The 56,702-nt window shown below is 59.4% G+C and carries 50 protein-coding genes, 3 tRNA genes, 3 rRNA genes and 1 pseudogene (1 of these 57 running past the window's edge); 28 read left to right on the top strand and 29 right to left on the bottom strand.

Annotation, left to right across the window (positions count from 1 at the left end):
• Positions 1–636, top strand: partial view of a DNA recombination protein RmuC gene (gene rmuC / locus Q0908_RS11515; RefSeq protein WP_299284135.1) — the 3' portion only. Its footprint begins 600 nt before the window's first position; only the last 636 of its 1,236 coding nucleotides appear in the window; its start codon lies beyond the left edge, outside the window; its stop codon occupies positions 634–636.
• 19 nt (positions 637–655) lie between these two features.
• On the opposite strand, the gene Q0908_RS11510 is transcribed toward rmuC, so the two are convergent.
• The 7 genes from Q0908_RS11510 to Q0908_RS11480 form a co-directional block, all read right to left on the bottom strand.
• On the bottom strand, positions 656–1,276 hold the full coding sequence (locus Q0908_RS11510) for an HD domain-containing protein (RefSeq protein WP_299284473.1): 621 nt from the start codon (positions 1,274–1,276) through the stop codon (positions 656–658).
• A complete protein-coding gene (locus Q0908_RS11505) occupies positions 1,276–2,154 on the bottom strand; it encodes a phytanoyl-CoA dioxygenase family protein (RefSeq protein ID WP_299284133.1) in 879 nt (292 codons plus the stop codon). Before Q0908_RS11505 ends, Q0908_RS11510 begins: the two co-directional genes overlap by 1 nt.
• Positions 2,155–2,290: 136 nt before the next feature.
• Positions 2,291–3,028, bottom strand: a complete 738-nt coding sequence (locus tag Q0908_RS11500) for an SDR family NAD(P)-dependent oxidoreductase (protein WP_299284131.1) — start codon at positions 3,026–3,028, stop codon at positions 2,291–2,293.
• A complete protein-coding gene (locus Q0908_RS11495; RefSeq protein WP_299284129.1) occupies positions 3,025–3,603 on the bottom strand; it encodes a DUF3833 family protein in 579 nt (192 codons plus the stop codon). Before Q0908_RS11495 ends, Q0908_RS11500 begins: the two co-directional genes overlap by 4 nt.
• 1 nt (position 3,604) lies before the next feature.
• Positions 3,605–4,840, bottom strand: a complete 1,236-nt coding sequence (locus tag Q0908_RS11490; protein ID WP_299284127.1) for an MFS transporter — start codon at positions 4,838–4,840, stop codon at positions 3,605–3,607.
• The gene (locus Q0908_RS11485; RefSeq protein ID WP_299284125.1) at positions 4,837–5,595 is read right to left on the bottom strand and encodes a DUF1365 domain-containing protein; all 759 of its coding nucleotides are present in this window, start codon (positions 5,593–5,595) and stop codon (positions 4,837–4,839) included. The genes Q0908_RS11490 and Q0908_RS11485 overlap by 4 nt, the downstream gene beginning before the upstream one ends.
• Complete coding sequence (locus Q0908_RS11480; protein WP_299284123.1) at positions 5,592–6,893, bottom strand: FAD-dependent oxidoreductase; 1,302 nt, start codon at positions 6,891–6,893, stop codon at positions 5,592–5,594. The genes Q0908_RS11485 and Q0908_RS11480 overlap by 4 nt, the downstream gene beginning before the upstream one ends.
• Positions 6,894–7,123: 230 nt before the next feature.
• On the opposite strand from Q0908_RS11480, the gene Q0908_RS11475 reads away from it, so the two are divergent.
• Together Q0908_RS11475 and Q0908_RS11470 are read left to right on the top strand one after the other, a co-directional pair.
• A complete protein-coding gene (locus Q0908_RS11475) occupies positions 7,124–7,648 on the top strand; it encodes a sigma-70 family RNA polymerase sigma factor (protein ID WP_299284470.1) in 525 nt (174 codons plus the stop codon).
• A 7-nt stretch (positions 7,649–7,655) separates the two neighbouring features.
• The gene (locus Q0908_RS11470; RefSeq protein WP_299284120.1) at positions 7,656–8,312 is read left to right on the top strand and encodes a ChrR family anti-sigma-E factor; all 657 of its coding nucleotides are present in this window, start codon (positions 7,656–7,658) and stop codon (positions 8,310–8,312) included.
• Between the two features lie 27 nt (positions 8,313–8,339).
• Here Q0908_RS11470 and Q0908_RS11465 read toward each other — a convergent pair whose 3' ends face one another.
• From Q0908_RS11465 to Q0908_RS11445, 5 genes are all read right to left on the bottom strand, one after another.
• A complete protein-coding gene (locus Q0908_RS11465) occupies positions 8,340–9,482 on the bottom strand; it encodes a saccharopine dehydrogenase C-terminal domain-containing protein (protein ID WP_299284118.1) in 1,143 nt (380 codons plus the stop codon).
• Between the two features lie 74 nt (positions 9,483–9,556).
• The gene (locus tag Q0908_RS11460; protein ID WP_299284116.1) at positions 9,557–10,612 is read right to left on the bottom strand and encodes a saccharopine dehydrogenase; all 1,056 of its coding nucleotides are present in this window, start codon (positions 10,610–10,612) and stop codon (positions 9,557–9,559) included.
• Positions 10,609–11,220: a glutathione S-transferase family protein gene (locus Q0908_RS11455; RefSeq protein ID WP_299284114.1), complete on the bottom strand. Its 612-nt coding sequence runs from the start codon at positions 11,218–11,220 to the stop codon at positions 10,609–10,611. Before Q0908_RS11455 ends, Q0908_RS11460 begins: the two co-directional genes overlap by 4 nt.
• A gap of 12 nt (positions 11,221–11,232) precedes the next feature.
• Positions 11,233–11,886 (bottom strand): histidine phosphatase family protein, encoded by a 654-nt coding sequence (locus tag Q0908_RS11450; protein ID WP_299284112.1) that lies wholly within the window; start codon positions 11,884–11,886, stop codon positions 11,233–11,235.
• Positions 11,887–11,985: 99 nt separating this feature from the next.
• On the bottom strand, positions 11,986–13,029 hold the full coding sequence (locus Q0908_RS11445; protein WP_299284110.1) for an AbrB family transcriptional regulator: 1,044 nt from the start codon (positions 13,027–13,029) through the stop codon (positions 11,986–11,988).
• Positions 13,030–13,179: 150 nt separating this feature from the next.
• Between Q0908_RS11445 and fdhF the strand changes: the two genes are divergently transcribed.
• Together fdhF and Q0908_RS11435 are read left to right on the top strand one after the other, a co-directional pair.
• A complete protein-coding gene (gene fdhF, locus Q0908_RS11440) occupies positions 13,180–15,945 on the top strand; it encodes a formate dehydrogenase subunit alpha (RefSeq protein WP_299284108.1) in 2,766 nt (921 codons plus the stop codon).
• A gap of 106 nt (positions 15,946–16,051) precedes the next feature.
• The gene (locus tag Q0908_RS11435; protein WP_299284106.1) at positions 16,052–17,239 is read left to right on the top strand and encodes a hydantoinase/carbamoylase family amidase; all 1,188 of its coding nucleotides are present in this window, start codon (positions 16,052–16,054) and stop codon (positions 17,237–17,239) included.
• Here the strand turns inward: Q0908_RS11435 and Q0908_RS11430 are convergent.
• The 4 genes from Q0908_RS11430 to Q0908_RS11415 are packed head-to-tail and all read right to left on the bottom strand — an operon-like array spanning position 17,230 to position 20,874.
• On the bottom strand, positions 17,230–17,952 hold the full coding sequence (locus Q0908_RS11430; RefSeq protein ID WP_299284104.1) for a hypothetical protein: 723 nt from the start codon (positions 17,950–17,952) through the stop codon (positions 17,230–17,232). The genes Q0908_RS11435 and Q0908_RS11430 overlap by 10 nt on opposite strands.
• A 53-nt stretch (positions 17,953–18,005) precedes the next feature.
• A complete protein-coding gene (locus Q0908_RS11425; RefSeq protein WP_299284102.1) occupies positions 18,006–18,251 on the bottom strand; it encodes a WGR domain-containing protein in 246 nt (81 codons plus the stop codon).
• A 26-nt stretch (positions 18,252–18,277) separates the two neighbouring features.
• Positions 18,278–18,979, bottom strand: coding sequence for a response regulator transcription factor (locus tag Q0908_RS11420; protein ID WP_299284101.1), 702 nt, complete (start codon positions 18,977–18,979; stop codon positions 18,278–18,280).
• On the bottom strand, positions 18,976–20,874 hold the full coding sequence (locus Q0908_RS11415; protein ID WP_299284100.1) for a PAS-domain containing protein: 1,899 nt from the start codon (positions 20,872–20,874) through the stop codon (positions 18,976–18,978). The genes Q0908_RS11420 and Q0908_RS11415 overlap by 4 nt, the downstream gene beginning before the upstream one ends.
• A 202-nt stretch (positions 20,875–21,076) precedes the next feature.
• Here Q0908_RS11415 and Q0908_RS11410 point away from each other — a divergent pair, with 202 nt between their 5' ends.
• The gene (locus Q0908_RS11410) at positions 21,077–23,032 is read left to right on the top strand and encodes an AMP-binding protein (RefSeq protein ID WP_299284467.1); all 1,956 of its coding nucleotides are present in this window, start codon (positions 21,077–21,079) and stop codon (positions 23,030–23,032) included.
• A gap of 131 nt (positions 23,033–23,163) precedes the next feature.
• Here the strand turns inward: Q0908_RS11410 and Q0908_RS11405 are convergent, their stop codons facing one another.
• On the bottom strand, positions 23,164–23,331 hold the full coding sequence (locus Q0908_RS11405) for a hypothetical protein (protein ID WP_299284099.1): 168 nt from the start codon (positions 23,329–23,331) through the stop codon (positions 23,164–23,166).
• 85 nt (positions 23,332–23,416) lie between these two features.
• On the opposite strand from Q0908_RS11405, the gene Q0908_RS11400 reads away from it, so the two are divergent.
• From Q0908_RS11400 to Q0908_RS11385, 4 genes are all read left to right on the top strand, one after another.
• Positions 23,417–24,235, top strand: a complete 819-nt coding sequence (locus tag Q0908_RS11400) for an ABC transporter ATP-binding protein (protein ID WP_299284097.1) — start codon at positions 23,417–23,419, stop codon at positions 24,233–24,235.
• Complete coding sequence (locus tag Q0908_RS11395; RefSeq protein ID WP_299284095.1) at positions 24,228–24,671, top strand: hypothetical protein; 444 nt, start codon at positions 24,228–24,230, stop codon at positions 24,669–24,671. Before Q0908_RS11400 ends, Q0908_RS11395 begins: the two co-directional genes overlap by 8 nt.
• Before the next feature lie 82 nt (positions 24,672–24,753).
• Positions 24,754–25,248: a hypothetical protein gene (locus Q0908_RS11390; RefSeq protein ID WP_299284094.1), complete on the top strand. Its 495-nt coding sequence runs from the start codon at positions 24,754–24,756 to the stop codon at positions 25,246–25,248.
• Between the two features lie 32 nt (positions 25,249–25,280).
• Complete coding sequence (locus tag Q0908_RS11385) at positions 25,281–26,312, top strand: branched-chain amino acid ABC transporter permease (RefSeq protein WP_299284093.1); 1,032 nt, start codon at positions 25,281–25,283, stop codon at positions 26,310–26,312.
• 24 nt (positions 26,313–26,336) lie between these two features.
• Here the strand turns inward: Q0908_RS11385 and Q0908_RS11380 are convergent, their stop codons facing one another.
• Positions 26,337–26,669, bottom strand: coding sequence for an SHOCT domain-containing protein (locus Q0908_RS11380; RefSeq protein ID WP_299284090.1), 333 nt, complete (start codon positions 26,667–26,669; stop codon positions 26,337–26,339).
• 192 nt (positions 26,670–26,861) lie between these two features.
• Here Q0908_RS11380 and Q0908_RS11375 point away from each other — a divergent pair, with 192 nt between their 5' ends.
• The 6 genes from Q0908_RS11375 (at position 26,862) to Q0908_RS11350 (ending at position 33,551) form a co-directional block, all read left to right on the top strand.
• Complete coding sequence (locus Q0908_RS11375; RefSeq protein WP_299284088.1) at positions 26,862–27,938, top strand: branched-chain amino acid ABC transporter permease; 1,077 nt, start codon at positions 26,862–26,864, stop codon at positions 27,936–27,938.
• Positions 27,939–28,018: 80 nt separating this feature from the next.
• The gene (locus Q0908_RS11370; protein WP_299284086.1) at positions 28,019–29,296 is read left to right on the top strand and encodes an ABC transporter substrate-binding protein; all 1,278 of its coding nucleotides are present in this window, start codon (positions 28,019–28,021) and stop codon (positions 29,294–29,296) included.
• Between the two features lie 74 nt (positions 29,297–29,370).
• Positions 29,371–30,195 carry an ABC transporter ATP-binding protein gene (locus Q0908_RS11365; RefSeq protein ID WP_299151648.1) on the top strand — a complete coding sequence of 275 codons (825 nt, stop codon included), beginning with the start codon at positions 29,371–29,373 and terminating at the stop codon, positions 30,193–30,195.
• Positions 30,183–30,485, top strand: coding sequence for a hypothetical protein (locus Q0908_RS11360; protein WP_299284084.1), 303 nt, complete (start codon positions 30,183–30,185; stop codon positions 30,483–30,485). Before Q0908_RS11365 ends, Q0908_RS11360 begins: the two co-directional genes overlap by 13 nt.
• 3 nt (positions 30,486–30,488) lie before the next feature.
• Positions 30,489–31,694 (top strand): phenylacetate--CoA ligase family protein, encoded by a 1,206-nt coding sequence (locus Q0908_RS11355; protein WP_299284082.1) that lies wholly within the window; start codon positions 30,489–30,491, stop codon positions 31,692–31,694.
• Positions 31,695–31,928: 234 nt separating this feature from the next.
• Positions 31,929–33,551 carry an iron ABC transporter permease gene (locus Q0908_RS11350; RefSeq protein ID WP_299284465.1) on the top strand — a complete coding sequence of 541 codons (1,623 nt, stop codon included), beginning with the start codon at positions 31,929–31,931 and terminating at the stop codon, positions 33,549–33,551.
• Positions 33,552–33,558: 7 nt separating this feature from the next.
• Here the strand turns inward: Q0908_RS11350 and Q0908_RS11345 are convergent, their stop codons facing one another.
• The 3 genes from Q0908_RS11345 to Q0908_RS11335 form a co-directional block, all read right to left on the bottom strand.
• Positions 33,559–34,044 carry an aggregation factor core gene (locus tag Q0908_RS11345; RefSeq protein ID WP_299284080.1) on the bottom strand — a complete coding sequence of 162 codons (486 nt, stop codon included), beginning with the start codon at positions 34,042–34,044 and terminating at the stop codon, positions 33,559–33,561.
• A gap of 145 nt (positions 34,045–34,189) precedes the next feature.
• The gene (yghU, locus tag Q0908_RS11340) at positions 34,190–35,062 is read right to left on the bottom strand and encodes a glutathione-dependent disulfide-bond oxidoreductase (RefSeq protein WP_299284078.1); all 873 of its coding nucleotides are present in this window, start codon (positions 35,060–35,062) and stop codon (positions 34,190–34,192) included.
• Positions 35,063–35,150: 88 nt separating this feature from the next.
• A complete protein-coding gene (locus Q0908_RS11335) occupies positions 35,151–36,023 on the bottom strand; it encodes a LysR family transcriptional regulator (RefSeq protein WP_299284076.1) in 873 nt (290 codons plus the stop codon).
• Positions 36,024–36,121: 98 nt separating this feature from the next.
• On the opposite strand from Q0908_RS11335, the gene Q0908_RS11330 reads away from it, so the two are divergent.
• Positions 36,122–37,186, top strand: a complete 1,065-nt coding sequence (locus tag Q0908_RS11330; protein WP_299284075.1) for a sodium-dependent bicarbonate transport family permease — start codon at positions 36,122–36,124, stop codon at positions 37,184–37,186.
• Between the two features lie 160 nt (positions 37,187–37,346).
• Here Q0908_RS11330 and Q0908_RS11325 read toward each other — a convergent pair whose 3' ends face one another.
• From Q0908_RS11325 to Q0908_RS11315, 3 genes are all read right to left on the bottom strand, one after another.
• Positions 37,347–38,189, bottom strand: coding sequence for a GNAT family N-acetyltransferase (locus Q0908_RS11325; protein WP_299284073.1), 843 nt, complete (start codon positions 38,187–38,189; stop codon positions 37,347–37,349).
• A gap of 208 nt (positions 38,190–38,397) precedes the next feature.
• The gene (gene ykgO / locus Q0908_RS11320) at positions 38,398–38,523 is read right to left on the bottom strand and encodes a type B 50S ribosomal protein L36 (RefSeq protein ID WP_005850168.1); all 126 of its coding nucleotides are present in this window, start codon (positions 38,521–38,523) and stop codon (positions 38,398–38,400) included.
• 107 nt (positions 38,524–38,630) lie between these two features.
• Positions 38,631–38,705 (bottom strand) — tRNA-Val (locus Q0908_RS11315).
• A gap of 169 nt (positions 38,706–38,874) precedes the next feature.
• Here Q0908_RS11315 and Q0908_RS11310 point away from each other — a divergent pair.
• Positions 38,875–39,735, top strand: coding sequence for an N-formylglutamate amidohydrolase (locus Q0908_RS11310; RefSeq protein WP_299284071.1), 861 nt, complete (start codon positions 38,875–38,877; stop codon positions 39,733–39,735).
• Between the two features lies 1 nt (position 39,736).
• On the opposite strand, the gene Q0908_RS11305 is transcribed toward Q0908_RS11310, so the two are convergent.
• Positions 39,737–40,990 carry a DNA polymerase IV gene (locus Q0908_RS11305; protein ID WP_299284069.1) on the bottom strand — a complete coding sequence of 418 codons (1,254 nt, stop codon included), beginning with the start codon at positions 40,988–40,990 and terminating at the stop codon, positions 39,737–39,739.
• A 56-nt stretch (positions 40,991–41,046) separates the two neighbouring features.
• On the opposite strand from Q0908_RS11305, the gene Q0908_RS11300 reads away from it, so the two are divergent.
• Positions 41,047–41,481: an NUDIX hydrolase gene (locus tag Q0908_RS11300; RefSeq protein WP_299284067.1), complete on the top strand. Its 435-nt coding sequence runs from the start codon at positions 41,047–41,049 to the stop codon at positions 41,479–41,481.
• A gap of 245 nt (positions 41,482–41,726) precedes the next feature.
• Here the strand turns inward: Q0908_RS11300 and pyrF are convergent, their stop codons facing one another.
• On the bottom strand, positions 41,727–42,425 hold the full coding sequence (gene pyrF, locus Q0908_RS11295) for an orotidine-5'-phosphate decarboxylase (protein WP_299284065.1): 699 nt from the start codon (positions 42,423–42,425) through the stop codon (positions 41,727–41,729).
• A gap of 206 nt (positions 42,426–42,631) precedes the next feature.
• Positions 42,632–42,943 carry an orotidine 5-phosphate decarboxylase gene (locus tag Q0908_RS11290; protein WP_299284064.1) on the bottom strand — a complete coding sequence of 104 codons (312 nt, stop codon included), beginning with the start codon at positions 42,941–42,943 and terminating at the stop codon, positions 42,632–42,634.
• Positions 42,944–43,388: 445 nt separating this feature from the next.
• Here Q0908_RS11290 and clpB point away from each other — a divergent pair, with 445 nt between their 5' ends.
• On the top strand, positions 43,389–46,004 hold the full coding sequence (gene clpB / locus Q0908_RS11285) for an ATP-dependent chaperone ClpB (RefSeq protein WP_299284063.1): 2,616 nt from the start codon (positions 43,389–43,391) through the stop codon (positions 46,002–46,004).
• A gap of 50 nt (positions 46,005–46,054) precedes the next feature.
• Here clpB and Q0908_RS11280 read toward each other — a convergent pair whose 3' ends face one another.
• Positions 46,055–46,543, bottom strand: a complete 489-nt coding sequence (locus Q0908_RS11280; RefSeq protein WP_299284061.1) for a fasciclin domain-containing protein — start codon at positions 46,541–46,543, stop codon at positions 46,055–46,057.
• A gap of 252 nt (positions 46,544–46,795) precedes the next feature.
• On the opposite strand from Q0908_RS11280, the gene Q0908_RS11275 reads away from it, so the two are divergent.
• Positions 46,796–48,289: an FMN-binding glutamate synthase family protein gene (locus Q0908_RS11275; RefSeq protein WP_299284059.1), complete on the top strand. Its 1,494-nt coding sequence runs from the start codon at positions 46,796–46,798 to the stop codon at positions 48,287–48,289.
• A gap of 75 nt (positions 48,290–48,364) precedes the next feature.
• Complete coding sequence (msrP, locus tag Q0908_RS11270; protein ID WP_299284057.1) at positions 48,365–49,270, top strand: protein-methionine-sulfoxide reductase catalytic subunit MsrP; 906 nt, start codon at positions 48,365–48,367, stop codon at positions 49,268–49,270.
• 87 nt (positions 49,271–49,357) lie between these two features.
• Here the strand turns inward: msrP and Q0908_RS20420 are convergent.
• Positions 49,358–49,660 (bottom strand): annotated as a pseudogene (locus tag Q0908_RS20420) (DUF2306 domain-containing protein); the annotation flags it as partial.
• Between the two features lie 34 nt (positions 49,661–49,694).
• On the opposite strand from Q0908_RS20420, the gene msrQ reads away from it, so the two are divergent.
• The 6 genes from msrQ (at position 49,695) to rrf (ending at position 56,381) form a co-directional block, all read left to right on the top strand.
• Positions 49,695–50,318 carry a protein-methionine-sulfoxide reductase heme-binding subunit MsrQ gene (gene msrQ, locus Q0908_RS11265; protein WP_299284055.1) on the top strand — a complete coding sequence of 208 codons (624 nt, stop codon included), beginning with the start codon at positions 49,695–49,697 and terminating at the stop codon, positions 50,316–50,318.
• 789 nt (positions 50,319–51,107) lie between these two features.
• Positions 51,108–52,567, top strand: a 16S ribosomal RNA gene (locus Q0908_RS11260).
• Between the two features lie 137 nt (positions 52,568–52,704).
• Positions 52,705–52,781 (top strand) — tRNA-Ile (locus tag Q0908_RS11255).
• 25 nt (positions 52,782–52,806) lie between these two features.
• Positions 52,807–52,882: transfer RNA gene (locus tag Q0908_RS11250), tRNA-Ala, on the top strand.
• A 439-nt stretch (positions 52,883–53,321) separates the two neighbouring features.
• Positions 53,322–56,150 (top strand): 23S ribosomal RNA (locus tag Q0908_RS11245).
• 116 nt (positions 56,151–56,266) lie between these two features.
• A 5S ribosomal RNA gene (gene rrf / locus Q0908_RS11240) occupies positions 56,267–56,381 on the top strand.
• Together the 16S, 23S and 5S rRNA genes with 2 tRNA genes alongside form the textbook arrangement of a ribosomal RNA operon.
• The last annotated feature ends 321 nt before the right edge of the window (positions 56,382–56,702 follow it).

Genomic DNA, 56,702 nt, shown 5'->3' with positions numbered 1-56,702 from the left:
CTGCAACATACGCTGTCGAACGGAAGGCGTGCGGATTGTCTGATCCATCTGCCCAATCCGCCGGGTCCCATCGTGATCGACAGCAAGTTCCCGCTTGAGGCTTACGAAGCACTGCGGGCTGCGGACACGGATCATGCGCTGAAACAGGCTGTTGCGCAGATGAAGGTCGCTGTCAAAAAGCACATCAGCGACATTTCCGACAAGTACATCATCGAAGGGGAAACCGCGGATGGCGCGTTGATGTTCCTGCCCTCCGAAGCAGTCTATGCCGAGTTGCACGCGAACTTCCCTGACCTCGTGCGCACCGGGTTTGACGCCCGTGTCTGGATCGTGTCACCCACCACCTGCATGGCGACCCTGAACACCATGCGCGCCATCCTCAAGGATGCGCGTATGCGCGAACAAGCCGGTGCGATCCGCAAGGAACTGGCGCTGCTGGTGGGCGATGTGGATCGTCTGGGCACCCGCGTTGGCAACTTGGATCGGCACTTTTCCCAAGCCTCCAAAGACATTGAAGAGATCAAGATCAGCGCGGACAAGGCAGGAAAACGCGCGCATCGCCTCGACAATTTCGACTTTGAAGAGATCGAGGAGACACCCCCTAATGTCGTCCCGCTGGAGCGACCCGAGTGCTAGGCGCACGCATAAGTGCGCCTTACATCTTCCGCTCTAATGCCATGTTGGCATCAATCAGCGGCACCCTGACCCCCGGCTGCATGACATCCGGGTCGTAAGGGGTGCGCGCAAACACCTGACGCACCATTTGGCGGAAATAATCCAGCGGCAGCATGTCATAGGCAGGGTCAAAGCTCGTCTGATCCCACCGCTCGCAGAACGCGGCACAATCGTCGAAATAGATATGGCCCCTGTAGGCGTCCCGCTTGTGTGGGTCCGCCCCGACATGTGCGCCGTAGTAGATCAGTTGGAAATCGCCATGCTTTTCCACCACCCATGTGCATTGCTCGCGCACAAAGGGTTTCAGAATACTGGCGGCATATTCATCGTGATTGTAGGGCGCGAAAATATCGCCGATATCGTGCAGCAAGGCGCCGACCACCCAGTCGATATCCGCCCCATCCCGCCAGGCCCGCGTGGCGGACTGAAGCGAGTGGCCAAGCCGGGTCACCTGATATCCCGACAGCCCTTCATCCAGCGTTTCCAGCGCCGTCATAAGCCGGTCCGCCGTGCCCTTGGTGTAGGCGACCTCGTGCTCGGTCAGGAAATCGTAGTCCTGTTTGTCACCGTCTTTCATGGCAGTGAATTTGACGCGGTCCATCATGTGTACATCTCGGCTTGGGCTGTCGCACCTTTCATCATGACCTTGGCCTGGGCAAGGCGGATCTCTTCAAATGTCGCCAGCGCGTCAGGCGCGAATAAGGATGTTGGTGCCTCCAGATGGTGAAAATTGCCATGGGTGTCGCTGCCCCGCGCCGGCATCGCATAATCTGTGCCCCCGACCTGTTGCGCGATATCGGGACGGATATAGCGGACAACGCAAGCGATGCGCCGATCATCCGATCTGTTCGGTCCGGACCCGTGAATGGTCAGCCCATGATGGAGGCTCATCTGGCCGGGATGGATTTCGATGGACGTCTTGTCGGAGGAGGCGACATCTACTTTCACCTCCTGTCCCCGGCTCAGCAGGTTGTTTGGATCAAAGCTGTCTTCATGTTCAAGGATCGCGTTTTTGTGGCTGCCCGCAACAAAGTCCATGCATCCCGAGGCGGGGGTGGCGGGCGACAGGGCGATCCAGGCTGTGACCAGCCCGTCAATGGCTCCGAGCCCCCAGTAGGTCAGGTCCTGATGCATGGACACGATATGGCGGGTGTTGGGTTCCTTGATAAAGAACTCGGTGGAATAGATCAGAATGTTAGGGCCGAGTACCCCCTCGATCACGTCCAGAATCCCGGGGTCGCGGGCGATCCGGGCAGCCATCGGTATAACAATGTGCGCGTTTACCCGTTTGTAGGTGTTCAGAGGTTGCGGCAGATCGGCGGCTTGCCACTCGGCCTCAATCTCTTCGAGCTCGGCGCGTGCTGCACGGGCGGTATCGCCGTCAAGCGCCGGGATGGGAAACAGAAAACCGTCGCGCCAATACTGATCAACCAGCGCTTTGGGCAGGGTGCCTGCATCAAGGGGGAGGGACGGCAGCATGGATCGCCTTTGTCAGGGGTGTACTGACGTCAGGGTCGGATCAACCGGTAGCGCAATCTAGCGCGGCTGCGACGGGCCGCGTGTCGGATTCTGGCGATACGTATCTGTGTAAGGCGGAGATTTCCTCCGCCTTGGATTAGGAAAATATCCGGTAATACAGCCAGTCGGGCAAAAACTGCGATCCCCGGAAAAGCAGTGAAAACGCCGTCGGGAAGCTCTTTTTGAAATCATCCGTCAGCATCAATTCGAACATCTCGCGGGCCGCATCTTCGGGCTCCATGATGAATGGCATCTTGAAGTCGTTCTTTTCGGTCAGCTGCGTCTTGATGAACCCGGGATTGGCGACCTGAACGCGCACGCCGGTCTGGCGCAGGTCGGCATGCATGCACTCGGCCAATGACATGGTTGCAGCCTTGGACGCCGTATACCCGATCGATCCGGGCAAGCCCCGAAAGCCGGTCAGCGATGACGTGATCACGATATGACCTGCGTCCCGCTCAACAAAGCGGGGGACGACCTGGCCTAACACGCGCATGAAACCGGTGAAGTTGATATCGGCCATGGCGATGGCCTGATCCGCGTCCCATTCCTTGGCCGAAAATGGCCAGTAGACGCCTGCAAGCAAGACCAATCCGTCGATTTCCCCAACGGCTTCGGCGGCGGCCTTGACACTGTCGGTGTCCGAAATATCGACCGTTTGATGGGATGATTTGCCGGGCAATTCGTCGACCAATGCGGCCAGCTTGTCTTCGCTCCGGGCGGATACAACCACCTCGACGCCTGCGCGGCTGAGGCAATGGGCCAACGCCTTGCCCAACCCGTCGCTTGCACCGACCAGCCAGTACCGTTTGCCGTTCAGATTGATGTTGCTCATGCTGCTTTCTTGAACTCCGCCGGGGCCGGGCGCATGGTCGCGACCAGCTCCGCAACCTTCAAACCGTATTTACGAAACTGTGACCGGTTCACGATGGTTCCATTGGGTGCCAGATACATCCAGTCGACGGTATCCAGTACGTGCCCTCCCGATGCTTCGGGTAGCCGGAACCGGTATTTCAATTGGACGGAGTTGCCTCGTTGCTGGCCTGTGCCTTCGCCGACAACATCATTTGCCAAGGCTTTGATCTGGCCATCATTGCCAAGCGTCAATTCCCACGCGCGCACCTGTTCGGAGCCGTCGTCATAGGTGAACACCTCGTTCATGGTCCCGTGGTTGCCATCCCAATGGCAGTCAAATTCGCCCACAAACCGGGAGGACACGCGCCCGGTTGGTCCGTAAATCACCCCTTCGCACACGATTGGCCCATTCAGATGCGTGCGGATGTCAAACTGCTCGGCTGTGTCGGCATAGTCCTCGGGCACTTGTGCGAGAAACCCGGCATAGCGTGTCCATGCCCAGTTCAGCGCAAAGACCAGCGCGGCCCCGATCACCACATAGAGGATGCTCTCCATCTTAAATCTCCTTTAGATTGGTCGTGGCCAGCAGCACAATTGCCACGACCTTCAGGGCACACGGCACAGCCGCATAAAGCAGCGCCAGCAGGGCCAGCGCTTCGGGTGGGTTGCTGACGGCAGTGCTGTCAAAACCGGCGCGATCCAGCGCGGGCAACAGGGTTACGGCAGCAAAGGCCAGCGTGAATTTCGACACGAATGACCACAGGCCGAATCCCTCGGCGGCGGAGGGGCTGATGCGTGCCATGCGGGTCGCAAACACCGCCGGTAGCAGCGTCAGGTCCGCCCCTAAAGTCGCCCCCGAAATCACGCAGATCACCGCAAAGGCGATCCAGTCGCCGGGACCAAGCGTCACGGCCCATCCAAAGCCCGCAATTGCCAGCAGCATTGCGCAAATCAGGACGATCTTGGTGCCAAACCGTTCGGCCAGTGTGCCCCAGACAGGCGCAGCCACAGCGGCGCTGAGGAAGAACAGCAGCAACAGCGGCCCCTCTTTGCCCGGCGCTTCAAGACGACTTTCGACAAAGAACAGAAACAGGGTCGAGCTGACAGCGACGGGTGCCGCATTAACCAGCGCGATCAACAGCAATTTGCGCGCCATCCCGTCGCGCAGCACGACGCCAAAGCCGACCGAGGGGGGCAGCCCATCGCTGACCCATTCGCCGCGCATCATCAGCACCGCAACGCCCGCCAGAACCGAAAATCCGATTGCAAACCCGGCAAATGGAGCGCCCATGAACGCGCCCAGCATCACCGGTGCGATGGCGGCAATGCACACGCCAAGCAGTGCGCCGGTTTCACGCCAGCGGGCCAGCTTAAGGTGCCCGTTGCCCGGCAGACGATCGGCCTTGACTACGCCTTGGGCATAAAAGTTGATCGTCAGAAAGCTGAAGGCTGAAAACACGCCGGTCAGCATTAGCCCGAACCAGATCAGGGGCGACACAGGCGGCGTTACAGCAAACAGTCCAAGCATGCAGGCTGCCATGATCGCGCAGCCGATGACGACGCCCGCGCCCCGCTTGTTGCGCAGCGCCTCGCTGAGCCGTCCAAACAGTGGGTCCTGCACCACGTCCAGCAGCCGCAGCCCAAACAGAACGGCACCCAAAGCGGCGAGCGATACCCCGTACTCGTCCACATAGAACTTTGGCGCGTGGATATAAATCGGCAGACCGGCGGCGGCGATCAGTGCCGCAAAAACTGCGTATCCCGTCAGGCGTTGGGGCTGACCATCCGTCATCGCGACACCTCGTCCGAAGGCGGCAAGGGCCGGGCGCGATAGGTGGCGCGTTTGATCCACAGCTTGAGCGCTTGCCAATGGATCAGTGTCAGCACCCGGCGCGACCCAAACGGGCGGCGCAGGACCGAGCGCAGGATCGATCCATTGGACAGCGCACGCCGCTTGCCGGTCAGGGTGGCGATCAACCCTCCCTCGCCGCGTGAGTAGTCGATCCAGACGCCAATCCGGTCCGCGCGAATATCAAACCGAAACTCGTACCCGCCTTCGACGGGCTGAAACGGAGAGACGTGGAAAATCTTGGTGGCGGTCAGCTTGTCTTGGGCGGCGATGGGCCGCAGGTCGGGATGATGCACGAGATAACTGTGTCGATCCCCGAACGTGTTGGAGACTTCTGCAATGACGGCGATCAGCGCCTCATCCTCGCGTCGGCACAGCCAGAAACTGACCGGGTTGAACACGTGGCCAAAGACTTTGGGTTGGGCCAACAATTCGATCCGTGCCACGCCGGTGACCTGATGTGCGCGCAAGACGTCGCGGGCCCAGGCAGCACCGATGCCCGCCTTGGGGGTGCCGCCATGATCGACATCATCCAGCGCCATCACACCCCGGCCGTTGCGCGCAAAAAGGCGCGGGGTCGTGACCGCAGCCTCCGCGTCCAGCAGCAGGTAATCCACGGAATAACGAAAGGCGTTGTCTATCGCCCCTTTGCGCCCGTGATAGGTGGTGCCCGCGATATGATCGACAGGGGTGTTCACTCGGCAGCCACTGCGACCGTTGGGGCCTCGAGAATGGCGCGGGCCACATCAAGACCGCTCGACAAACCGTCCTCATGGAAGCCATGGCGCATCCAGGCTCCGCAGAACCATGTTTTGTTTGACCCTTTCATCGCCCGCACCGTGTCCTGTGCAGCCAGCGCGGCCAGATCATAGACCGGGTGGCGCAGCACCGTCTGGTCATAGATCATCTCGTCGGGGATCGTCCGCTTGGTGTTGAGGGTCACAAAATGCAGGTCATCATGGGGAATGGGCTGCAGCGAATTAAGCCAGTAGGTGAGGTCGATCCGATCATTCTGCGCGTTGTTGTCCTCGGTATAGACCCAGCTTGACCACGTTTGACGGTGGTGCGGCATAATGGAGGCGTCGCGGTGCAGGATGATGTCATTGGGCTGATATTTGACCGCCTCCAGGGCGGCGTGTTCTTCGGGGGTGGGGTCGCTGAGCATGGCAAGGCTGTCGTCGGAATGCGCGGCGAAGACCACCTCGTCAAACTGTTCCCACTCGCCCCCCCACGCCTTGATCTGGGCACCGGCGGGGGTGCGGCGCACCGACTGCACCGCCGCGCCAAGGCGCACATCCGCGCCGTACCCGAGCAGTGCCGCCTCAAGACGGCGCACGTATTGGATGGAGCCGCCATTCACCGTGTACCACTGGTGCTGGCCTGTTGCGTTCAGCAGTGCGTGGTTCTCGAAAAACTGGATCATCGCGTGGGCCGGGAAATCCATGATCTTTTCGGTCGGGGTAGACCAGATCGCCCCGCTCAGGGGCAACAGGTAGTAATCGCGAAACCAGGTGCCGGTGCCCAACACTTCAAGGAATTGCCCAACGGTACGAGTGCGATCCTCATTGGCCACGCGCAACGCGTTTTTGTTGAACCGCAGGATGTCGCGAACCATGCCGAGGAACCGGGGATTCAGCGCGTTGGTCCGTTGCGCAAACAGCGCGTTGAGGCTGGCGAGGCCGTATTCCAGTCGCCCCCCATCAATTGAGGCCCCAAAGCTCATGTTCGATTTGACGACCGGCACATCGAGGTCCGCAAAAAGGTCAGCCATGTTGGGGTAGTTAGCATAGTTGAATACCAGAAACCCGGTATCGACAGGCTGATCACCGCGTTTGCCTGCTGTGATTGTGCGGGCGTGACCTCCCAGACGGGGCTCCGCCTCGAACAGGGTCACATCGTGATGCGGGGCAAGTGTGTAGGCAGCGCCCATTCCGGAAATCCCGCCCCCGATCACAGCAATGCGTTTGCGGGCGGTACATATCATTTCAAGCGGCATAAAGTTCTGGAATCCAAGTTAGTTGGGCATTTGTAACGTTTACGGTGCCCGCATGGAAACGGATGCACATTTTGCAGAAGTTTATTTTTGATCCACAGCCGTCGGAGGGGCGTAGACTGGGTATGTTTGCGGGATTAGAAACGTCAGGAGCAGAAGCGCCTCAGCCCATTGGGGTAGGTTTGGGCGCGGTGTCAGGACCATCGATTATGAACGCAAACGACGGAAAGCGGATGCTGTGGGTCGACCACATGTACCGCATCCGGGATGATCAGGATCAGCAGGCCTTTGCCGAGCTGTTTGCTCACTTTGCCCCCCGGGTGAAGGGATTTTTGATCAATTCCGGTGCGGACGGTTCGCTGGCCGAAGAATGTGCCCAGGAGGTGTTGGCGACGTGCTGGCACAAGGCGCACATGTTCGACCCCGCGAGGGCCTCTGTTGCGACGTGGATTTTCACCATCGCACGGAACCGAAAGATTGATGTGTTGCGCAAGCAACGCCGCCCCGAGCCCGAAGATCTGGGCTGGGGCCCCGAAGAAGACCCTGATCAGGCCGATGTGATGGCCTTGCAGCAGGAGAGTGAACAGTTGGGGCGTGCTATCGCAGAATTGCCCGCCAACCAGCGTGAGTTGATTGAGAAGGCGTATTTCGGGGATTTGTCCCACAGCGAAATCGCCGAACAAACCGGTCTGCCCCTTGGCACGATCAAATCGAGAATACGATTGGCGCTGGAACGGCTGCGCCACGCAATGAAGTGAAAAGATGATGGAAAACAATATTAAACACCATCTGACGGATGATATTCTGATCGGATATGCGGCGGGCACGCTGCCCGAGGCCTTCAACCTCATGGTGGCCGCGCATCTGTCGCTTTGCGACACATGTCGCGCGCAGGCGGAGAGTTTTGACGCGGTCGGCGGTGAGATTTTGGATACTGCGCCGGCCACTGACGTGATGCTTGAGCCTGGCAGCTTTGCCGCCACGATGGCGTTGATCGCCGGCGGTCCGGTGGATGAAATTCGGGCACCGCGCGTGCCGGACTCGATATTGCCCGGCCCCTTGCAGGATTATGTCGGTGGCGATCTGGCAGACGTGCAGTGGCGCGGTATCGGCATGGGCGTGAAGCAGGCGATCTTGCCCACATCCCGTGATGCCTCTGCCCGGTTGCTGTTCATTCCTGCGGGTGCTGCGATGCCGGATCATGGGCACAAAGGTACCGAGATGACGATGGTTCTGCAGGGTGCGTTTCAGGACGAGGATGACTATTTCGCGCGCGGCGATGTTGAGGTTGCCGACAGCGATATGCATCACACGCCCGTCGCGGATATTCACGAAGACTGCATTTGTCTTGCGGTCAGCGATGCGCCCCTCGAGTTCCAAGGGTTGTTGCCCAAGATTGTCCAGCGCTTCGCCCGCATCTGATGGTGTGAGGCGGAGGGCACCTCCGCCTTACGACTTGCCCGTCATATGGTCGACAATGTTGAGGTGCTGCGCAAGCCGGTCGATTTCGTCCATCCAGTTCACCACCATCTGCAGATCATTCGGCGCGGCGTGAACGCCCGGTTTCACCGCCCCCGCTTGGGCCGCCTGAACCGCTAGCGAGACGGGGATCGATACCAGTCGCGCCATCGCCGTGCCCCGCGCGTCACCCCATGCATCCATGGCGTAGGTCTGGTGCCAAGCGGTGCCCGTGTCGTTTTCCGCTTTCAGATCCACACACATAATCACCCGGTCCGGTTCGTCCGGGCCATAGCTGTTTTCGGCCAGCAGCGCGTCCGACATTTCCTGAAGGCGTTCATCTGTCGGATTTGCTTCGATCTCGGTAAACACGTCCTGCCAAGCATCTGCCCATCCATTCAGCCGCAAGGTGCCGCGTACAAACTCCTTCACCTGCCATTTGGAATCAAAATTATATTCGGCCATAAAGGGCAGGCTGTTGCGGTTCGGATAGACCTCGAAGGTTTCGGGCGTCGGGAGCGGCGCATCATAGCTCGAGACCGCATCCCAGGGCCGGGCCACGTCGAATTCCTGCCCGGCCCGGATGGATTTGGACGGCGAGCGCAGTGCTTTGAGCACGCCGACGGGGGCCCAGCTGAATTTGTAGCGGAACGGGTTGGCGTGTTTGGGCACGCCACCGCAATAGGAGGTAAAGCTGACCGTGTTTGCATCGTCATAAGCATCGGAGGCGCGATAGGTCGCGACCAAATGGTGCGCCATGAGGTGATCAATGCCTGGGTCCAGCCCGACTTCGTTCATCAGCACCACGCCCGCCTCTTTGGCCGCCATGTCGAGCGCGCGCATTTCAGGCGCGATATAGCTGGATGAGACGAAGTGGGCACCCGCCCCTATCGCAGCTTTGGCCAGTGGCACGTGCCAATCGCCGGGCAACATGGACACTACGGTATCCCCTTGGCTCAAGGTGTCGCTGAGTGCGTTGAGGTCAAAGGGCCGTATGTCGGTCGTGTAACTGCCAATGGCCTCTTGCGCCTTGGATACTGTGCGGTTCCAGACTGTCACCGGATAGCCGAGTTCGATCAGTCGTTTCAGGCCGGGAATGGCGGAAAGTCCGGTGCCGCACCAGTGGATCGTCATTAGTCGGTGTCCTTTGTCTTGGGAGCGGACTGGGGCGCCGCCCCAGACCCCGCGGCATTTAGGTCAAAAGAAGATTAGAGCGCGCGGATTGCGGCGTCGAATGTGGACTTGGCGCGGCTCCAGACGTTTGGGCCATTTGTGCCGAGTGACAGGAGGCTGGGCAGCAGTTGGTCGGCGTAGTCTTCGGAGGATTCAACGGGCAGCATGGAGGGCAGGTTGTCGATGGCCGTCACGTCAAGCGGGGGTGTGTCGCGGACGCGCAGCGCGGGAGCCTCCCATGTTGTCGTGCGGTCATAGACCTTGATGGGGGAGAAGTCGCTGTCAGGATCGCAGGCGATATCGCCGATGACGGTGAGTTTACGTGTCTTGTGGGGTGTGTCGGCGGGAATGAACACCGGTGTGCCGGGGCGCGCGAGGATGCAGTTGAAAAAGATGTCGTGCCTCAGGATTTCAGGGAAGGGGCCGCCACTGGCGGTTTCAGCCATGTCCCATTTTGTTGTTGCGACCCCCATCACGGTGCAAAGATCACCTGCGCCAGTGCCGACCCGCCCCAATGCGCCGATGATCAATGCGGTGGGCCGGTGTGTGCCCGTGTCCACGAGGTCCGATTGCAGGTCCGCGAGCAGGTGGTTGGAGCTGGGATAGGGCCCGACGGGTCCCGCGATCTGCCCCTTTTGCTGGGCGATCCAACACTTCAGGGCGACGGCGGCCCCCGCATAGCCCGCCCAGTACCCGAAGGCCGCAACGCGTTTGCCATCCGTGTCCACCAGATATTCAAGGTCGAAAAGCGTGCCGCCCCCCGCCTTGAACCGTTCCAGCAGTACTTTGCCCGTAGGCTGCCCTTTGAAGGCGTGCCCGAACATGATGTGGTTGTGGGGCAGCGCCGTGCCGTCATCGGACAGTTCCTTGAGCCCGAAAATGATCGCGTCCTGCGGTGCGGAAGGCCATGTGTTTTGCGCCGCTATGGACGCCCCTGCGGCCTTGTACCGGTCAGTGGGAATGCAGCGCGTATCGCTGTCCTCGACCGTGACCTTGATCCCGGCGGCGATCAGTTTGACCGTCCCTTGTGGCGTCAGTCCCACCCGCGTTTCGTTCTCACGTTGTTCGGCGCGCACCCAAAGATGCGTCATCGCATCATGCCTTTGGCACGGATCGCTTTGACGCTTGGTCGTTCCTCCATCGCGTCCATGAAGGTGCGGATGCGCGGGAAGGGGGCCAGTTCGACGCCATCACCGGGCAGCCATGTGCAGACCATGAACAGATAGGCGTCCGCAATGCAGAGCGTGTCCCCGAGGACGTAGGGGCCCGCGAGGCACTCGTTTTCGACATATTGGGCAGAAGCGGTCATCGTTTCGGGCACCTTGGCTGTCATGTCCTTGTGGCTCGCTTCGGCATCTGCCCATCGGTGTCCGCGCATCTTGTGGGCGTGGTTCACGTGCATGGTTGAGGCGAGGTAATACGTGACGCTGCGCGCCCGAGCAGCCTTGATCGGATCGGTCGGCATCAGGCCCGGGGACAGTGCCGCGATATAGTCAAGAATCGCGCCGGTTTCGGTCAGCACGGTCCCTTCGGTTTCGAGCGCGGGCACCCGCCCTTTGGGATTGATCACGCTGTACTCGGACGACTGCTGATCGCCTTTGGCGAAGTCGAGTTGGCGGGTGTCGTAGTCCAGCCCTGCTTCTTCCAGTGCGATGGCGACGGCGATCGAGATCGTGCCGGGGGCGAAATGCAGTTTCATGGATGGTCCTTTTCAGACATGGGTTTGGGCGTGGTGCCTGTCGGGCATCTCAAGGTGGGGCACGGCGTTGAACATGACCGGGGCCCAAGTGCCCCCAATGGGATAAAACCGGTGGACCGACGTGTTCATGATCGCCAGTGCCACATTGGCCATCGCCTTGATCGACAAATCAAGATGCTGGCGCATCGCCATCGAGATTAGCCCGCCCGAGGTGACGACAAGTGCGGGGCCGCTGCCTGCACCAATCTCCGCAAGGGCGTCGCGGACGCGGGTTTCGAAGGCGTCGAACGTCTCTGGTGCGCCTTCAAGGATGCCATCCGCCCAGGCGGCAAAGACGCGCGGCAGGTGTGCGGTGAAATGGGCCTGTTCTGTGGGTATGGCGACCCCATGTTCGGTCTCAAGTGCTGTGGCCAGCGTAAAGTATTCCAACTCGTTCAGGCGTGGGTCTTCGGTTGCGGTGAGCCCTGTGTTCATGCCTTGGGCTGTTTCGCGGTGTCTGCGCAACGTGCCCGTATAGAGCCGCGCGTGATGTTGGTTGGTGGCTGTCAGGTGCGCCCCAAGCCATTGGGCCTGCTGGTGACCGAGGGGGCTGAGTTGATCATAACTCGCTTCATCTTTGGCCTGGCTGTTGGCCTGACCGTGCCGGATAAGAGTGATGTGGGACATGGGTGCCTTTGGCTGGTGTTTGGTGTGTTTTAGGCCAGTGGCGCGCGGGTGGGAAGGCTGGGTGCCTCCGGCGGGCATATTTGCCGGAACAATGAAGAGTCAGGGGCGGTGTATGCGGCCCACGAAGGCGGGCAATAGGATTGTGAGGAACAGCAGCCGCGCGACATGGCAGGCCGCGACAAAGCCCGGGTTTGCGCCGAGGACGATGCCCATTGCGATCATGGTTTCGAGGCCACCGGGCGCGAAGGCGACCAGCACATGGGTGGGTGTGAACCCGAGCGCGTAGGCGACTGGAAGGGCGGTGAGCAGGGTCATGACGACTGTGAGCGTCGTGACGATCAGCCCAGCCCCAAGCGACTGCATCAGGCTGGCGCGCGTGATCCCGTTGAACCGCGCGCCAATCAGGGTGCCCACGGCCATCAGCCCCGCATAGCCGAGCCACGGGTGCATGACTCCGGGCGTGATTTCTGTTGCGTGCCCGAGGCTTGAGGCGAGCATGCCCCCGATCAGCAGCGGTGCGGGCAGACCGATCCGGTCGAGCAGATAGCCGATAATGAGACCACTCAGCAGAAGGATGCCGAGGTGTGCCCAGGCCAGCGCCGCGCCTGTCGGCATGACTGGCCCCGAAAGGTCGATTCCAAAGGCCACTGCCAGTGCCGGAACCGTCAGTGTCAGCGCAAGAAGCCGCACCGATTGGATGACGATGATCCGTGTGCTGTCGAGGTTCAGTCCCATGGCCAGGCTGACCACAAAGCTGAGGTGCCCGGGTGCGGCGGCAAGGTATGCGCTGCGCCGGTCCATATCAAAGCCGCGTTGCAGCAGTTGTGCGCAGAGCCAAAGCGTCGCCCACAGCATCACCCCGAGCGCGGCAAACGCGAGAGGCCAGCGCAGCATCGCTTGAGTGGCGGACGCATCAACGCCGCTGCCGATGCTGACCCCGACCAACAGGAACACCAGGTTGCGGATCGTGTCGTCGATGCCTGTGCGCACCCCCGCGACCGCTGCGAGACAGACCAGAACCGCAGGCCCCGTCAACACCGCGATCGGCGCATTTATCGCTTCGGCCAGGGCCGCGCCGAGTGCGCCGATGATCAGGGTCTGGCCAGTGATCCGCAGCGCGGTCAGAGAGGGGCGGGCAAGCATGCCCCATGGCTAGTCCATGTTGCACGAGCGGCGCAATGGTTGCGCATCGGAAACGGAGGGGACGCAAAATCGGGTCCGCGTGTCGGGAATGGGAGTCCTTTTGTGCCCCATGCCGGGCTAGAACGGAGCAGATTTGCAGGGAGATGTGCGATGACAGGCAAGGTGACCTTCACGCTGGACGGGGCCGAAGTCGAGGCCCGGGCCGGGATGACCATCTGGGAAGTGGCCAATGGCCGCGGTCTTGTGATCCCGCATCTGTGCCACAAGCCTGCGCCGGGCTATCGCCCTGACGGGAACTGCCGCGCCTGCATGGTCGAGATCGAGGGCGAGCGGGTCCTGGCCGCCTCGTGCATCCGCGAACCTGCCGAGGGTATGGTTGTCACCACGAACTCTGCCCGCGCCGAGAGTGCGCGCAAGATGGTGGTCGAGATGCTGGTGGCCGATCAGCCCGAGCGCGATGTGGCGCATGACAAGTCTGCCCATCTGTGGGACATGGCCGAGGCGAACGGCGTGTCTGAAAGCCGCTTTCCCAAGCTGGAGGAGGGCCGTATTCCGCTGCTTGATGACAGCCATGTGGCGATGTCGGTGAATCTGGATGCCTGTATTCAATGCGGGCTGTGCGTGCGCGCCTGCCGCGAGGTCCAGGTCAACGACGTGATCGGGATGTCGGGGCGCGGCCATAACAGTTATCCGACCTTCGACATGGCCGACCCAATGGGCGACAGCACCTGCGTGGCCTGCGGCGAATGTGTGCAGGCCTGCCCTACGGGGGCTTTGATGCCTTCGACGGTGGTCGATGACGCACAGGTCGGGGACAGCGCGGATTTTGATTCCGAGGTCGAAAGCATCTGCCCATTCTGCGGTGTGGGCTGTCAGATCTCGCTGAAGGTGAAGGACGGCAAGGTCAAGTACGTCGATGGCATCAACGGCCCCGCGAACGAGGGGCGGCTTTGCGTCAAGGGACGTTTTGGGTTCGACTATATCCATCACGATCACCGCCTGACCAAACCGCTGATCCGCCGCGAAGACGCCCCTGCAAAGGGGTTGAATGTGGACCCCGGCAACTGGTCGGATGTGTTCCGCGAAGCGACGTGGGACGAGGCGCTTGATTTCGCTGCCAAGGGCCTGAAGGGGCGCGGGCGCGAGGTGGCGGGCTTTGGATCGGCCAAATGCACCAACGAGGAAGCCTACCTGTTCCAGAAGATGATCCGGCAGGGCTTTGGTCACAACAATGTTGACCACTGCACGCGACTGTGTCACGCCAGTTCGGTGGCGGCGCTGATAGAGAATGTCGGGTCGGGTGCCGTTACCGCGACCTTCAACGAGATCGAGAATGCCGATGTGGCGATTGCCATTGGCTGCAACCCGATTGAAAACCACCCCGTTGCGGCGACGTATTTCAAGCAGTTCACCAAGCGCGGTGGCAAGCTGATCGTGATGGATCCGCGCGGGCAGGCGCTCAAGCGGTTCTCGTCCCACATGCTGCAATTCCGCCCCGGTGCGGATGTGAGCATGCTGAACGCGATCATGCACACCATCGTCGAAGAGGGTCTGTATGATCAGCAATATATCGACGCCTATACCGAGAATTGGGAGGCCGAAAAGGCACACCTGAAAGGCTTCAGCCCCGAAAAGATGGCCGAGATCTGCGGGATCGAGGCCGAAGTGCTGCGCGATGTGGCCCGCACCTTTGCGGGTGCCAAGTCGGCGATGATTTTCTGGGGCATGGGGGTCAGTCAGCACATTCACGGCACGGACAATTCGCGGTGCCTGATCTCGCTGGCGCTGATGTGTGGGCAAGTGGGCCGTCCGGGGGCAGGTCTGCACCCGCTGCGTGGTCAGAACAACGTGCAGGGCGCCTCGGATGCGGGCCTGATCCCGATGTTCCTGCCGGATTATCAGACGGTGACGGATGACGGTGTGCGCTCGGCCTTTACAGATGCGTGGGGGTCGGGGGACTTTTCGAATGAAAAGGGCCTGACCGTGACCGAGATCATGGACGAGGTGCATGCAGGGTCGATCAAGGCGATGTATGTACTGGGCGAGAACCCGGCCATGTCGGACCCGGATGTCGAACATGCGCGCGCGGCCTTGGCCAAGCTTGATCACCTCGTGGTGCAGGACATTTTTATCACCGAGACGGCGAACTATGCGGATGTGATCCTGCCCGCCTCTGCCTTTGCCGAGAAATCAGGCACGGTGACCAACACCAACCGGCAGGTTCAGATGGGCCGCCCCGCCGTGCCGCCCCCGGGTGAGGCGCGCGAGGATTGGTCGATCGAGATGGAACTGGCCAAACGGTTGGGCCTCGGCTGGGACTACGCCAGCCCGGCGGATGTGTTTGCCGAGATGAAGCTGAACATGAAGTCGCTGAGTAACATCACCTGGGATCGGCTGGAGGCGCAGAATGCGGTGACCTATCCGTCGCTGACCCCTGATGATCCGGGCCAGCCGATTGTCTTTGGTGACGGTTTTCCGCGCCCCGAGGGGCGGGCGCGGTTTACGCCCGCAGCTGTGATTGCGCCGGACGATGTGCCGGATGCGGATTATCCGATGATCCTGACCACGGGGCGTCAGTTGGAGCACTGGCACACGGGGTCGATGACCCGCCGTTCCTCCGTTCTGGATGCGGTCGAGCCTGAGGCAAATTGTTCGTTGCACCCGTCGACCCTGCGCAAACTGGGTGTTGTTCCGGGTGGGTTGGTGCGGTTGACCACCAAGCGCGGCTCGATCGAGATCATGGCCCGTGAGGACCGCGCGGTCGCGCCGGATATGGTGTTCCTGCCCTTTGCGTTTGTGGAGGCGGCGGCGAATATTCTGACCAACCCGGCGGTTGATCCCTATGGTAAAATCCCCGAGTTCAAGTTTTCGGCCGTACGGGTCGAGGCCGGAACAGAGGCTGTCGCTGCTGAGTGATCTTGCGGAATGCCCTGACGGGCATGCGCGATCTATTTTTGGCTGATGAGGGGCTTTGCCCCTCAAACTCCCCACGGTATTTTGGGTCAAAAGAAGGGGTAGGCCTGTGCTGAATGTTGAGCGGTTTTTGGCGGATCTGCACAGGCTGCGGACGTTCGGGGCGCAGGGCCGTGGTGTGGTGCGCCCTGCCTATTCGCCCCCCGACATCGAGGCCCGCGATTGGTTGGCGCAGCAAATGCTTGCTGCGGGTTTGACACCTCGCTTTGATAACATGGGCAATCTGTTTGGGCTGGCGGAGGGGTCGTCGCTGTTGCTCGGCTCGCATTCTGACACTCAGCCGACGGGTGGGTGGCTTGATGGCGCTTTGGGCGTGATTGCAGCACTGGAGGTGGCGCGCGCGGCGCGGGAGGCGGGTGGTCCGGCAATATCGGTGGTGTCTTTTCAGGATGAAGAGGGCCGGTTTGGGGTCACAACCGGGTCGGCCGTTTGGTCGGGCGGGCTGTCCTTGGCTGAGGCGGATATGTTGCGTGATCACGAAGGGGTGCTGTTGTCTGATGCGCGTAGCGTGTTGAGAGATCGCGTTGGTCCAGATGTCGATCCTGCACAGTTCACTGGGTTCATTGAGTTGCATATCGAGCAAGGTCCGACGCTGGACGCAGCCGGTGGACAGATTGGCGTTGTGTCCGACATCGTCGGCATTCGTGACCGTGTCATCACATTGCACGGTCAGCAGAACCATGCGGGCACCACCCCGATGGCGCTGCGACGGGATGCGTTTCAGGGGTTGTCTGCGTTCAACACCGTTTTGAATGATCGGCTGCGCAACGTTGTCACCCCACAGACGGTGTGGACCGTTGGGCATGTGTCGATCTCGCCCAATGCGTCGTCTATCGTGCCCGGGGAGGTGCGGTTTTCCATGCAGTGGCGTGACGGGGACTTAGCGCGCCTTGATCGGATGCAGGGCGTGATTGAGGCTGTCTTGGACGAGGTTGCGCAGGATATGGGGCTGGAGGTTGAGCTGGGGCCGCTATTGGGGCTGGATCCGGTTGTTATGGACCCGGCCTTGCGCGCGCGCCTCGAAGCGGGGGCCGAGGCGGTCGCACCCGGCAAGTGGTGCATCATGCCGTCAGGTGCCTTGCATGATGCGACCAATGTGGTCCGGTCTATGCCTGTGGCGATGTTGTTTGTCCCGTCGATCAACGGGATCAGTCACGCCTTTGAAGAAGACACACACGAGGCCGATTTGGTGGCAGGCTTGCGCGTTCTGGCCCATGCCGCAGGGGTTCAGGGGTAGCGGCCATGGCGCAACAGGTGGGTGCCAAGGGTCAGCCGTTCAAAGACCCACGCACCAGTGCTGAGGGCCAGCCAGATCAAGATGACCCCGATCACCCAAAGCGCGATTTGCAAAATCCCGGCCACGCTTGCGGCGAGATCGCGACGTGCATCTGACAACGCCTGTGCGCGCGCACGGAACTCGTGGGCCTGATTGCGGAAACTCTCGGCCAACGGTTTGAGCTTGTTCACCTCGCTCAGCGTCTCATCAACCGCATCGCCAATTTTCTGAAACTCGCGGCGGGGCACTTCGAAGGATTTGCGCAGCCCTGCGTTGATCACATCACCGATCCCCTTGAACACATCAATCGAGCCGACACAGGCCGAGATTTTGGTGATCTTGCAATTGTTGAACCGGGGTATCGGGATGTTCAGCCTGGGAATGGAAATTTCGAAGTTGCTGAGCGGTTCCACCAGATTTTGGACTGATTGCGCCGCATCGGCGGCATTGGTCTGGACCAGTTTGGCGGTCGCATCGACCGTGCGCGCGGCTTCTTGTGCGTGTCTGGCAAGCTGGCGGGCGTCATTGATCAACTGCGTGACGGGTGGTTCGAGTTCGGCCTTGAGTGTGGCATAGAGCGTGTTCAGAAACAGCCCGAGCCCGAGGATTAACACGAACGGCAGGACTGTATTGATGATCAGGGCAAGCCCTTTGAAGCGGAGAGAGTAAGACATGAAAATCCCTTTGGGGGCAAATGCCTTAGCTTAGGCCGCATCGGTAGTGTGGGTTAGTCTGGAATACCGTGCCCTCGGGCCCGCGCGTAACCGCGGCGCAGCGCCCGTTTGCGATAGCGGTCGGCGGCGTGAGAAGCAGCACGCAAATCGCCGTGGCAGGACACCCGGCGATTGGGTTGTCCGCCACTCAGGCCCCATTCCACGATCACCGATGCCTCGGCAAAGAGGTTCATCGCAATCTCGACCCTGTAAAACCAGAGCCGTGTGCGACCGGGGCGATAAAGGAGTGCTTCGACCATAGCGTGAAAGTGCCATGCGCGCGCGCTTACGTCCAGCGCACATCGCCAAGAAAGATGTAACCTGCGCCATAGATTGTCTTGATCAGTCGGGGGTTTTTGGGGTCTTCCCTTAGCTTGGTGCGCAGCCGTGAAATGCGGACATCCATGGCCCGATCAAAACTGTCACCGGCCCCGCCCCCAAGGCTTTCCTGCATCTGGGCGCGGCTGATCAGCCGCTTGGGTGCATCCAGAAACAGGCGCAGCACTTCGCCTTCTGCATGGGAAAAGGGTGTGTTCTGGCCTGCCTCATCTGTCAGGGTGTAGCTGTCAAATGAGGCGGTCCAACCGTTGAAGACCGCAACCCGCCCTTTGCTTTTGGCCCCTTTGGGGCTGCGCAGGCGGACTCGGATGCGCGCCACGACCTCGGCCGGATCAAAGGGTTTGATGATGTAGTCGTCCGCCCCCAACTCGAGCCCCGTGATCTTGTCCTGCACCTGCGCGCGCCCGGAAATGATGATGACCGTGGCGCCCTGTTCCAGCGCGAGCCGGTGGACAAGGGCCAGACCATCGGTGTCGGGCAAGCCGAGATCGACAAGGCACACATCGGGTTTGTGGGTATTCAGCGCGGCCTCAAATGCGGCAGCGCGCGAAAAGGACAGCGTGCGAAAGCCGGCCTCTTGCAAGGCGTCCGACAGGATCGTGCGAATGGCCGGTTCGTCGTCAAGGATGGTGACAAGCGGGGCCGTCATGCCGCGACCTGTGTGCGCAGCAGTGCCAACAGGTCGCGCGCTTCGAATGGTTTGTTGAGGACGGGTGCGGCTTGGGTTGCGGCGCGAAACAAGGGGTCCTGCGACGTGAGCGATGTCATCAGGATTACAGGCACCGTGCCGGTCAATTGGACTGCCAGATCGACGCCCGTGCGGCTGCCATTGCCAAGGTTCACATCCGACAAGACCAGCGCGATGTCGGGCAGGTCAGCCGTCAGCGCGATGGCCTCGTCCACCCCGGCGGCTTCGATCACCGAGTGGCCCAAGTCGATCAGCATATCGCGGTAGTGTTCGCGCAAGGCCGCGTCGTCTTCGACCAGCAGGACCAGACCGCCCGAGACGTCCGGCGCGTGGCGCAGGGGCAGCCGCAGGCGGACATGTGCGCCCGCTGCTCCGTTGCCCAGCTTCAGATCGCCGCCCGCCCGCTTGGTCATGTCATAGACCATCGGCAAGCCAAGACCGGACCCCTCGGCCCCCTTGGTCGTAAAGAACGGATCACAGCCATGTTCAAGTGCATCCGTGGAAAACCCGGGTCCGCTGTCGGTGACGGTAAATTCGAGCCATGTGTCATGCACTGCCTGCGCGGCCAGCGTGATCTGCCCGCGCGTGCCACAGGCATCGCGGGCGTTCAGGATCAGGTTGAGCAGGCTGTCCTGCACCATGCCTGGGTCTAGCAGATAGGCCCCCGACAGCGCCCCCGGAGAGACGATCAGTGTCAGGCCATCGGGCAAGGTCGACCGCGCCAGCATCTGCACATCGCCAAGCAAAGTCTGGATGTCGGTCGCAGCTGGTCGCATGGCCCGTCCGGCGGTCATATCTGCAATGGCGTTCAGCAACGCGCCGCCGCGCCGTGTGGCGGCAAGCGTGCCGTCGATCATCTCGGTCGCGGCCTCCGGCAGGTCAGGCAGGCGGCCCAGCTTGGATTGCAGCCCCAGAATGATGGTCAGCAGGTTGGAAAAATCATGCGCCAACCCGGACGTCATCTGTGCGGCAAGGGTGCGCCGCCGGGTCTGTTGCAGGGCAACGCGGGCTTGGGTTTCTTCGGTGATGTCCATCGACATTATATAGGCCCCGCCCGTCCCATCTGGCGTGAATGACCCGCGGATGCGCCGCGCGCTGGCGTTATCGGTGAACTCGAATACGGATGCTTCGCCCTGATAGGCGCTGGTCAGTGCAGGGGCGATACGGCCATAGGCAAAGTCGCCCAAGGCGTCAGCGATGGTCATGCCAACAATATCCGAAGGGCGCCCCGGCATCACCGCGTTCAGCTTGCGGTTGGAAAAGGTATAGCGCCCGTTTGCATCGACATGGGCCAGATGCGCGGGCATCATTTCGGTGGTCAGACGCGTGTGGGCTTCGGTGCGGGTCAGTTGGCGCTTGGCCTCTTCGAGGGCGGTGACCGTTGCGGCAAGCTGGCGGTTGGTTGCACTCAGCGCTTCTGCGTGATCAAGCACCTGCTGGCCAAGGTCCGAAGCGTGGGCGCGCAACAGCGCCTCTTGAGCCTTGGTCTGCGAGATGTCGGTGTAGACAGTGACCCAACCGCCTTGGGGCAGCGGCGATCCTTCGACGCTGATGGTGCGCCCGTTGGCGCGGGTGCGCTCCATGTAATGTGCTTCGAAATTGCGGGCCTGATCCACGCGTTCCTGCACGAAGGTTTCGATGTCGTCGATGGGTCCATATTCGCCGCGCACCGCCAGATGGGTGATCGTCTCGCGAAAGGAGGCACCCGGCGTGACCAGCGCATCCGGCAGGTCAAACATCTGCTGAAAGGGCGCGTTGCACACGGCCAGCCGCAGATCGTGGTCATAGATCGTCATGCCCTGGGCAATCAGGTTCAGGCCGGAGGCGGTCAGCGAAGGTGTGGTGTGCGGCTGCATGATCCATGGCTAGCACCCAGATGTGCGACCGCACAACGGCCCAAGTGGCGCTGTTACAATTCGTAAGGTTTGGGAAAACATCAGGAAAAAGTTGACCTTCAGCCTCAGCGCAGCATCCTTATGGGGACAAAGAATCGTCGTAGCGATCATGCGTGACCCGAAAAGGGCGCGCGCGGGAGGATATAAGTTGGTTGAGACGCCCATGGGCGTAGGGGGCCTTGTGTCGATCCCTGCGCTTTTGCACCGCAATGCGACAGAATTCGGCAGTGCTCCGGCCTACCGTGAAAAAGAGTTTGGGATCTGGCAAAGCTGGACTTGGGCTGAAACCCGTGAAGAGATCGAGGCGCTCGCGCTTGGGCTGATGGATCTTGGCCTCGCCGAGGGAGATTTCGTCGCCGTGATCGGTCGCAACCGTCCTCACCTTTACTGGTCAATGATGGCCGCGCAAATGTGCGGCGCGATCCCCGTTCCGCTCTATCAGGACGCGGCCGCCGAAGAGATGGCCTATACCCTCGGCCACTGCGGCGCACGGTTTGTGATCGCGGGCGACCAGGAGCAGGTCGACAAGGTGATCGAAGTGCAGGGCGACTTGCCCGATTTCGAACAGATCATCTATCTCGATCCGCGCGGTCTGCGCAAATACGACCATGCCAAGCTGCACCAATACTTCCACGTCCAAGAGGCGGGCCGCGCCAAGCGCGATGAATTGTCTCCCGAAATGGCGCGCCGGATCGCCAAGCTGGACTACGACAGCACCTGCGTGATGCTCTATACCTCCGGGACGACGGGCAAGCCCAAGGGTGTCGTGCTATCCAACCGCAATGTGATCGAGACCAGCAAATCTTCGTCGGAGTTCGACGATCTGCGCCAGTCAGATGACATTCTGGCCTATTTGCCGATGGCCTGGGTCGGGGACTTCATATTCTCCGTCGGTCAGGCGTTGTGGACGGGGTTCTGCACGAACTGCCCCGAAAGTGCCGAAACCATGCACATGAACCTGCGCGAGATCGGCCCGACCTACTATTTCGCCCCGCCGCGTGTGTTCGAAAACCAACTGACAAACGTGATGATCCGAATGGAGGATGCGAGCCGGCTCAAGCAGCGCATGTTCCATTATTTCATGGGGCACGCACGCAAGGTCGGCCCCGCCATTCTGGATGGCAAGTCGGTTGGGCTGATGGACCGGCTGAAATATGCGCTTGGCGAGTTGATGGTTTATGGGCCGCTAAAAAACACACTCGGGTTTTCCCGCGTGCGCGTGGGCTATACCGCCGGTGAGGCGATTGGCCCGGAAATTTTCGATTTCTATCGTTCGATGGGGATTAACCTGAAACAGCTATACGGCCAGACGGAGGCGACCGTCTTCATCACCGCCCAACCCGATGGCGAGGTGCGTTCGGACACGGTGGGTGTAAAATGCCCCGGTGTGGAGTTGAAGATCGCTGAGAATGGCGAGGTGTTCTATCGCTCGCCCGGCGTGTTCGTTGAATATTACAAGAACGCGGAAAGTACCGCTGACACCAAGGATCCCGAAGGCTGGGTCGCGACGGGCGATGCGGGGTTTATCGAGGCCGACACCGGGCACCTGCGTATCATCGACCGGGCCAAGGATGTGGGCCAGATGGCGTCAGGTGCTCTGTTCGCCCCGAAATATGTCGAGAACAAGCTGAAGTTCTTTCCCAACATTCTTGAGGCGGTCGTCTTTGGGAATGGGCGCGAGGAATGCACCGCCTTCATCAATATCGATCTGACGGCGGTGGGGAACTGGGCCGAGCGCAACAATATCGGCTACGCGTCATATCAGGAATTGGCGCAGCATCCGCAGGTGTTGTCCACAATCACGGCCCATGTGGAAGAGGTGAACGCCTCCGTCGCCGAGGACGAGATGTTGTCGAGTTGTCAGGTCCATCGTTTTGTCGTGCTACACAAGCAGCTGGACGCGGATGATGGGGAGCTGACGCGGACCCAAAAGGTGCGCCGTCGCATCATCGAGGAAAAGTACGGGGATATCATCGCCGCGCTTTACGACGGGTCGTCCGAGATTTCGACGACCACCGAAGTAACATATGAGGATGGTCGCAAGGGGTCGATTTCGGCGACACTGATCATTTGCGATGCCACGGTGGTGCCGGTGCAGACCAAAATGGCGGCGGAATGATGATGGATCGACGCTCGGCTGCGCCATCGCCCCGCCCACCATCCCATGAGGTGTTCGCGGCTTGGACATCGCGATCTGGCCGACCCTCTTTAAGTGTCCGTTCGGTGACGGGTGAGCGGCTGGTTCGTGCCCTAGTCGGCGTCGAAGACGTTGCGCACCGCGCAGCGCAGGCGATTGTCGCCGGTGAAGGCCCCAATCGAATTGCGCATCGTGATCCGGGTTTGTCGCGCGCTCAACCCTTTGCGTCGACATTCAAACGCGAGTTTCAACAAGTAGCGGCGTTCAAGTGCGTCAAACATCTTTGGCCCTCCTGCATGGCGTGGTTCAAAGGTGCGCAGAAAAGAGTTAATTTCACGCCAACAGCGCGCGCGACGGAGGTGATCCATGCTTGATCAGGCCGAAGGATACACCACTACGGACGGTCGCAAGATCGGTGGCGTGGTGATGGAGATGAAGAACATCACGCTGCGGTTCGGCGGTGTCGAGGCGATCAAGGACATCTCGTTTGATATCCGAGAGGGTGAAATTCGCGCGATCATCGGCCCGAACGGCGCCGGAAAATCCTCGATGCTGAACGTCATTTCCGGCTTCTATGTGCCTCAGGAGGGTGAGGTGTACTACAAAGGAGCGCCGCGCCCGCCGATGAAACCCTATCAGGTCGCCCGCCAGGGCATCGCACGCACATTCCAAAACATCGCCCTGTTTGAGGGCATGAGCGTTCTGGACAACGTGATGACCGGGCGTCTGACCCATATGAAGACTGGGTTGTTCGCGCAGGGTTTCTGGAAGGGCAAAGCCGAGGCCGAAGAGACCGCAAACCGGGAAGTGGCCGAAAAGATCATCGATTTTCTTGAGATTCAGGCCATTCGCAAAACGCCCGTTTCGCGCCTGCCCTATGGCTTGAAGAAGCGGGTGGAGCTGGCCCGTGCGTTGGCGGCGGAGCCGTCCCTGTTGTTGCTGGATGAGCCGATGGCGGGCATGAACGTTGAGGAAAAAGAGGACATGAGCCGGTTTATCCTCGATGTGAACGATGAATTCGGCACCACGATTGCGTTGATCGAACATGACATGGGTGTGGTCATGGATCTGAGCGACCGGGTGGTCGTCATGGATTACGGCAAGAAGATCGGTGATGGAACGCCGGACGAGGTGCGAGGCAATCAGGCGGTTATCGATGCTTATCTGGGTGTCGCGCATGATTAGGCTGGGCCTCTCAGTCGTGGCTTTGGCTCTTGCCGGTGGCGCGCAGGCGGGCACCGCGTGGGAGATGTTCGTGACCCGCTGTCTTGATCCGTTCGAGCATCAGGGCGTGGCCATCGTGGATGGTTTGACCGCGCAACCGATTGACCAGATGCACGAGGCGCGCCGCGCTTTTGGTCCGTCCGCGGATGGGCATGTGCTGGTCGTGGACAACGCCCCGTCGGTGGGTGAGCGCGCGTGCGGCGTGGAGGCGGCTGCCGCTGATCCGTCAGAGGCTGAATTGGCTTGGCGCTACGCGCAATTATCGGCCGGGCGGTATGCGCCGGAGGGCGATTGGTTGGTCAGCAATGAATGGATCGAGCCGCGTATCATGATGCGTTCGGACATATCGGGTGCGCGCGCCTCCTACTGGATCGTGGAGACGGATCTTGAGAGTTAGAACGCTTGCCATATGTGCGGTCCTTTGGGCGGGTCCTGCGGTTGCGGAGGAACCTCCGATTTGTGACCCGGCCCAGCCTGGGATGGCCGGGTTGTGCGATGTGATCGAAACGCGCTGCCTGCCCTATCTGGAAGATCCCGCGAGCTTGTCGCCACGCGACATCATGGCCGTGCCGCGCACCTTCCGCCGCTATTTCGAAAGCACGCTCAATTCCTATGTGCTGGGCTATCAGGAAACGGACCTGGACCGCACGCTGGTGGTCTTCATGTACGACGAACCGGCTTGCGAGATCATCAGCCACGGGCTGAGTTATTCGGAATTGCTGGTCGCGTTCGAGGCATGGCGTGCGGGGGCGGGGGCGCGTTTCGTGTCCACCACCGGGTTCGAGCCGGTGAGCCGGGTCACGATGGATCGCGCCTATGCGGCCGCCTTTCTCGCCGCACCGCGCCGGGATGGCCGGGTGACCGAAGTCACGCTGAACTGGAACCTCACATTCGAAGGGCTGACCCGCTTGCGCGTCAGTTATCAGCCGTTGCGCGATCATACGGCGGATCTGATGGGGGTTGCGGCGAAATGAGCGTGCGTTTTTTGAGATCGGAAAGGTAGGTTATGCCAGACCAGTTGATTTATGCCATGGAGGTCCTTCTGAACGGGCTGATGGCCGGGGTGATGTACGCCCTCGTGGCCCTCGGGTTCGTTCTGATTTTCAAGGCGTCGGGCATCTTCAATTTTGCCCAAGGGGTGATGGCCCTGTTCGCCGCGATGACCCTTGTGGGCATTCAGACCGGGCAGGTGCCGTTCTATCATCTGATCAATGCGGTCTTTGGCACCAACATCCACTATTTCGGTTGGGAGCTGCATTCGATCATCGCAATCGTATTGACCGTGCTGGTGATGATCGCGCTGGCTTGGGCCGTGCAGCGGTTCATTTTCAGTAAGCTGGTGGGGCAGGAACCGATTATCCTGTTCATGGCGACGATTGGGCTTGCCTATCTGCTGGAAGGCGTTGCTGACTTGATGTGGGGGTCCGAGATCAAGAAGCTGGATGTGTGTCTGGCCGAAGGGACCTGCCTGCCGCAGGGCATCAATCTTGCCATTGATGAGGCCACTTTCAACATTTTCGGCTACGGGTTCTTCATCGACAATCTGGACATCACCGCGACGATTATCGCGATCATTCTGGTCGCCGTGCTGGTGTTGTTCAGCCAGTACACCAAACAGGGCCGCGCGATGCGGGCTGTGGCGGATGACCATCAGGCGGCGCTGTCGGTGGGCGTCTCGCTGAACTACATCTGGATTTTGGTGTGGTCGGTCGCGGGGTTCGTGGCACTTGTGGCGGGCATCATGTGGGGTGCGAAATCGGGCGTGCAGTTCTCGCTGTCACTGATCGCGCTCAAGGCGTTGCCGGTATTGATGCTGGGCGGCTTCACCTCAATCCCTGGTGCGATTGTCGGCGGTTTGATCATCGGCGTCGGCGAAAAGCTGTTCGAGTTCTTCATGTCATCGAGTGAGCTGGCGGGTGCGCTGTTCGGCTTTACCATGAACGCGACGGAAAACTGGTTTGCCTATGTGCTGGCGCTGATTTTCCTCGTCTTCCGCCCGCAAGGCCTGTTCGGGGAGAAGATCATTGAGCGTGTGTGACCACAGCTACAGCACGGGCGATGCCTATCCGTCGAGTTGGCGGAACAGCATGACGGTGAAGGCGGCGAGCACAGTGATCGCCAGCGTGGCGGACAGCATGATGTCGCCTGTCAAAAGCAGGGTCGCTCCGGCGCAAATCGTCAGGATCAAAGCGCATAGCAGCAGCATTTGCCCGAGGCCGGACCGTTTGGTCGGCTGCGGTGCTGGTTCGGCCCTTGGCACGACGGGGGCAGGCGCATCCGCGTCTGGCACCGCATCGATCAGGTCGGCCTTGGCGGCTGCCAGATCGACAGCCGAGATTTCACCCCGCGCATGCGCGGCGTCAAGACGGCGTATGCCGTCCAGAATCGCAGTCATTGGACCCACTCCATTTTCCCACACCCAATCTGCCACAGGGCTTGGCGGTAAATGTGGCGAAACTGCGAAAGCTGGGGTCTTGGTTAAGAGCGCGGAAGGGGGCCAGCCCCCCATTGTGTCTGCGGCCCAACGTCCCCCGCGGTATTTTTGGTCAAAAGAAACGCAAGTCGGATCAACTGGAGGAGCGCGCTGATGCTGTATCGTGAGGCCGGGGATTTTTCGACGACCTATCCGCAGGATAGCCAGACGTTTCCGATCAGGTTTGATCGGTATCGCTACTACGTGGTGCTGGCGGTGGCGGTGTTGGTGCTGCCCTTCGTGATGACGGACTATCTGGTCAACTCGATCTTTCTGCCCTTCCTTATCTATGCCATTGCCGCAATCGGGTTGAACATCCTAACCGGGTATTGCGGGCAGGTGAGCCTTGGCACCGGCGGCTTTATGGCTGTGGGCGCCTATGCCTGTTACAAGCTGATGACCGCCTTTCCGGATGTGAACATCTTTTTCCATGTGATTTTGGCGGGCGGGATCACCGCGCTGGTCGGCACCGCCTTTGGGTTGCCGAGCTTGCGGATCAAGGGGTTCTATCTGGCCGTGGCGACGCTGGCGGCGCAGTTCTTCCTCGTGTGGCTCTTCAACAAGGTGGCGTGGTTTTACAACTATTCAGCTTCAGGCCAGATCAACGCGCCTGAACGGTCCGTGTTCGGGATTGAAGTCACAGGGCCCAACACCGAAGCCTGGGCGACCTATCTGTTCTGTCTGGTTTTCACGGTGGCCGCGGCGATCATCGCGCGCAACCTGACCCGTGGATCGGTGGGCCGCCAGTGGATGGCGATCCGCGACATGGACATCGCTGCCGAAATCATCGGGGTCAACCCCCTGAAGGCCAAGCTGACGGCCTTCGCGGTGTCGTCGTTCTTTGTCGGGGTGTCGGGTGCGCTGTTCTTTGCGGTCTACCTCGGCGCGGTCGAGGTGGGCGAGGTTTTTGGCATCACCAAGTCATTCCTCGTGCTGTTCATGATCATCATCGGCGGCTTGGGGTCGATCTTTGGCGCCTTTGCGGGCGCGGCGTTCCTTGTGGTGCTGCCGGTCTTGCTCAAGGTCGTGGGAGTGGATCTGCTGGGCTGGCCCACAGATATCGTGGCCCACTTTCAGCTTGTGATCGTCGGCGGCCTGATCATCGTGTTCTTGATCCTGGAACCGCATGGGCTGGCGCAGTTGTGGCGCGTGGCCAAGGAGAAGTTGAGATTGTGGCCGTTCCCCCACTGACGGGAGGCGGCAAAATGCAGGATGGGCAGTGTTGCCCGGCTTGCGACATCGGACAAAACCAAAAGGGAGGAAATATACCGATGAAGATGAAACTAGGAACTATGGCCGTTGCAGGCCTGATGGCAGCAAGCCCGGTGATGGCGGACCTTGTGTTCCCGTCACTCAGCTATCGCACCGGTCCCTATGCGGCGGGTGGCATTCCGTTCGCGGATGGCTATGCGGACTACTTCACGCTGCTGAACGAACGCGATGGCGGCATCGGTGGCATCGAGACTCGCGTGCTGGAATGCGAGACCGGCTACAACACGGAAAAGGGTGTCGAATGTTATGAGGCGACCAAGGGCGAGGGCTCGCTGGTCTATCAACCCCTCTCGACCGGCATCACTTATCAACTGATTCCCAAGGCCACTGCGGACGGCATTCCGATGCACACCATGGGGTATGGCCGCACCTCGGCCGCCAATGGCGAAGTGTTCAGCCACACGTTCAACTACCCCGCCAACTATTGGAACGGGGCGTCTGGTGCCATCAACTATCTGATGAGCCAAGGCGACATCGCGGGCAAGAAAATCGCGCTCGTCTATCACAACTCTGCTTATGGTAAGGAGCCGATCCGCACGCTGGAAGAACTGAGCAAAAAGCACGGGTTTGAGCTAATGCTGGTGGCCGTGGATCACCCCGGTCAGGAACAGAAATCGCAGTGGCTGCAAATCCGTCGTGAGCGTCCTGACAATGTCATCATGTATGGCTGGGGCGTGATGAACCAGGTTGCGGTGCAGGAAGCGGCCAACATCCGCTATCCGATGGAAAACTTCATCGGCATCTGGTGGTCCGGTTCGGAAAACGACGTGCTGCCTGCGGGCGATGCGGCCGATGGCTACAAGGCGCTGACGTTCCACGGCGTGGGCAGCGACTTCCCAGTGTTTGACGACATCCAGAAGTATGTTGTCGACGCGGGCAAAGCCGCCGGGTCCGGTGATCAGATCGGCACGGTGCTCTATAACCGTGGGCTTTATGCCGCAATGCTGGCGGCTGAGGCTGCCAAAACCGCGCAGGAAATTCACGGCACCGCGGACATCACCCCTGCTATGATGCGTGACGGGATGGAAGCGCTCGAGATCACCGAAGCCAAGATGACCGAACTTGGTCTGCCCGGCTTTGGCCCCGAGTTCAACGTCTCGTGCGAGAATCACGGTGGGCCTGGCCTTGTCGGCATGACCCAGTGGGATGCATCGGCGGGCACATGGTCGCTGGTCTCGGACTTCTCGGAATCCGATATGGAGGTGATCCAGCCGCTGATCGAGGAAGACAGTGCCGCCTATGCCGACGAGAGCGGGATCGAGGCGTCCTGTAACTGAACCATATCCCCCGGCGGCGCGTGTCGTTGCCGGGGGATCTTGCATATTTTTGGAACAATGAAGGGCAAGGCGCCATGCTTGATGCCGAGGTGAAGGCCGAGACCGTTCTTGAGGTCAACAATATCGAGGTGATCTACAATCACGTGATCCTCGTGCTCAAGGGCGTGAGCCTCAAGGTGCCCAAAGGTGGCATAACGGCCTTGCTTGGCGGCAATGGTGCGGGCAAGACGACGACCCTCAAGGCGATCTCTGGGCTGCTCGCCTCCGAACGTGGCGAGGTGACCAAGGGCTCGATCCTTTATCACGGCGAGAACACCGCTGAGGCTGATCCCGCCGATCTGGTCAAACGTGGCGTTGTGCAGGTCATGGAAGGCCGGCACTGTTTCGAACACCTCACCATCGAAGAGAACCTGATGACCGGTGCCTATACGCGGCGTGACGGCAAGGGGGCGGTCGCCGCTGATCTCGAGATGGTTTATGACTATTTTCCCCGGTTGCGTGAGCGGCGTAAATCGCAGGCTGGCTACACCTCGGGGGGCGAGCAGCAGATGTGCGCCATTGGCCGCGCATTGATGTCCCGTCCGGAGACGATCCTGCTGGATGAACCGAGCATGGGCCTTGCTCCGCAACTGGTCGAACAGATTTTCGAGATCGTGAAGTCAGTGAACGAGAACGAGGGCGTGACGTTCTTGCTGGCTGAGCAGAACACCAACGTCGCGCTGCGGTTCGCCCATTACGGCTATATCCTGGAATCGGGTCGGGTGGTCATGGATGGCCCCGCCGCCGAGTTGCGCGAGAACCCGGACGTCAAGGAATTCTATCTCGGCATGTCCGACGAGGGGCGCAAATCCTTTCGTGACGTCCGCAGCTACCGGCGGCGCAAGCGTTGGCTGAGCTGATGGAGAAGGTCGCCTGTCGCACCCCCGCCGAAGGACGCACCGGGGTCACAAATATTCCGGTCTGGAAGTTTGACGCGGTGCGCGCGGCGATCCTGGATGCGCTTAGAGCCGGTGCGATGCGCTACAGCGATCTGAAGGACGCGGTGGACGCGCGGCTCGATCTCGATACCAAGGCGAAGCTGGGAAAGCTCGGCTGGCACGTGGTCACCGTCAAGCTTGAGATGGAAGTTCGTGGCGAGATCGAGCGGCTCGGCGTGAAGGGTCCGCAACAGATCAGAGCAGTGGGATAGAGGATGCTGAACAAGGTATATTTCGACGATCTGGAAACCCGGAGTGCGGATGCCCGTGCCGCCGATCAGCTGTCGGCGGTAAATGCGCAGATTGCGCGCGTCGCCGCAGCAACGAACAGCTGCCTGCCGGATGTGGGCACGCTAAAATCCCTCGACGATCTGCGACACTTGCCGGTGTTGCGCAAATCCGAACTGGCGAAGTGGCAGGCCGACGTGCCGCCCTTTGGTGGTCTGCCAGTGACGAATGCAGCCCATATTTTCCAGTCTCCGGGACCGATCTATGAACCCGGCGGCATCAGCGATGACTGGTGGCGCATGGGCCGGTTCCTGCATGCGGTCGGCATCGGTGCCGACGACATCGTGCAGAACTGCTTTGGCTATCACCTGACGCCTGCTGGCATGATCTTTGAATCCGGCGCGCGGGCCGTGGGGGCCGCTGTTTTGCCCGCCGGGACCGGCCAGACCGAGCTGCAGGTGACGGCGGCGCGCGACATCGGTACGACGGCCTATGCGGGCACGCCCGACTACCTCAAGGTGATCCTCGACAAGGCCGATGAGATGGGCATCTCCCTGCGCATCAAGAAGGCGGCGGTGGGTGGCGGGGCCTTGTTCCCGAGCTTGCGCGACTTCTACACTGATCGCGGCATCACCTGCATGCAGTCCTATGCGACCGCAGATCTGGGCAATATCGCCTATGAATCCGATGCGCTCGAAGGGATGATCGTGGACGAAGGGGTCGTCGTCGAAATCGTGACGCCCGGGACCGGAAACCCCGTCGCAGCCGGAGAGGTGGGCGAGGTCGTTGTGACATCGCTGAACCCCGATTATCCGCTGATCCGCTTTGCCACGGGGGACATGAGCGCGATCATGGCTGGCACAAGCCCCTGCGGGCGCACCAACATGCGCATCAAGGGCTGGATGGGCCGCGCCGACCAGACGACCAAGATCAAGGGCATGTTCGTGCGCCCCGAACAGGTCGCCGCCCTCGTCGCCAAACACCCTGAGGTGACACGCGCCCGCGTGATCGCGAAACGGGAGGGCGAACAGGATACGATGACCGTCCAACTCGAAAGCCCTGCGACGGACACCGCTCCTTATGAGCAAAGCGTGATGGACACGCTCAAGCTCAAGGGAACGCTGGAACTCAAAGCGATTGATGCGCTGCCCAAAGACGGCCTGGTCATCGAAGATCAACGCAGCTACGACTAGGCACCATCCCATCTTCTTCCTTTCGCCATAAATACCTAATGCAGGTCCCGCGCCCGGAACCGCCTTGGGCAAACGATACGTAAACCGTCGCAACTTGCCGTAAGGCGGAGGTGTCCTCCGCCCCGCCACGTTGAAGGGCTGGAAACCCGATATAAAAACTAGGATAACGGCGGGGCATGTAGGCAGGGCGGTGCTGTGACCCAAATTGATATCCTTCGCCCCACTCAAAGGGCCATGCGGCGCGCGCCTGCGTCATTGTCCGGGCTGGCATGGTTGGTGGCGGCGATTTGCTTGCTGCCGATGGTGGCCGTGGCGATTGCCGCGCTGTCCGGTGGCACCGATACGATCGCGCATTTGGCTGAGACCGTGCTTGGACGATATGCGGCGAACACGATCCTGCTGGTGGTTCTTGTGTCGCTCGGAACCTTTGCGATTGGGGTCGGGGCCGCGTGGCTTGTGACCATGACCCGCTTTCCGATGGTCAAGTTACTTGAGGTCGCGCTGGTTCTTCCCCTGGCATTTCCTGCTTACGTTCTGGCCTATGCCTACACTCATGTGCTGGATCATCCCGGCATTGTGCAGACGATGCTGCGCGACGTGATGGGCTGGGGGCCGCGGGACTATTGGTTTCCCGAAATCCGCAGTCTGGGCGGTGCGGCGGTCATGTTGGTGCTGGTGCTCTATCCATATGTCTACCTACTGGCGCGGGCCTCGTTCCTGCAACAAAGCGGGTCAACTTTCATGGCCGCTCGTGCGCTTGGCTCGCGGCCGTGGGTCGCGCTGTGGCGGGTCAGCTTGCCGCTTGCCCGTCCGGCCATCGCAGCAGGTGTCCTGTTGGCAGTCATGGAAACCATCGCCGATTTTGGCACCGTCGCCTATTTCGGGGTGCAGACCTTTGCCACGGGTATCTACACGAGTTGGTTCTCGCTTGGCGACCGGGCGGGGGCGGCGCAGCTCGCGCTTTGCCTGCTGAGCTTTGCTTTGCTGCTGGCCGTGCTTGAGAGAGTGCAGAGAGGCCGCGCCAAGTATCACGACCCGACCCGCACCCAGAAACATCATCCCCCCATCACTCTGAACGGGTGGGCGGCAGCGGGGGCCGCACTGTTGTGCGGTATCCCTGTGTTTTTCGGGGCCATCATTCCGGTCATCGCCCTGTTCAGCCTCGGGATTGGATCAGAGCAAGACCTGCTCAGCCCGCGCTACCTCGGTTTCATACGCAATTCGCTGATGCTCGCATCCATTGCGGCGGGGCTGACGCTTGGGGCTGCGATCATCCTTGGGTTCTACCAGCGCACGCAACCCGGGCGCGCAGCGTCGGCCTCTGTTTATGCCGCGCGGTTGGGCTATGCCGTGCCCGGCGGGGTCATTGCGGTCGGGTTGCTGGTGCCCTTTGCAGCCTTTGATAACGCACTTGATGCGTGGATGCGGGCGACATTTGATATCTCGACCGGGCTGCTGATCACCGGATCAATCTGGCTATTGATCCTTGCCTACATGGTGCGGTTTCTGGCCGCTGCCCTTGGGGCTTACGAAGGGGGGCAGGCGCTGGTGCATGCCAATATGGATGCGGCCAGCCGATCCTTGGGCAAGGGGCCGTTGGCGACCCTGCGCCGAGTGCATCTGCCCATTCTGACGCCAAGCCTGCTGACCGCGCTGCTGATCGTCTTTGTGGATGTCATGAAGGAACTGCCCGCGACCCTCATCCTGCGCCCGTTCAATTACGACACGCTCGCGGTGCAGGCCTATCGCCTGGCTTCGGACGAACGCCTTGACGGGGCAGCGGTGCCCAGCCTCGTGATCGTGGCGGTGGGATTGCTGCCCGTAATCCTGATCTGTCGTCAGGTCGGGCGGCAATAACGCGCGATCAGGACACGCAGGCGGGGGATGCGATTTGTGCAACACCGGTGCCGTCAAACAGGGCTTCAGCCTCGCTCAAGTGCAAGGTCGCGCCAGCCATTTCGGACCCGTCGACGGTGATCTGCCGAGTGCTGGTGGTGTCGTCAATATCGATGGTGAAGGCGAATGTGTCACCCGGTGTGACCTGATCCAATGATAAGGTCAGCGCCGTATCCCCGTCGGTCACGTCCGAGGTGCGCGCGGTTCCTGTCACCCATTCGAGGGGTTGAAAGACTTCGACACCCGCCCCCGCGCCTGTCGTGTCAAAGATCAACCCGGCTGGGGCGGTGCCAAGATCAATTCGCACATCCATTGCCTCGATCACGCAGTCGCCGGAATAGATCAGCGTGAACCGATCCTTGGGCGCGCCGTCCTGAAACGAAACCGAGACCATGGCAGTCGCGGCCAAAGGGGCAAAAGCGAGGTTGGAAACGAGAGTGGTGGCCAGGCGCATGATATGTCCCCGTTGACGTTCGCGATAAAGAGGAACTAGCGCGACCTGGTGCCAAAGCAACGCGCCCCCAACGATGGACGTCAGGGGGGGCTTTCGACATCACATAAAATATGCGGTCCAAGTGGGGCACGCGTGTTGCGCCTCCCTAATCGGGCGTGCCGATCTTGTCCTGCGTTTTGGTGTCAAAGTCGGATGCGTCATGGCGTTCGTGCAGCTGCAACTCAGGCTCCCCAAAGGCGCGGTTGACCATCCGCCCGCGCAAGGTCGCCGCGCGCGCGTCGATCTTTTTCGCCCAAGCCATCACATTGGTATAGCTTTCCACATCCAGGAACTCGGCCGCATCATAAAGCCGCCCGAGGCATAGCTGCCCATACCACGGCCAGATCGCCATATCCGCGATGGAGTAGTCGTCGCCTGCGATGAATGGCTTTTTGGCCAACTCGCGGTCCAGCACGTCGAGCTGGCGTTTGCTTTCCATGGCGTAGCGGTTGATGGGGTACTCGTATTTCTCGGGGGCATAGGCATAAAAGTGGCCAAAGCCGCCGCCCAGAAACGGGGCCGAGCCCATTTGCCACATCAACCAGTTGAGCGTTTCGGTGCGGGCGGGGCCATCTTTGGGCAGGAAGTGTCCGAACTTCTCGGCCAGATGGATCATGATGGATCCCGACTCAAACACCCGCACTTCGCTGTCGCCCGAGCGATCGACGAGAGCCGGGATTTTGGAGTTGGGATTTACGTCGACAAATCCTGATCCGAACTGATCGCCTTCGCCGATGTTGATCAGCCACGCGTCGTATTCGGCGTCAGTTACCCCGGCCTCCAGCAGCTCTTCGAACAGCATGGTGACCTTTACGCCGTTGGGCGTCGCGAGCGAATAAAGCTGAAAGGGATGCTTTCCCACAGGCAGGTCTTTGTCCGCCGTCGGGCCCGCAATGGGTCGGTTGATCGAGGCGAACCTGCCGCCACTTTCGGCATCCCATGTCCATTTTGCGGGAGGTGTGTAGGTGGGGTCGGTCATGCAAACGCCTTTCGATATGAAGTCGTGATAAAACCTATGCCGGATGGCGCAGCGCGCAAGGGGGGCATCTGTGCATCAGTGTCGTGCTCTATGTGCTTTGCTCCTCCAGCAGGGTTGTCAGCATCGGGTGTGGAAAGGTGCGCGGAGTGGTCACGGCATAGAAACTTTCGACAATCCCAAGGTTGAAGGGCGCGGTGCGTAGTGTGCCATTTGCGATTTCATCGGCCAGCACAACAGAGGGGGCCAGCGCCAGCCCGGCCCCTTCACGCGCCAGCAGCCGTACCATCGCCATATCATCCACATCGGCAACGATCCGCGGCTTTACATCCAGCCTGGCTGTCAGACTGTTAAACCCCGTGCGGATCGAACTTTCGGTGGGTACAATCACCGGCTCGTTGGCCAGAAGGTCGCGCAATGTCGCGTGCCCCATACGCGCGGGCGTGCCGTGCAGGGAAACCGTCTGTTCGGCCAGCCTGTGTGCAATGAAATCCGAACCTGCGGCACTTGGCGGAGTTTCCGTACTCAGTACCACGTCGAACGCCAAGGCGGATAGGGCCGTCAGCAATCGTTCGTTGCTGCCCGATTTCAGCACGATATCGAGGTCAGGTTGCCCCAAAACTGGCCGGAGGAATTGCAGTTGAAAGTTGCGCGACAGAGTCGACATCGCGCCGATCCGCAAAGGCGGCGTGTGATCTGCGCTGCGGTTCAGGGTTTGCAGCAACTCTTCTCCGGTGCCAAAGATCCGGTCCGCATGATCAAGCGCAATGCGACCAACTTCGGTCAGATGCAACTGCCGCCCCCTGCGCTCGAACAGCGGCAGACCAAGGCGATCCTCAAGTTTCCTGATCTGCGTCGAGAGAGCGGATTGCGACAGGTTCAGCCGCTCGGCGGTGCGGGTGAGGTTTCCGTCATGGGCCACTTCGTGGAAGTAGCGCAGGTGGTGGTAGTTCAGCTGATTCACAGTTCTATTTAATAGAACGATAATTCGTAAAAGATATATTTTTTATGAGTAGTGCGCTGCGCTATCTGAGGTCCAAGACATTCACGAAGGGGCCTGTCATGGACTTTGCTATCGACATCACGTCGACCATTCTGACGCAAATGCAGAAGCCGACGCTTGCTTTCCTGATCGGTGGCATGATGCTCGCAGCTTTGGGCAGCAAGCTGGAAGTGCCTGAGCCAGTTTATAAATTCATCGTCATATTACTGTTGCTCAAGGTGGGCATCGGCGCGGGTATGTCGGTGCGCGAGGCGAATTTTGGCGAACTGGCCGTGCCCGCCCTGTTGGCCGCTGGCGTCGGCATCGCGATTGTGCTGATCGGCAAAGTGACGTTGGCCCGCTGGAAAGGCGTGTCGCAACTGGATGGAATGGCGACGGCCGGCCTGTTCGGGGCGGTCTCTGCATCGACTTTGGCCGCTGGCATGGCGGTGCTGGACGACGAAGGTATCGCATATGAAGGCTTCATCGGCGCTTTGTACCCGTTCATGGATGTGGCCGCCCTCGTGACGGCCATCGTACTGGCCCGGCTGGCCGCTGCGCGCAAAGCTACCACTCAGGTCAGTGGCGGCACGATGACGATGGGCGGCGGGTCCGGCGGTGGTGGCTTGGGTGACGCGGTTGAGGACGGCCTGATCAAAGGCATTCTTGTCGACACGCTGCGCAGCCCCGCGATCTCGGCCCTGCTGTTGGGGCTTGCGCTTGGCCTCCTTGCGCGGCCCGAGACGGTCTATGCCAGCTTTTATGAGCCGCTTTTCCGGGGCTTGCTGTCTGTGCTGATGCTGATCATGGGGATGGAGGCATGGTCTCGGCTGTCCGAGTTGCGCGGCGTGGCCCACGCCTACCTGATCTACGGGATCACAGCGCCGCTGGCGCACGGTGCCCTCGGCTTTGGTGCAGGTCTCATTGCGCATGAACTCACCGGGTTCTCCGCAGGCGGTGTGGTGCTGTTGTCGATCATGGCCGCGTCCAGTTCGGACATCTCTGGCCCGCCCACGATGCGTGCCGCTCTGCCGGATGCGAATCCTTCGGCTTATGTGGGCACATCCACCGGCCTCGGCACGCCAGTCGCGATCCTGAGCATCCCGTTGTTCATGGCGTTGGCGGATTACTTCATCGGGTTCTGAGAAACTTGAACTTTGTCGCGCCACGAAAGGGTTTAATTTTGCGGCGCGATTGAGCGTCGTTTACGGCAATGCGCAATGACCGCTTTGAGCCCACTTTGACCGATGCTGCGGTGTTCGCGAATGTCCGGTTCGTGAACAATGCGGAGTGAGCAAGCTAACTTCACAAGTCCATTTTCAGTTCATGCTGTCCGATCATCTCGGTTGCGCCCAGATGGGTCATAAAGCCACGAAATGCCCTGTCAGTGCTGCAAGCATTGATGACCCTCAGAGAGGCTCTAGGCAGGCGGTTCTGGATATCGGCAACCAACGCAGCTGCAATCCCTTTGCGCCTTGAGTCCGCCCGGACCGCAACTTGATGTATGGTCCCGGTTCCGGGGTGGACTGCAGCAAAGGCTTTGAGTTCCTGGCCCGCAAACAATGAAAAGCACGATATTTGATCGGAGATCGCGCTGAGCGACTGTTTGTCGTTTTGCCAGGACGGTGCCCAGTCCAGCAATTCATGCGTATGTGGCGAAATTTGATCCCACGTGACCTGATCGAACCTGAACGCGCTGGTGCTCGCATGGTCACAAAGCAAGAGGCTATAGCAATCAAGCAACCGCTGTTTCTCCATGCCAAGTGACATATAAAGAGCAGCAGCGGTTTCATTGTTGCGCAGAACCTCCGTTTGGAAACTGTGCACTTTGATCGAACGCAGATACGCAAGGTTATCTACTGCCATTGCACGTGCGACACCACGGGACCGATAGGACGGACGGGTTCCGCTGGAAATCAGGTAAGCGCGACCATTGCGGACAGAGGTCAACCAGATACCGGCGATTTGACCTTCTACAATGGCAACACGAGAACTGGACAAATCTAATCCACGCTGCTGCATCATTTCCCCAAACTGCCGTGAATTCAGTTGGATTGGGACCGCGTAGTCCGAAAACGCGTCAAGCATGGCATCTCGCAAGGCGTCCATCGACCATCCTGCGGCTGACGTGACGATCGGTGCTGACATTGTGCTCTCTTGCCCCCAAATGGTGTGAATAGGCCCCAAGACGGTGTGTTATCATTTGGCTTAGCAGACCTTCAAGATTACCTCGCTAACGGTTGAAAAGTCCGCATATTCACTGTTCTTCTGCGCTCGATCCATCCATTTGCCCGACCCACGAAAAAGGCCGCTCCGACTATTCGGAGCGGCCTTTTGTTGTTCTATGCTGCGGGGCTTAGCCCTGGCGTGCTTTAAACCGGCGTTGCGTCTTGTTGATGACGTATACGCGGCCCTTGCGACGCACAACGCGGCAATCACGGTGCCGGTTTTTCAGCGAACGGAGCGAGTTGCGAACCTTCATGGCGCTTCTTCCTCATTTGATGGCGCGAAGCAGCGCCTGGGTTTCAATTTGGCGCATAAGCGCCGGTTTGGATGCCGTGGGGCGCGAGGCCCGTTGGCGGAATGCGGTGGTGCGAGATACAAGGATCGAACTTGTGACCCCTTCGATGTCAACGAAGTGCTCTACCGCTGAGCTAATCCCGCACTTTACCATGCCCGGATGCCTTGCCCGCGTAAAAAGTGGAGACCCACAATAAAAGCGGGCGCGGAAATCCGCGCCGGGTGAGGGGGCGTATAAAAGGAGTCGGAGGCATGATCAAGGGGTTTTGGCTTGGGGCGTTCGTGCGCTATGTTAGGCCCAAGAGGAGAACCCATGTCACCCGTCGCCTACGAGGTTTCATACCCCGAGAAACGCACATCCTGCGTGGTGTTTGCGTCGCCTCATTCGGGCCGTGACTATCCGTGGAGCTTTCTGCGCCGCTCGGTTCTGGACGAACGCACGATCCGCTCGTCCGAGGATGCGTTTGTGGACCAATTGTTCGATATCGCGCCACAAATGGGGGCCCCATTGCTCAAGGCGGGGGCACCGCGGGCCTTTGTCGATCTCAACCGAAGTGTGGACGAGTTGGACCCGGCGGTGATCGAAGGCGCACAGCGGCAGGGGCACAATCCGCGCATTGCCAGCGGCCTTGGCGTGATTCCCCGCGTGGTTGCAAATGGCCGCGCCATTTATCGCGGCAAGATCACTCAACGCGAAGCGGAGCGTCGGTTGGAGGTCTATTGGAAGCCCTATCACGATATGCTTCAGAGCTTGCTGGATGAGGCGCATCAGTCCCATGGACAGGCGGTCTTGATTGATTGCCATTCGATGCCGCATGAGGCGATGGACGGGGTTGCGCGCGGTGGCATGATCCGCCCCGACGTGGTGTTGGGCGACCGGTTTGGCGCGGCTGCGGACAGCGCGATTGTCGAACAGGTCGAAGCGGCGTTTGCCAGCGCGGGGTTCACCGTGGCGCGTAATGCGCCCTTTGCCGGGGCCTACGTCACCCAAGCCTATGGCCGCCCGTCGCGTCATCAACACGCGGTGCAGGTCGAGATTGACCGCGCGCTTTACATGAACGAACGCACGATCCGGCCCAATCGCGATTTCCATACCGTGCGCGCCCGACTACAATCCGTGGTCGCCGAGATTGCAACTATCGGGCAGATGCGAGTGCCTTTGGCCGCCGAATAACTTATCGCAGCGACCGCCCCTTTACGATGGCCGCACTGCCAAAACGGTCGCGAATGGCGTCGGCCGCCCGTTCCGCTTTGCCCCTTTTGCGCGCGTCCGGGTCGAGCAGGTCGCCTGACACTTCTGCGGCATCCGCATTGCACAAATCACTGATCCCGCACCCGAGCAACCGGTAGGGTCCTTCGTCGCCCACCTGATCAAACAGGCCGCGCGCGGTGCGATAGATCGTGTCGGCCAGTTGCGCCGGTTCGCGCAGCGACACCCGCCGCGTAAGGGATGAATGATCATGCCGCTTGAGCTTGAGCGTCACAACCCGCCCCGCAATATCCTTGGCCTTGGCCCGGTCGGCCACCTTTTCAGCCATCCGCCAAAGGTGCCCATCCAGAATGTCGGGATCGTTGGTATCTTCGCCAAAGGTTGTTTCATTGCTGATCGACTTCATCGGCGCATCCCGCGACACTCGCCGTTTGTCCTGTCCGCGCGCAAGATGATAAAGCCGCTCGCCCATGGACCCGAACCGGGCCACAAGGTCGGTCCGTTCCCATCGCAACAGGTCGCTGAACGTGCGAATGCCCGCCTTGTCGAGCGAGGCTTGCGCTGCCGGGCCAATTCCCCAGATCATCCGCACGGGCTTGCCGCGTAGAAAATCGCCCGTTTCGGCCTCTCCAATCACCGAAAACCCGTGTGGTTTTTCCAGATCAGAGGCGACCTTGGCGAGGAACTTGTTGTGGCTGAGGCCGATGGACCCGGTCAGCCCCAATTCGTCCCGCATCCGCTTGATAAGACGGGCCAGCATCACCGCTGGCGGGGCACCGTGCAGGCGGGTGGTGCCGCGCAAGTCCAGAAACGCCTCGTCCAATGATAAGGGTTCAATGGCGGGCGTCATTTCTTCCATCATGGCGCGGATCGCGCGAGAGGCTTCGACATAGGCGTCCATTCTCGGCTTGATGATGACCGCATCGGGGCACAATTTGAGCGCCTGAAACATCGGCATCGCCGAACGCACGCCCCGGATGCGTGCCACATAGCATGCGGTGGACACCACGCCCCTCCGCCCGCCGCCAATAATGACGGGCTTGCCTTCGAGACTGGGATCGTCCCGTTTTTCCACCGACGCATAAAATGCGTCGCAATCCATATGCGCGATGGACAGGTCAAACAGTTCGGGGTGGCTGACAACACGCGGACTGCCGCAGGCCGGACAGCGTCGGGCGGCATCGAAATCGGTCAGACAGTCGCGGCATAAGCTGGGCATGGCGGGGCGAATTGGCTAGTCCTGTCCAACTTAGCACGCAAACGGAGCGTTTGGATATGGCAGGACAGGTGATCGGGGCAAAGCTGGCTTTGTTTGTAGGGGACAAGCTGGTCTCGTTGCAACGCGATAACACGCCCGGTCTGTTGTGGGCCGGGTATTGGGATTTGCCGGGCGGCGGGATAGAGCCGGGTGAGACACCGCTGGCCTGCGTCTTGCGCGAAACCCATGAGGAGCTGACGTTGGCGATGGGCGCGGAACAAGTCTCGTGGGGGCGGCCCTACGGAACCTCAAGCGGCGACATCTCTTGGTTCTTTGCGGCGCATCTGGCGGCACGGGTGGCCGACGATATCGTTCTGGGGGACGAGGGGCAGGGCTGGAAATTGATGACAGTGGATGCATTCCTGAGTGACGCGATGGTCGTGCCCCAGTTCAAGTCGCGCTTGATGGATTATCTGGCTGGCGTGCCTGCTGCGCCGGACCTTGGGGGCTGAAACGAAAGGCCCCCCGCGTGAAGCGGGGGGAGGTGACGAACCTCAGGAAGAGACGGTTCGTCGGGGAGTATCACCTGTCATAAGACATACCACCTAAACGGGTTGACGTTAAGTAAGGAAAACCTGACCAAGCGATATAGAGTATTCTGTTGCCTTGAAGGCACAACAGATGGGGTCGTCATGCGGGTAAAACTGCCCGCAGCACAACCTTAAATTTAGTAACGCCGTCAGAGGCTTGGGGCATGTCAGAGGGCGTTTGCCATGTCGGCGGTGATATTTTGAGCAGTCGCGCGCGGATTTTCTGATTTCCAGATGGGACGCCCGACAACGATGTGATCCACCCCGTTCTGAATAGCATTGACCGGGGTTGCGACGCGCTTTTGGTCACCTTTGTCCGCGCCGGCGGGGCGCACGCCGGGGGTCACGATCAACCGCCCCGCCGCTTCGGGAAGTGCGCGAATGGCGGCGGCCTCTTGCGGGGAAGCGATCACACCATCGGCCCCTGCGTCAAAGGCAAGGCCAGCGCGGGTGCGCACCAGGTCCGCGACATCACCGGGCTGGATCAGGCAATCGTCAAGGTCAGTACGGTCCAGCGATGTCAGGATTGTCACGGCGAGGATTTTCAGATCGCTGCCTGCCGCGCCTTCCTTGGCGGCGCGCACCACATGGGGGTCGCCGTGAACCGTGAGAAAGTCGAGGTCGAATTGCGCAAGCCCCCGCACGGCGGCCTCGACCGTGGCACCGATATCAAACAGCTTCATGTCCAGAAAGATACGTTTGCCATGCTCTTGCTTGAGCTCATTGGCCAGCGCAAGGCCACCGCCCGTCAACATCCCCAACCCGATCTTGTAGAAACTGACCGCGTCGCCCAGTTGTTCGGCGAGCGCAAGGCCCGCCACAGCGTTCGGCACATCCATTGCCACGATCAATCTGTCATCTGCCATGTGAGGCCCCCCGTTTGTCTGGCACCGGGTGTAGGGTACAGACAGTGCGAAAGTCCATGAACGAAAAAAGACCCGGATGTGGGGACACATCCGGGCCAGTTAATCAGAGACGACAGCAGGCAGGCGCTGGCTCTGGCAGCTCTGCGGCAAGCGGTAACGCGGGGGACAAATGCGTTACGGCCTCAGCGGCAGAGTAACGGGTTGATTTACGCAGCGCGTGGCGCTTGCGTTGCGAAACGGTCGATAGTCATCCGGCGCAGACCTGCAAGGCGGCCCGCCCGTTGCGGGACGGCAGCGGCCGGCATGACAGCCGCATCAGAGCGTCCATGCGTGTGGCGGCGCATCGCTTGGGTTGCAAGACCTTGGGCGGCTTCTTCGAACTCCATCGTAATGGGGGCGTCAATGGAACAGGCATAGCTGCGTGCTCCGGATTGGTCGTGTACAGTCACCAGCGCGTCAAAAGTTTGTGTCGCCGCGTTGTAAATCACGTCGGTCAGTTGCAATGGGACAGTCTGCATTTTGTTCACCTACATCTTGTGGTTCTGCTCTTGTAACGATCAAGTTGTGCATTCGGTTCCGCAAAAAAAGGGGGAACCGGAGTCACGATGGCTCACACCGTCGTGCTCCGTATGGTCGCCAGGTGCTGAATTGCACTGTAAGTGTCTGTTTATCAGTGCATTTTCTTTGAATTGCTGTGTGAGGCGGTGGATGTCAGATTACGCGCAGATTCGGCGGATTTCCGCCGTAATCTGTTGTTCTAGCGGTGAAATAGTGACCGCGTTCGCCCTGATCTTGGGAGTCGTTATGCGTTTCGCACCCTGCCGGCATTGTCTGCTTTTTCCTGCTCCTGTCCCTCTTGCGAAGTAAACGGTTTGTTCCCATTTCAACTGCATAAGGCCCAATGGGCCCGTGTGCCTCTAAAGAGGGTGCGGGACAGACGGGCGCTGCAAAAGGAGAACAACCATGGACTTGAGCAAGTTCACGGAGCGGTCGCGCGGATTCGTGCAGGCCGCACAGACCATCGCGACACGCGACAGCCACCAACGGCTGACCCCCGAACATCTTTTGAAGGCCCTGATGGATGACGATCAGGGACTGGCCGCCAACCTGATCACCCGCGCGGGCGGTGATCCGGGCCGGGTGCTGGCCTTTGTCGATCAGCTTCTGGCCAAGATGCCGAAGGTCACCGGCGATGCCGCACAGGTCTATCTGGACAATGCGACCGGCAAGGTGCTGGCCGAAGCCGAAGCGCTGGCCAAGAAAGCGGGTGACAGCTTTGTGCCTGTCGAGCGGCTGCTGATGGCCCTTGGCATGGTCAAGTCCGGCGCCAAGGACGCGCTCGAGGCGGACAAGGTCAGCCCGCAGGCGCTGAACACCGCTATCAATGATATTCGCAAGGGTCGTACCGCCGACAGCGCCAGTGCCGAAGACGGTTACGACGCGCTCAAGAAATACGCGATGGACCTGACCGAACGTGCCGAAGCGGGCAAGATCGACCCGATCATCGGTCGTGACGAGGAAATCCGTCGCGCGATGCAAGTGCTGAGCCGCCGAACCAAGAACAACCCTGTTCTGATCGGTGAGCCGGGTGTGGGTAAGACTGCGATCGCCGAAGGGCTCGCCTTGCGCATCGTGAATGGTGACGTGCCTGAATCCTTGCGCAACAAGCGTCTGCTCGCGCTCGACATGGGCGCGTTGATTGCGGGCGCAAAATATCGCGGTGAGTTCGAGGAACGGCTCAAGGCCGTCCTGACCGAAGTGACCGAAGCTGCGGGTGAGGTCATTCTTTTCATAGACGAGATGCACACGCTTGTCGGCGCTGGTGCGTCCGAGGGCGCGATGGATGCGGCCAACCTCATCAAACCTGCGCTCGCGCGGGGTGAGTTGCATTGCGTCGGGGCCACGACCCTGAACGAGTACCGCAAATATGTTGAAAAGGACGCGGCCCTGGCCCGCCGGTTCCAGCCTGTGATGGTCGAGGAACCCACTGTCGAGGACACAATCAGCATTCTGCGCGGCATCAAGGAAAAGTATGAACTGCACCACGGTGTGCGGATCTCTGATAGTGCCCTTGTGACCGCCGCGACGCTCAGCCACCGCTACATCACGGACCGTTTTCTGCCCGACAAGGCCATCGACCTGATGGACGAGGCAGCCAGCCGCTTGCGGATGGAGGTGGACTCCAAGCCCGAAGAACTGGACGCGCTCGACCGTCAAATCCTGCAAATGCAGATCGAGGTCGAGGCATTGCGCCTTGAGGATGATCAGGCGTCAAAGGATCGGCTTGGCACGCTTGAAAAGGATCTTGCTGATCTGTCCGAGCGCAGTGCCGAAATGACGGCGCAGTGGCAGGGTGAGCGGGACAAGCTCGCCTCGGCCCGCGACATCAAGGAGCAGTTGGACCAGGCGCGCGCAGCCCTCGACATCGCCAAGCGTGAGGGCAACCTCGGAAAGGCGGGCGAGTTGTCTTATGGGGTCATCCCTGATCTCGAGCGCAAGCTAGTCGAGGCTGAAGGGCTGGAATCCGACGCCATGGTGGCCGAAGCGGTGCGCCCTGAGCAGATCGCAAGTGTTGTCGAGCGTTGGACAGGTATTCCGACGTCGAAAATGCTGGAAGGTGAGCGGGACAAGCTGCTGCGCATGGAAGATCAATTGCACGCGCGTGTGATTGGTCAGGACAGCGCCGTGCGCGCCGTCGCCAATGCGGTGCGCCGCGCGCGGGCCGGTCTGAATGACGAAAACCGCCCCCTTGGGTCGTTCCTGTTCCTCGGACCGACCGGTGTGGGCAAGACCGAGTTGACCAAGGCCGTCGCCGAATTCCTGTTCGATGACGACAGCGCGATGGTGCGTATCGACATGTCGGAGTTCATGGAGAAACACGCGGTTGCCCGTCTGATCGGCGCACCTCCGGGCTATGTCGGTTATGATGAGGGCGGGGTGCTGACCGAAGCGGTGCGGCGTCGTCCCTATCAGGTCGTGCTGTTTGACGAGGTTGAAAAGGCGCACCCGGATGTGTTCAACGTGCTGTTGCAAGTTTTGGATGATGGTGTGCTGACCGATGGTCAGGGCCGCACGGTCGACTTCAAGCAGACATTGATCATTCTGACATCAAACCTCGGCTCGCAGGCGCTGAGCCAATTGCCCGAAGGTGCCGATGCGGCAACGGCCCGGCGCGACGTGATGGATGCGGTGCGTGCCCATTTCCGCCCCGAGTTCCTGAACCGGCTGGATGAGACGATTATCTTTGATCGCCTCGCCCGCGCCGACATGGACGGGATCGTCGACATCCAGATGGGGCGTTTGCTGAAACGGCTCGCCGCGCGCAAGATCAGTCTGGATCTGGACGAGGATGCGCGCAAATGGCTGGCGGATGAAGGCTATGACCCGGTGTTCGGGGCCCGGCCTTTGAAGCGTGTGATCCAAAGCGCGTTGCAGAACCACTTGGCCGAGATGCTGTTGGCCGGTGACGTCAAGGACGGCGACACGGTCGAGGTCTCGGCGGGCCCCGAGGGGCTGGTGATCGGGGGGCGGCTGAGTGCCTCGAACAGGCCCCGCCCCGACGACGCGGTGGTCCACTAACGAAAAAGGCCCGCAGTGATGCGGGCCTTTCCTCCTATATAGTGTCGCGCTTAGCTGTCAGCGCCGGGCAGGATCACTGTGTCAATCACGTGGATCACGCCGTTGGATGTTTCGATGTCGGCGCTTGTCACGGTCGCGTTCTCGATCATCACACCATTATCGAGGTCGATTGTGACCGCTTCACCTTGAACGGTTGTCGCTTCCATGTCGTCAGAGAGATCTGTCGACATCACTTTACCGGGCACGACGTGGTAGGTCAGGATCGACACCAACTGCTCTTTGTTTTCGGGTAGCAGCAGCGATTCAACAGTGCCTTCGGGCAGCGCGGCAAAGGCAGCGTCGGTTGGGGCAAAGACGGTGAACGGGCCGTCACCTTTCAGCGTGTCGACCAGATCAGCCGCTTGCACAGCGGCGACCAGCGTTTCGAACGAACCTGCGCTCACGGCCGTATCAACGATGTCCTTCTTGGCCGAGCCAGCGAATGCGGATGTGGCGACAGCGAAAGCGGCGGCAGTGGCGAAGAGTGTCGATTTGATCATAGGAAGTCTCCCTTAAGATGACAGTTTCGATAACCGTGTTCGGCATCAGGAGGGAAACGTGCGCCAGAACTCACCGGATCACGTGGAAATTTTTCCCACACGATATTGACCAGCCGTTCAACCGCCCTAAGCCAAGGCCAATTTTGCTTTCCACTCACGACTTTGTCAGGCGCGCAGAAATCCGCCGCTGTCTTGCGTCTGTCTGCACACCCCCGCAGAGTGTGCCTGTGTGAAACAGACAGGGATTGCTCGATGGATTTTGCGTTTCAGGTGCTTGAGGTCATGGTCCTCGGATTTTTCATCGTCCTTGGACTGGCAACCGCCACGATTGTGGTGATGTTCATCATCGACAAGACCCAGACCGATGACGCGATCCGCCGCAACTATCCGGTGATCGGGCGGTTCCGAAAACTGTTTTCGAACCTGGGCGAGTTTTTTCGTCAGTATTTCTTTGCGATGGACCGCGAAGAGATGCCGTTCAACCGGGCGCAGCGCGAATGGATCAATCGTGCAAGCGAGGCTGCCAGCAACACGGTTGCTTTTGGATCGACCCGCAATCTGAATGTGGTCGGCACGCCCATCTTTGTGAATGCGGCGTTTCCCCCGCTCGAGGACCAGTTTGCCAAGACCGCCCCGATGGTCATTGGGGACGGCGCGCGTCTGCCATATACCGCCATGTCGTTCTTTAACATCTCGGGCATGAGTTACGGCGCGATTTCCAAACCGGCGGTGCAGGCGCTCAGCCGGGGGGCCAAAGAGGCGGGCGTGTGGCTCAACACCGGCGAAGGCGGCCTGAGCCCCTATCATCTTGAGGGTGGCTGCGATGTGGTGTTCCAGATCGGCACCGCCAAGTTCGGGGTGCGCGACCATGACGGCAATCTGAGTGACGAGAAGCTGCGCGAGGTCGCGGCGCACAATGCGGTGCGCATGTTCGAGATCAAGCTCGCCCAAGGGGCCAAACCGGGCAAGGGTGGCATCCTGCCCGCCGCCAAGGTGAACAAACAGATTGCTGAAATCCGCGGATTGAAGGTCGGGCAGGCCGGGATTTCCCCCAACCGCCATGCCGAGGTCGATGACTGGGACGATCTGTTGGATTTGATTGGTCACATTCGCGAGGTGACCGGTAAGCCTGTGGGCATCAAGACGGTGATGGGGGCGGAGGAGCCGATTGCCGATCTATTCGCCGCGATCAATGCGCGCGGTGCGGATTGCGCGCCGGACTTCATTACAGTGGATGGGGGCGAAGGCGGCACGGGCGCGGCCCCCATGCCCTTGATCGATCTGGTGGGCATGTCGATCCGCGAGGCGCTGGTGGCGGTCGTGGATTTGCGCGATCAGGCGGGATTGAAAGAACGTATCCGCATCATCGCCTCCGGCAAGCTGGTGAACCCCGGTGATGTGGCATGGGCCTTGGCGGCAGGGGCGGACTTTATCACCTCGGCGCGGGGCTTCATGTTCAGCCTTGGGTGTATTCAGGCGCTGAAGTGCAACAAGAACACGTGCCCGACCGGCATCACGACCCATGACAAACGCTTTCAGGGCGGCCTTGTGGTCGAGGACAAGGAAAAGAGGGTCGCCCGTTATGCCCGCGAGTTGATCCACGAGGTCGAGACCATCGCCCATTCCGTCGGCGTGGCCGAGCCGCGCCTGATGCGCCGCCGCCATGTGCGCATTGTGCAGGACGATGGACGCTCATTGCCAATGAATAAAATCACCCCAAGTTACAATCCGGTGACAAGCCCGTGAGCGAATATCATTATGCGCCACGGCCATCCCCATCTATGGGACAAGCAAAGATGAAACCGCTGGAGTAGACCAACCATGGCCCACCGCTGGAAAAACGACCTGACCCGTGCTGACGCGACCCCTTATGATGCTTTCATGAACCGGCGTCAGGTGATGGGTGGGGCTTTGGGTCTTGGACTGATCGGTGCCGCCGGTATGGCCCGCGCGCAGCGCGCCCCGCTGGAGCCTAACAGCTACGAAGATATCACGCAGTACAACAACTATTATGAGTTCGGCACAGGCAAGAGCGACCCCGCCCGCAATGCGCACACACTGACCACGGACCCGTGGACTGTCGTGATTGACGGGATGGTCGACAATCCGGGCGATTATTCGATGGCGCAGATTTTCGAGGCCATGACGATCGAGGAACGCATCTACCGTTTCCGCTGTGTTGAGGCATGGTCGATGGTGATCCCGTGGAACGGCTTTGAGCTGGCGGACTTGCTGAACCTTGCCGGTGTGCAGCAGGGTGGCAAATACGTCGCCTTTGAAACAGCGCTGCGCCCGGATGAGATGCCAGGCGTCCGCTTTCCGGTGCTCGACTGGCCTTACGTCGAGGGGCTTCGGCTGGACGAAGCGATGCACCCACTGACGATCATGGCAACTGGTATCTACGACAAGCCGATCCCGAACCAGAATGGCGCGCCGATGCGGTTGGTTGTGCCGTGGAAATATGGGTTCAAGTCCATCAAGTCGATTGTGCGTATTACCGTCACGGATCAGGAACCGCCCACCAGCTGGAACAAAGCCAATGCGCGCGAATACGGCTTTTATAGTAATGTGAACCCCGAAGTGGATCACCCGCGCTGGAGCCAGGCCACCGAACGCCCGGTGGGCGGCGGTCTGTTTGCCAAGCGCCAGCCAACGCTGATGTTCAACGGATATGAGAGTGAGGTTGCGAGCCTGTACGAGGGGATGGATCTGCGCGCGAACTTTTAACCGAAAAGGACGGCGTTCATGATCCGTCCGGGTAGCAGGGTAAACAGCCCTGCGCCGATCGAAGCGACAAAGAAGGGAACGCATGTACTGGCGGTCCGTTTTGAAATCGCGGGCCCGCGCGGCGCGCGAACCTAAGAACAGTGAGAAGGGCATATAGACCGACAACAGGTGGATCGGCCCGAACGGCTGCACCCACGCAAAGTCACTGATCCAGAAACTACTGATGGCGACGAGCGACATCAGTGACAGCCAAAAATACCCGACCACCTTATGTCTTGGTCCTGCTTTCGTCAGCACAAGCTGGGACAGATCCAACAAAAGTGCCGCAATCGCCGTGAATGCGTGCGCGGTGATCACAGGCCCGGACACAAAAAGTGGCGCCAAGGACATAACTGTATCACTCTGCGGAAGAGGAGTTGCACGGATGATTGCGTTTACATTGGACCGACTTGTCGACACCATCAACCGCGCCGCGCGCGTGATCCCCACATGGGCGATATATATAGTATACCTGATCCCGGTGCCTGTTCTGCTTTATCTTGGCATGACCGGAGGTTTGGGTCGGGAACCGATCCGTGAACTCGAGCATGAGTTGGGCGAGATTGCCTTGCAGCTGTTGATCATCGGTCTGTGTCTGTCGCCTTTGCGCCGTTTTGCCGGGATTAACCTCCTCAAGTTTCGCCGCACCATGGGCCTGCTCGCCTTTACCTACGTGGTGCTGCACTTCACGGTCTGGGCTGTTCTGGATGTGCAGGCGCTGGATCGCGTCTGGCAGGACATTCTCAAGCGGCCCTATATCACCATCGGTATGGCGGCCCTTGCTTTGATGATCCCGCTTGCGGTGACATCCAACAATCTGGCGATGCGCAATATGGGTGCCGTGTGGCGCAAGCTGCATCTGCTCACCTATCCGATAGCCTTGCTGGCTGCGGTGCATTTCGTCTGGCTCAGCAAAGGATTTCAGCTTGAGCCGCTGATCTATCTTGCAGTCGTTCTGGGGCTCTTGGCGCTGCGCGTTCCCGGATTGCGCAAGAAAGCGGCAGCCTGACGAGCTTATCGCCCGGAATCGGGCGGCACACAGATCGCGAGTCGACGATGAACCGCGATCGATCGGGCCTTCGCGCAGAAATTTTCAGAAAATTTGGTGGCCGACTCGGTGAATCGGGCGACTCGAGTCGGTGACTCGGGTGCGTTTCAGGGGTGATTTGGGGTCAAAGCGTTTGAGTCTTGGGGGTAAGACTGTGGATAACCCCATATGTAGGGATTGGAGGGGGCATCACCGGGCAATGGACGCGTAATTTTCTACCGATTTGACTTAGGGTCCGCGAAATATGATTACCTAAACCCATGTTTTTAATGGGAAAATACGGTTTTTCGCAAAAAGATGCGTTTTCTTGAAAAAAGCACTTGCGGGTATCAGCCACTAACCGTAGAACCCCCCTCACCGGCGGCGCAGAGATGCACCAACGGGGCGCCAGACGGGCGGGACAGAGCGGAAGCGCGACGGACCGAGACGAGACGCAACGATAAAATCAGAGGTAATTGAGGCGGGGCGCGCCAAAGAAGTTAGGGCGCATCCAGTCACTTTTGTCTCTACGCTCTTTGAAATTGATGATAACTGAAGAGATATGTGGGCGGTTTGGTTCATTTCGATGGATCAACCTCTTCATATCGCGCTAGTAGGGGCAACCCGATAATCTAGTGTCAGCTTCACTGTTTGGACGGTTTCTTGTTTTCTTATGAAAACCTGAAGCACAACAAACAGAGACTGTCCCATTTGAACAATGGGACGATGTGCAGAGGTTCGAACGTCAAGGATATGATCGCAAGATCATTTCAACTTGAGAGTTTGATCCTGGCTCAGAACGAACGCTGGCGGCAGGCCTAACACATGCAAGTCGAGCGCACCCTTCGGGGCGAGCGGCGGACGGGTTAGTAACGCGTGGGAACATACCCTTCTCTACGGAATAGCCATTGGAAACGATGAGTAATACCGTATACGCCCTTCGGGGGAAAGATTTATCGGAGATGGATTGGCCCGCGTTAGATTAGATAGTTGGTGGGGTAACGGCCTACCAAGTCTACGATCTATAGCTGGTTTTAGAGGATGATCAGCAACACTGGGACTGAGACACGGCCCAGACTCCTACGGGAGGCAGCAGTGGGGAATCTTAGACAATGGGCGCAAGCCTGATCTAGCCATGCCGCGTGTGTGATGAAGGCCCTAGGGTCGTAAAGCACTTTCGCCAGGGATGATAATGACAGTACCTGGTAAAGAAACCCCGGCTAACTCCGTGCCAGCAGCCGCGGTAATACGGAGGGGGTTAGCGTTGTTCGGAATTACTGGGCGTAAAGCGCACGTAGGCGGACTATTAAGTCAGAGGTGAAATCCCAGGGCTCAACCCTGGAACTGCCTTTGATACTGGTAGTCTTGAGTTCGAGAGAGGTGAGTGGAATTCCGAGTGTAGAGGTGAAATTCGTAGATATTCGGAGGAACACCAGTGGCGAAGGCGGCTCACTGGCTCGATACTGACGCTGAGGTGCGAAAGTGTGGGGAGCAAACAGGATTAGATACCCTGGTAGTCCACACCGTAAACGATGAATGCCAGTCGTCGGGTAGCATGCTATTCGGTGACACACCTAACGGATTAAGCATTCCGCCTGGGGAGTACGGTCGCAAGATTAAAACTCAAAGGAATTGACGGGGGCCCGCACAAGCGGTGGAGCATGTGGTTTAATTCGAAGCAACGCGCAGAACCTTACCAACCCTTGACATCCTGTGACAACTCGAGAGATCGAGCGTTCCTTAGGGACACAGTGACAGGTGCTGCATGGCTGTCGTCAGCTCGTGTCGTGAGATGTTCGGTTAAGTCCGGCAACGAGCGCAACCCACATCTTTAGTTGCCAGCAGTTCGGCTGGGCACTCTAAAGAAACTGCCCGTGATAAGCGGGAGGAAGGTGTGGATGACGTCAAGTCCTCATGGCCCTTACGGGTTGGGCTACACACGTGCTACAATGGCAAGTACAGTGGGTTAATCCCCAAAACTTGTCTCAGTTCGGATTGGGGTCTGCAACTCGACCCCATGAAGTCGGAATCGCTAGTAATCGCGTAACAGCATGACGCGGTGAATACGTTCCCGGGCCTTGTACACACCGCCCGTCACACCATGGGAGTTGGTTCTACCCGACGGCCGTGCGCTAACCTTTTGGAGGCAGCGGACCACGGTAGGATCAGCGACTGGGGTGAAGTCGTAACAAGGTAGCCGTAGGGGAACCTGCGGCTGGATCACCTCCTTTCTAAGGATGTTCCTAGCCATTGATGTTCGCATCAATCATGGAACACTTAGCAAGAGACGCAAACAAAGCGTCTCAAACATCAGGACCGAGCCGTCCTCATATCTCTTCAGACAAAGAACACGGGCTACCGCCCGTATGGGTCGGTAGCTCAGGTGGTTAGAGCGCACGCCTGATAAGCGTGAGGTCGGAGGTTCAAGTCCTCCTCGACCCACCATGCATTTCGCGCTGCGAAATACTCTGGGGCCTTAGCTCAGCTGGGAGAGCGCCTGATTTGCATTCAGGAGGTCAGGAGTTCGATCCTCCTAGGCTCCACCAAAATCCGCAGAACACATCTTCAAGCATTCAGTTGAATGTTTGGACGTCTGTTCTGCAGACGAATTGACATCGTTTAGAGAGATACAAGTTACTTTGAGAGCAATCTCATCGTAACAATCAACACTGTTTGATCACGCCGAGTGTGGCGATGATCTCAGTTTGGTTCCGCCCTCGGGTGGAAGGCGACTTGTCGGAGTGCTTCCTCGCTCTGCTTGACGTATCCCTGCTGAAACAAACAGAGTTGTCCAAGTCAAGTACACTAACCAGAGCAGTCTTGCTGGCCTCCCGCACGGATGGTCAGCGTATAAGTCTGTTCAAATGTCAGCACGCATACAAACGTGCTGGCGGGAAAAAGTATACTTTTGATCCCAGAAGAAGACCGCATTTAGTTACCAGCTGTGCGGTCGTGTTAGACGCAAGTCTTTCTTTTTCTGGATCAAATCAAGCGCGAGAAGGGCGTTTGGTGAATGCCTTGGCAGTAAGAGGCGATGAAAGACGTGATACTCTGCGATAAGCCATGGGGAGCTGAGAATAAGCTTTGATCCATGGATTTCTGAATGGGGCAACCCACCTGACAGTTTCATATTGTTGCGCAAGCACTCAATATGTCGCTGAAACAGGTACTTATAGACTGAATACATAGGTTTATAAGAGCAAACCCGGGGAACTGAAACATCTAAGTACCCGGAGGAAAGGAAATCAATTGATACTCCCCTAGTAGCGGCGAGCGAACGGGGACCAGCCGAGCCGAAATTGTGATTAGAACAACCTGGAAAGGTTGGCCATAGCGGGTGACAGCCCCGTATAAGAAGCATGATCGGACGTATTAAGTAGGGCGGAACACGTGAAATTCTGTCTGAAGATCGGAGGACCACCTTCGAAGGCTAAGTACTCCTTACTGACCGATAGTGAACCAGTACCGTGAGGGAAAGGTGAAAAGCACCCCGACGAGGGGAGTGAAACAGCTCCTGAAACCGAACGCCTACAATCAGTTGGAGGGCCCTTGAGGCCTGACAGCGTACCTTTTGTATAATGGGTCATCGACTTGGTCTATCTAGCAAGCTTAAGCCGTTAGGTGTAGGCGCAGCGAAAGCGAGTCTTAATAGGGCGAATGAGTTAGATAGATCAGACCCGAAACCGAGTGATCTAGGCATGACCAGGATGAAGGTAAGGTAACACTTACTGGAGGTCCGAACCCACACCTGTTGAAAAAGGTCGGGATGAGTTGTGCCTAGGGGTGAAAGGCCAATCAAACTCGGAGATAGCTGGTTCTCTGCGAAATCTATTTAGGTAGAGCGTCATCCGAATACCCCCGGGGGTAGAGCACTGGATGGGTAATGGGGCCCCACAGGCTTACTGATCCTAACCAAACTCCGAATACCGGGGAGTACTAGATGGCAGACACACGGCGAATGCTAACGTCCGTCGTGGAGAGGGAAACAACCCTGACCTACAGCTAAGGCCCCTAATTCATGGCTAAGTGGGAAAGCAGGTGGGACGACCATAACAACCAGGAGGTTGGCTTAGAAGCAGCCATCCTTTAAAGATAGCGTAACAGCTCACTGGTCTAAATAAGTTGTCCTGCGGCGAAGATGTAACGGGGCTCAAGCCATGAGCCGAAGCTTAGGATGCACATAGTGCATGGTAGCAGAGCGTAGTGTGACATAACTCCAATCCTCTTTTGCGCCTTCGGGCGTAGCGGAGGATACGGAGTTTTCTGTGAAGCCGGCGTGTGAGCGATCCGGTGGAGAGATCACTAGTGAGAATGATGACATGAGTAGCGACAAAGAGTGTGAGAGACACTCTCGCCGAAAGTCCAAGGGTTCCTGCTTAAAGCTAATCTGAGCAGGGTAAGCCGACCCCTAAGGCGAGGCCGAAAGGCGTAGTCGATGGGAACCAGGTTAATATTCCTGGGCCGTGGAATGGTGACGGATCTCGAGGGTAGTTCATCCTTATTGGATTGAATGGGCTGCTTAGAGGTTCCTGGAAATAGCCTTCCTATAAGATCGTACCCTAAACCGACACAGGTGGACTGGTAGAGAATACCAAGGCGCTTGAGAGAACTATGTTGAAGGAACTCGGCAAAATACCTCCGTAAGTTCGCGAGAAGGAGGCCCGGTTCCTAGGCAACTAGGGGCTGGGGGCACAAACCAGGGGGTGGCGACTGTTTATTAAAAACACAGGGCTCTGCGAAGTCGCAAGACGACGTATAGGGTCTGACGCCTGCCCGGTGCCTGAAGGTTAAAAGGAGGGGTGAGAGCTCTGAATTGAAGCCCAGGTAAACGGCGGCCGTAACTATAACGGTCCTAAGGTAGCGAAATTCCTTGTCGGGTAAGTTCCGACCTGCACGAATGGCGTAACGACTTCCCCGCTGTCTCCAACATAGACTCAGCGAAATTGAATTACCTGTCAAGATGCAGGTTTCCCGCGGTTAGACGGAAAGACCCCGTGCACCTTTACTACAGCTTCACACTGGCATCAGGCCAAGCATGTGCAGGATAGGTGGTGGGCTTTGAAGCAGGAACGCTAGTTTCTGTGGAGCCTCCCTTGAGATACCACCCTTGCTTTGCTTGATGTCTAACCGCGGTCCGTTATCCGGATCCGGGACCCTGTGTGGCGGGTAGTTTGACTGGGGCGGTCGCCTCCTAAAGCGTAACGGAGGCGCGCGAAGGTTGGCTCAGAGCGGTCGGAAATCGCTCGTTGAGTGCAATGGCAGAAGCCAGCCTGACTGCGAGACTGACAAGTCGAGCAGAGTCGAAAGACGGCCATAGTGATCCGGTGGTCCCGAGTGGAAGGGCCATCGCTCAACGGATAAAAGGTACGCCGGGGATAACAGGCTGATACTGCCCAAGAGTCCATATCGACGGCAGTGTTTGGCACCTCGATGTCGGCTCATCTCATCCTGGGGCTGGAGCAGGTCCCAAGGGTACGGCTGTTCGCCGTTTAAAGAGGTACGTGAGCTGGGTTTAGAACGTCGTGAGACAGTTCGGTCCCTATCTTCCGTGGGTGTAGGATACTTGAGAGGAGTTGCCCCTAGTACGAGAGGACCGGGGTGAACGATCCACTGGTGGACCAGTTGTCGTGCCAACGGCAGTGCTGGGTAGCTATGATCGGACAGGATAACCGCTGAAGGCATCTAAGCGGGAAGCCCCCCTCAAAACAAGGTATCCCTGAGGGCCGAGGTAGACCACCTCGTCGATAGGCCAGAGATGTAAGTGCAGTAATGCATTCAGTTGACTGGTACTAATTGCCCGATAGGCTTGATTTGATCCAGTAAAAGCGAGATTTAGGTCCCGTGATGAACGACAATCAAAAGCATACACAACTCAGATAAGTCGTACGCGACTTGGACAACACGTTGAGGAATTCAAAGCTCTTTTTTGGTTTGGTGATCATAGCGCAAGCAAAACACCCGGTCCCATCCCGAACCCGGCAGTTAAGTGCTGTAGCGCCGATGGTACTGCGTCTTAAGGCGTGGGAGAGTAGGTCATTGCCAAACCTAATAAGATCTTTGAGTTTTCGTATCTCTCTGCCGATGCTTTACCCAAAAAAATTATACAACTGCCGCACGAATGATTTCGTCTGCGGTTATTTTGCGTGGGTCTGCCAGATTCCTGCCGGCATTTGCCAACCTATGGCTTGCTCGCGCTCCTAAGCACCAGAGCGGGTGGTTTCCGGCGCGTCCGTGATCCCAAGCAGCTCGCTAGGAATATCTCCAGCCCATGTGCACGGCGTGGGTGACCTGTGACCTGCTCCCCTGAGAGTCCGTGTTTATAAGTTAGCTCTGTTCAGGTTTTGGTCCTCTTCTGACCGGTTAGCA

Source organism: uncultured Tateyamaria sp. (assembly GCF_947494755.1).
In the GTDB taxonomy this organism is placed as follows: Bacteria; Pseudomonadota; Alphaproteobacteria; order Rhodobacterales; family Rhodobacteraceae; genus Tateyamaria.
This window is presented reverse-complemented; position numbering and strand designations above follow the sequence as displayed.

Excerpts from the sequence above, each read along its gene's own strand:
- Q0908_RS11475 (WP_299284470.1), top strand. The coding sequence starts at position 7,124 with ATGCTGTGGGTCGACCACATGTACCGCATCCGGGATGATCAGGATCAG.
- clpB (WP_299284063.1), top strand. The coding sequence starts at position 43,389 with ATGGACTTGAGCAAGTTCACGGAGCGGTCGCGCGGATTCGTGCAGGCC.
- Q0908_RS11470 (WP_299284120.1), top strand. The coding sequence starts at position 7,656 with ATGGAAAACAATATTAAACACCATCTGACGGATGATATTCTGATCGGA.
- Q0908_RS11275 (WP_299284059.1), top strand. The coding sequence starts at position 46,796 with ATGGATTTTGCGTTTCAGGTGCTTGAGGTCATGGTCCTCGGATTTTTC.
- Q0908_RS11415 (WP_299284100.1), bottom strand. The coding sequence starts at position 20,874 with ATGCAGCCGCACACCACACCTTCGCTGACCGCCTCCGGCCTGAACCTG.
- Q0908_RS11480 (WP_299284123.1), bottom strand. The coding sequence starts at position 6,893 with ATGCCGCTTGAAATGATATGTACCGCCCGCAAACGCATTGCTGTGATC.
- Q0908_RS11345 (WP_299284080.1), bottom strand. The coding sequence starts at position 34,044 with ATGCGCCTGGCCACCACTCTCGTTTCCAACCTCGCTTTTGCCCCTTTG.
- Q0908_RS11490 (WP_299284127.1), bottom strand. The coding sequence starts at position 4,840 with ATGACGGATGGTCAGCCCCAACGCCTGACGGGATACGCAGTTTTTGCG.
- Q0908_RS11395 (WP_299284095.1), top strand. The coding sequence starts at position 24,228 with ATGATTAGGCTGGGCCTCTCAGTCGTGGCTTTGGCTCTTGCCGGTGGC.
- Q0908_RS11455 (WP_299284114.1), bottom strand. The coding sequence starts at position 11,220 with ATGAAACTGCATTTCGCCCCCGGCACGATCTCGATCGCCGTCGCCATC.
- Q0908_RS11385 (WP_299284093.1), top strand. The coding sequence starts at position 25,281 with ATGCCAGACCAGTTGATTTATGCCATGGAGGTCCTTCTGAACGGGCTG.
- Q0908_RS11500 (WP_299284131.1), bottom strand. The coding sequence starts at position 3,028 with ATGAGCAACATCAATCTGAACGGCAAACGGTACTGGCTGGTCGGTGCA.
- Q0908_RS11300 (WP_299284067.1), top strand. The coding sequence starts at position 41,047 with ATGGCAGGACAGGTGATCGGGGCAAAGCTGGCTTTGTTTGTAGGGGAC.
- Q0908_RS11355 (WP_299284082.1), top strand. The coding sequence starts at position 30,489 with ATGCTGAACAAGGTATATTTCGACGATCTGGAAACCCGGAGTGCGGAT.
- Q0908_RS11420 (WP_299284101.1), bottom strand. The coding sequence starts at position 18,979 with ATGACGGCCCCGCTTGTCACCATCCTTGACGACGAACCGGCCATTCGC.
- Q0908_RS11325 (WP_299284073.1), bottom strand. The coding sequence starts at position 38,189 with ATGTCAGCACCGATCGTCACGTCAGCCGCAGGATGGTCGATGGACGCC.
- Q0908_RS11365 (WP_299151648.1), top strand. The coding sequence starts at position 29,371 with ATGCTTGATGCCGAGGTGAAGGCCGAGACCGTTCTTGAGGTCAACAAT.
- Q0908_RS11430 (WP_299284104.1), bottom strand. The coding sequence starts at position 17,952 with ATGTCTTACTCTCTCCGCTTCAAAGGGCTTGCCCTGATCATCAATACA.
- pyrF (WP_299284065.1), bottom strand. The coding sequence starts at position 42,425 with ATGGCAGATGACAGATTGATCGTGGCAATGGATGTGCCGAACGCTGTG.
- ykgO (WP_005850168.1), bottom strand. The coding sequence starts at position 38,523 with ATGAAGGTTCGCAACTCGCTCCGTTCGCTGAAAAACCGGCACCGTGAT.
- Q0908_RS11460 (WP_299284116.1), bottom strand. The coding sequence starts at position 10,612 with ATGACGCATCTTTGGGTGCGCGCCGAACAACGTGAGAACGAAACGCGG.
- Q0908_RS11450 (WP_299284112.1), bottom strand. The coding sequence starts at position 11,886 with ATGTCCCACATCACTCTTATCCGGCACGGTCAGGCCAACAGCCAGGCC.
- Q0908_RS11370 (WP_299284086.1), top strand. The coding sequence starts at position 28,019 with ATGAAGATGAAACTAGGAACTATGGCCGTTGCAGGCCTGATGGCAGCA.
- Q0908_RS11310 (WP_299284071.1), top strand. The coding sequence starts at position 38,875 with ATGTCACCCGTCGCCTACGAGGTTTCATACCCCGAGAAACGCACATCC.
- Q0908_RS11330 (WP_299284075.1), top strand. The coding sequence starts at position 36,122 with ATGGACTTTGCTATCGACATCACGTCGACCATTCTGACGCAAATGCAG.
- Q0908_RS11375 (WP_299284088.1), top strand. The coding sequence starts at position 26,862 with ATGCTGTATCGTGAGGCCGGGGATTTTTCGACGACCTATCCGCAGGAT.
- Q0908_RS11465 (WP_299284118.1), bottom strand. The coding sequence starts at position 9,482 with ATGACGATCCACTGGTGCGGCACCGGACTTTCCGCCATTCCCGGCCTG.
- Q0908_RS11495 (WP_299284129.1), bottom strand. The coding sequence starts at position 3,603 with ATGGAGAGCATCCTCTATGTGGTGATCGGGGCCGCGCTGGTCTTTGCG.
- Q0908_RS11290 (WP_299284064.1), bottom strand. The coding sequence starts at position 42,943 with ATGCAGACTGTCCCATTGCAACTGACCGACGTGATTTACAACGCGGCG.
- Q0908_RS11390 (WP_299284094.1), top strand. The coding sequence starts at position 24,754 with ATGGCCGGGTTGTGCGATGTGATCGAAACGCGCTGCCTGCCCTATCTG.
- fdhF (WP_299284108.1), top strand. The coding sequence starts at position 13,180 with ATGACAGGCAAGGTGACCTTCACGCTGGACGGGGCCGAAGTCGAGGCC.
- Q0908_RS11350 (WP_299284465.1), top strand. The coding sequence starts at position 31,929 with ATGCGGCGCGCGCCTGCGTCATTGTCCGGGCTGGCATGGTTGGTGGCG.
- Q0908_RS11445 (WP_299284110.1), bottom strand. The coding sequence starts at position 13,029 with ATGCTTGCCCGCCCCTCTCTGACCGCGCTGCGGATCACTGGCCAGACC.
- Q0908_RS11425 (WP_299284102.1), bottom strand. The coding sequence starts at position 18,251 with ATGGTCGAAGCACTCCTTTATCGCCCCGGTCGCACACGGCTCTGGTTT.
- msrQ (WP_299284055.1), top strand. The coding sequence starts at position 49,695 with ATGATTGCGTTTACATTGGACCGACTTGTCGACACCATCAACCGCGCC.
- yghU (WP_299284078.1), bottom strand. The coding sequence starts at position 35,062 with ATGACCGACCCCACCTACACACCTCCCGCAAAATGGACATGGGATGCC.
- Q0908_RS11305 (WP_299284069.1), bottom strand. The coding sequence starts at position 40,990 with ATGCCCAGCTTATGCCGCGACTGTCTGACCGATTTCGATGCCGCCCGA.
- Q0908_RS11280 (WP_299284061.1), bottom strand. The coding sequence starts at position 46,543 with ATGATCAAATCGACACTCTTCGCCACTGCCGCCGCTTTCGCTGTCGCC.
- Q0908_RS11410 (WP_299284467.1), top strand. The coding sequence starts at position 21,077 with ATGGGCGTAGGGGGCCTTGTGTCGATCCCTGCGCTTTTGCACCGCAAT.
- Q0908_RS11405 (WP_299284099.1), bottom strand. The coding sequence starts at position 23,331 with ATGTTTGACGCACTTGAACGCCGCTACTTGTTGAAACTCGCGTTTGAA.
- Q0908_RS11400 (WP_299284097.1), top strand. The coding sequence starts at position 23,417 with ATGCTTGATCAGGCCGAAGGATACACCACTACGGACGGTCGCAAGATC.
- Q0908_RS11510 (WP_299284473.1), bottom strand. The coding sequence starts at position 1,276 with ATGGACCGCGTCAAATTCACTGCCATGAAAGACGGTGACAAACAGGAC.
- Q0908_RS11380 (WP_299284090.1), bottom strand. The coding sequence starts at position 26,669 with ATGACTGCGATTCTGGACGGCATACGCCGTCTTGACGCCGCGCATGCG.
- Q0908_RS11505 (WP_299284133.1), bottom strand. The coding sequence starts at position 2,154 with ATGCTGCCGTCCCTCCCCCTTGATGCAGGCACCCTGCCCAAAGCGCTG.
- msrP (WP_299284057.1), top strand. The coding sequence starts at position 48,365 with ATGGCCCACCGCTGGAAAAACGACCTGACCCGTGCTGACGCGACCCCT.